General features: G+C 63.9%; 55 protein-coding genes, 2 tRNA genes, 1 pseudogene and 1 riboswitch (2 of these 59 cut by a window edge). Of the genes and pseudogenes, 22 read left to right on the plus strand and 36 right to left on the minus strand.

Annotated features, from left to right (window positions below):
• A protein-coding gene (locus X771_RS137620) for a TauD/TfdA family dioxygenase (RefSeq protein WP_023685215.1) crosses the window boundary here: on the minus strand, positions 1–752 show its 5' portion. The gene continues 181 nt to the left of window position 1, outside the view; only the first 752 of its 933 coding nucleotides appear in the window; its start codon is at positions 750–752; its stop codon lies off the left edge, out of view.
• A 399-nt stretch (positions 753–1,151) separates the two neighbouring features.
• Between X771_RS137620 and X771_RS137615 the strand changes: the two genes are divergently transcribed.
• Positions 1,152–2,231, plus strand: a complete 1,080-nt coding sequence (locus tag X771_RS137615; RefSeq protein ID WP_023685214.1) for a histidine kinase dimerization/phosphoacceptor domain -containing protein — start codon at positions 1,152–1,154, stop codon at positions 2,229–2,231.
• Between the two features lie 669 nt (positions 2,232–2,900).
• Here the strand turns inward: X771_RS137615 and X771_RS137610 are convergent.
• Positions 2,901–2,985: transfer RNA gene (locus X771_RS137610), tRNA-Leu, on the minus strand.
• 338 nt (positions 2,986–3,323) lie between these two features.
• Between X771_RS137610 and lipB the strand changes: the two genes are divergently transcribed.
• A complete protein-coding gene (gene lipB, locus X771_RS137605; protein WP_023690297.1) occupies positions 3,324–4,067 on the plus strand; it encodes a lipoyl(octanoyl) transferase LipB in 744 nt (247 codons plus the stop codon).
• 19 nt (positions 4,068–4,086) lie between these two features.
• On the opposite strand, the gene X771_RS137600 is transcribed toward lipB, so the two are convergent.
• The 28 genes from X771_RS137600 to X771_RS137470 form a co-directional block, all read right to left on the minus strand.
• Positions 4,087–5,337: a peptidase M50 gene (locus X771_RS137600; protein ID WP_023690298.1), complete on the minus strand. Its 1,251-nt coding sequence runs from the start codon at positions 5,335–5,337 to the stop codon at positions 4,087–4,089.
• Positions 5,338–5,799: 462 nt separating this feature from the next.
• Positions 5,800–6,483, minus strand: coding sequence for an ABC transporter ATP-binding protein (locus tag X771_RS137595; RefSeq protein ID WP_023670800.1), 684 nt, complete (start codon positions 6,481–6,483; stop codon positions 5,800–5,802).
• Positions 6,480–7,826 (minus strand): lipoprotein-releasing ABC transporter permease subunit, encoded by a 1,347-nt coding sequence (locus tag X771_RS137590; RefSeq protein WP_023685210.1) that lies wholly within the window; start codon positions 7,824–7,826, stop codon positions 6,480–6,482. Before X771_RS137590 ends, X771_RS137595 begins: the two co-directional genes overlap by 4 nt.
• Positions 7,823–9,151 (minus strand): proline--tRNA ligase, encoded by a 1,329-nt coding sequence (gene proS, locus X771_RS137585; RefSeq protein ID WP_023670802.1) that lies wholly within the window; start codon positions 9,149–9,151, stop codon positions 7,823–7,825. The genes X771_RS137590 and proS overlap by 4 nt, the downstream gene beginning before the upstream one ends.
• Before the next feature lie 730 nt (positions 9,152–9,881).
• Positions 9,882–10,166: a DUF1467 family protein gene (locus tag X771_RS137580; RefSeq protein ID WP_023670803.1), complete on the minus strand. Its 285-nt coding sequence runs from the start codon at positions 10,164–10,166 to the stop codon at positions 9,882–9,884.
• Positions 10,163–10,567, minus strand: a complete 405-nt coding sequence (mce, locus tag X771_RS137575) for a methylmalonyl-CoA epimerase (protein ID WP_023690299.1) — start codon at positions 10,565–10,567, stop codon at positions 10,163–10,165. The genes X771_RS137580 and mce overlap by 4 nt, the downstream gene beginning before the upstream one ends.
• Positions 10,568–10,664: 97 nt before the next feature.
• On the minus strand, positions 10,665–12,338 hold the full coding sequence (locus X771_RS137570) for a ribonuclease J (protein ID WP_023690300.1): 1,674 nt from the start codon (positions 12,336–12,338) through the stop codon (positions 10,665–10,667).
• 32 nt (positions 12,339–12,370) lie between these two features.
• Positions 12,371–13,192, minus strand: coding sequence for a biotin--[acetyl-CoA-carboxylase] ligase (locus tag X771_RS137565; RefSeq protein ID WP_023670806.1), 822 nt, complete (start codon positions 13,190–13,192; stop codon positions 12,371–12,373).
• Between the two features lie 4 nt (positions 13,193–13,196).
• Positions 13,197–14,633, minus strand: a complete 1,437-nt coding sequence (nuoN, locus tag X771_RS137560) for an NADH-quinone oxidoreductase subunit NuoN (protein WP_023690301.1) — start codon at positions 14,631–14,633, stop codon at positions 13,197–13,199.
• 18 nt (positions 14,634–14,651) lie between these two features.
• Entirely contained in the window at positions 14,652–16,157 is a 1,506-nt protein-coding gene (locus X771_RS137555; protein ID WP_023670808.1) for an NADH-quinone oxidoreductase subunit M, read from the minus strand.
• Entirely contained in the window at positions 16,157–18,130 is a 1,974-nt protein-coding gene (nuoL, locus tag X771_RS137550) for an NADH-quinone oxidoreductase subunit L (protein WP_023690302.1), read from the minus strand. Before nuoL ends, X771_RS137555 begins: the two co-directional genes overlap by 1 nt.
• Before the next feature lie 10 nt (positions 18,131–18,140).
• Positions 18,141–18,449 carry an NADH-quinone oxidoreductase subunit NuoK gene (gene nuoK / locus X771_RS137545; protein WP_023670810.1) on the minus strand — a complete coding sequence of 103 codons (309 nt, stop codon included), beginning with the start codon at positions 18,447–18,449 and terminating at the stop codon, positions 18,141–18,143.
• Between the two features lie 7 nt (positions 18,450–18,456).
• Entirely contained in the window at positions 18,457–18,717 is a 261-nt protein-coding gene (locus X771_RS137540; RefSeq protein ID WP_023670811.1) for a hypothetical protein, read from the minus strand.
• A 2-nt stretch (positions 18,718–18,719) separates the two neighbouring features.
• Entirely contained in the window at positions 18,720–19,340 is a 621-nt protein-coding gene (locus tag X771_RS137535; protein ID WP_023670812.1) for an NADH-quinone oxidoreductase subunit J, read from the minus strand.
• Positions 19,341–19,463: 123 nt separating this feature from the next.
• Positions 19,464–19,955, minus strand: a complete 492-nt coding sequence (nuoI, locus tag X771_RS137530) for an NADH-quinone oxidoreductase subunit NuoI (protein ID WP_023685203.1) — start codon at positions 19,953–19,955, stop codon at positions 19,464–19,466.
• Positions 19,955–20,998 carry an NADH-quinone oxidoreductase subunit NuoH gene (gene nuoH, locus X771_RS137525; protein WP_023685202.1) on the minus strand — a complete coding sequence of 348 codons (1,044 nt, stop codon included), beginning with the start codon at positions 20,996–20,998 and terminating at the stop codon, positions 19,955–19,957. Before nuoH ends, nuoI begins: the two co-directional genes overlap by 1 nt.
• A 2-nt stretch (positions 20,999–21,000) precedes the next feature.
• Positions 21,001–23,082, minus strand: a complete 2,082-nt coding sequence (nuoG, locus tag X771_RS137520; protein WP_023690303.1) for an NADH-quinone oxidoreductase subunit NuoG — start codon at positions 23,080–23,082, stop codon at positions 21,001–21,003.
• Positions 23,082–23,363, minus strand: a complete 282-nt coding sequence (locus X771_RS137515) for a pentapeptide repeat-containing protein (RefSeq protein ID WP_023690304.1) — start codon at positions 23,361–23,363, stop codon at positions 23,082–23,084. Before X771_RS137515 ends, nuoG begins: the two co-directional genes overlap by 1 nt.
• A gap of 11 nt (positions 23,364–23,374) precedes the next feature.
• On the minus strand, positions 23,375–24,067 hold the full coding sequence (locus X771_RS137510; RefSeq protein WP_023690305.1) for an NADH-ubiquinone dehydrogenase subunit: 693 nt from the start codon (positions 24,065–24,067) through the stop codon (positions 23,375–23,377).
• A 72-nt stretch (positions 24,068–24,139) separates the two neighbouring features.
• Positions 24,140–25,444, minus strand: coding sequence for an NADH-quinone oxidoreductase subunit NuoF (gene nuoF / locus X771_RS137505; protein WP_023670819.1), 1,305 nt, complete (start codon positions 25,442–25,444; stop codon positions 24,140–24,142).
• Between the two features lie 3 nt (positions 25,445–25,447).
• The gene (locus X771_RS137500) at positions 25,448–25,651 is read right to left on the minus strand and encodes a hypothetical protein (RefSeq protein WP_023670820.1); all 204 of its coding nucleotides are present in this window, start codon (positions 25,649–25,651) and stop codon (positions 25,448–25,450) included.
• Entirely contained in the window at positions 25,651–26,982 is a 1,332-nt protein-coding gene (locus X771_RS137495; protein ID WP_023670821.1) for an NADH-quinone oxidoreductase subunit E, read from the minus strand. The genes X771_RS137500 and X771_RS137495 overlap by 1 nt, the downstream gene beginning before the upstream one ends.
• Positions 26,983–27,495: a hypothetical protein gene (locus tag X771_RS1000000166040; protein ID WP_023700376.1), complete on the minus strand. Its 513-nt coding sequence runs from the start codon at positions 27,493–27,495 to the stop codon at positions 26,983–26,985. It lies immediately after the preceding gene.
• Positions 27,495–28,685 carry an NADH-quinone oxidoreductase subunit D gene (locus tag X771_RS137490; protein WP_023685196.1) on the minus strand — a complete coding sequence of 397 codons (1,191 nt, stop codon included), beginning with the start codon at positions 28,683–28,685 and terminating at the stop codon, positions 27,495–27,497. The genes X771_RS1000000166040 and X771_RS137490 overlap by 1 nt, the downstream gene beginning before the upstream one ends.
• 66 nt (positions 28,686–28,751) lie before the next feature.
• Complete coding sequence (locus X771_RS137485) at positions 28,752–29,129, minus strand: four helix bundle protein (protein WP_031193090.1); 378 nt, start codon at positions 29,127–29,129, stop codon at positions 28,752–28,754.
• Between the two features lie 33 nt (positions 29,130–29,162).
• Complete coding sequence (locus tag X771_RS137480) at positions 29,163–29,765, minus strand: NADH-quinone oxidoreductase subunit C (protein ID WP_023670823.1); 603 nt, start codon at positions 29,763–29,765, stop codon at positions 29,163–29,165.
• 4 nt (positions 29,766–29,769) lie between these two features.
• Positions 29,770–30,351, minus strand: a complete 582-nt coding sequence (locus tag X771_RS137475; protein WP_023670824.1) for an NADH-quinone oxidoreductase subunit B — start codon at positions 30,349–30,351, stop codon at positions 29,770–29,772.
• The gene (locus X771_RS137470; protein WP_023670825.1) at positions 30,342–30,707 is read right to left on the minus strand and encodes an NADH-quinone oxidoreductase subunit A; all 366 of its coding nucleotides are present in this window, start codon (positions 30,705–30,707) and stop codon (positions 30,342–30,344) included. The genes X771_RS137475 and X771_RS137470 overlap by 10 nt, the downstream gene beginning before the upstream one ends.
• A 1,507-nt stretch (positions 30,708–32,214) precedes the next feature.
• Between X771_RS137470 and X771_RS137465 the strand changes: the two genes are divergently transcribed.
• The 8 genes and pseudogenes from X771_RS137465 to X771_RS137435 all read left to right on the plus strand — a co-directional run bounded on the left by X771_RS137465 (position 32,215) and on the right by X771_RS137435 (position 41,947).
• Positions 32,215–32,907, plus strand: a complete 693-nt coding sequence (locus tag X771_RS137465; RefSeq protein ID WP_023690307.1) for a DUF6348 family protein — start codon at positions 32,215–32,217, stop codon at positions 32,905–32,907.
• Positions 32,908–32,965: 58 nt separating this feature from the next.
• A riboswitch (cobalamin riboswitch) is annotated at positions 32,966–33,173 on the plus strand.
• Between the two features lie 37 nt (positions 33,174–33,210).
• Positions 33,211–33,636, plus strand: coding sequence for a DUF1636 family protein (locus tag X771_RS137460; RefSeq protein ID WP_023685191.1), 426 nt, complete (start codon positions 33,211–33,213; stop codon positions 33,634–33,636).
• Between the two features lie 2 nt (positions 33,637–33,638).
• Entirely contained in the window at positions 33,639–34,691 is a 1,053-nt protein-coding gene (gene cobW / locus X771_RS137455) for a cobalamin biosynthesis protein CobW (protein WP_023690308.1), read from the plus strand.
• Positions 34,692–34,709: 18 nt separating this feature from the next.
• Positions 34,710–38,243: pseudogene (locus tag X771_RS1000000168940) on the plus strand (cobaltochelatase subunit CobN); the annotation flags it as partial.
• On the plus strand, positions 38,243–39,706 hold the full coding sequence (gene cobG / locus X771_RS137450; RefSeq protein ID WP_023690309.1) for a precorrin-3B synthase: 1,464 nt from the start codon (positions 38,243–38,245) through the stop codon (positions 39,704–39,706). The pseudogene X771_RS1000000168940 and the gene cobG, both read left to right, overlap by 1 nt.
• A gap of 2 nt (positions 39,707–39,708) precedes the next feature.
• Positions 39,709–40,416: a precorrin-8X methylmutase gene (locus X771_RS137445; protein WP_023690310.1), complete on the plus strand. Its 708-nt coding sequence runs from the start codon at positions 39,709–39,711 to the stop codon at positions 40,414–40,416.
• Positions 40,413–41,186, plus strand: coding sequence for a precorrin-2 C(20)-methyltransferase (locus tag X771_RS137440; protein WP_031196364.1), 774 nt, complete (start codon positions 40,413–40,415; stop codon positions 41,184–41,186). Before X771_RS137445 ends, X771_RS137440 begins: the two co-directional genes overlap by 4 nt.
• On the plus strand, positions 41,183–41,947 hold the full coding sequence (locus tag X771_RS137435) for a precorrin-3B C(17)-methyltransferase (protein WP_023690312.1): 765 nt from the start codon (positions 41,183–41,185) through the stop codon (positions 41,945–41,947). Before X771_RS137440 ends, X771_RS137435 begins: the two co-directional genes overlap by 4 nt.
• Here the strand turns inward: X771_RS137435 and X771_RS137430 are convergent.
• Positions 41,911–42,684 carry a cobalt-precorrin-6A reductase gene (locus X771_RS137430; RefSeq protein ID WP_033001520.1) on the minus strand — a complete coding sequence of 258 codons (774 nt, stop codon included), beginning with the start codon at positions 42,682–42,684 and terminating at the stop codon, positions 41,911–41,913. The two genes, X771_RS137435 and X771_RS137430, sit on opposite strands and share 37 nt — an antisense overlap.
• Positions 42,685–42,892: 208 nt before the next feature.
• On the opposite strand from X771_RS137430, the gene X771_RS137425 reads away from it, so the two are divergent.
• The 8 genes from X771_RS137425 (at position 42,893) to X771_RS1000000168400 (ending at position 49,703) form a co-directional block, all read left to right on the plus strand.
• Entirely contained in the window at positions 42,893–44,119 is a 1,227-nt protein-coding gene (locus X771_RS137425; protein ID WP_023690314.1) for a bifunctional cobalt-precorrin-7 (C(5))-methyltransferase/cobalt-precorrin-6B (C(15))-methyltransferase, read from the plus strand.
• Entirely contained in the window at positions 44,116–44,502 is a 387-nt protein-coding gene (locus tag X771_RS137420; RefSeq protein WP_023690315.1) for a cobalamin biosynthesis protein, read from the plus strand. Before X771_RS137425 ends, X771_RS137420 begins: the two co-directional genes overlap by 4 nt.
• Positions 44,499–45,263 carry a precorrin-4 C(11)-methyltransferase gene (gene cobM, locus X771_RS137415; protein WP_023690316.1) on the plus strand — a complete coding sequence of 255 codons (765 nt, stop codon included), beginning with the start codon at positions 44,499–44,501 and terminating at the stop codon, positions 45,261–45,263. Before X771_RS137420 ends, cobM begins: the two co-directional genes overlap by 4 nt.
• Positions 45,260–46,072, plus strand: coding sequence for a uroporphyrinogen-III C-methyltransferase (gene cobA / locus X771_RS137410; protein ID WP_023690317.1), 813 nt, complete (start codon positions 45,260–45,262; stop codon positions 46,070–46,072). The genes cobM and cobA overlap by 4 nt, the downstream gene beginning before the upstream one ends.
• Positions 46,069–47,382: a cobyrinate a,c-diamide synthase gene (locus X771_RS137405; RefSeq protein ID WP_023690318.1), complete on the plus strand. Its 1,314-nt coding sequence runs from the start codon at positions 46,069–46,071 to the stop codon at positions 47,380–47,382. Before cobA ends, X771_RS137405 begins: the two co-directional genes overlap by 4 nt.
• Positions 47,379–48,146 (plus strand): adenosylcobinamide-GDP ribazoletransferase, encoded by a 768-nt coding sequence (gene cobS / locus X771_RS137400; protein WP_031197669.1) that lies wholly within the window; start codon positions 47,379–47,381, stop codon positions 48,144–48,146. Before X771_RS137405 ends, cobS begins: the two co-directional genes overlap by 4 nt.
• Before the next feature lie 24 nt (positions 48,147–48,170).
• The gene (gene cobT / locus X771_RS137395; RefSeq protein ID WP_023690320.1) at positions 48,171–49,181 is read left to right on the plus strand and encodes a nicotinate-nucleotide--dimethylbenzimidazole phosphoribosyltransferase; all 1,011 of its coding nucleotides are present in this window, start codon (positions 48,171–48,173) and stop codon (positions 49,179–49,181) included.
• A 249-nt stretch (positions 49,182–49,430) separates the two neighbouring features.
• Entirely contained in the window at positions 49,431–49,703 is a 273-nt protein-coding gene (locus tag X771_RS1000000168400) for a hypothetical protein (protein WP_155922523.1), read from the plus strand.
• On the opposite strand, the gene X771_RS1000000168405 is transcribed toward X771_RS1000000168400, so the two are convergent.
• The 3 genes from X771_RS1000000168405 to X771_RS137385 form a co-directional block, all read right to left on the minus strand.
• Complete coding sequence (locus X771_RS1000000168405; RefSeq protein WP_023690321.1) at positions 49,696–49,848, minus strand: hypothetical protein; 153 nt, start codon at positions 49,846–49,848, stop codon at positions 49,696–49,698. The genes X771_RS1000000168400 and X771_RS1000000168405 overlap by 8 nt on opposite strands.
• Positions 49,849–49,880: 32 nt before the next feature.
• Positions 49,881–49,956, minus strand: a tRNA-Lys gene (locus X771_RS137390).
• A 345-nt stretch (positions 49,957–50,301) separates the two neighbouring features.
• Positions 50,302–51,210: a PhzF family phenazine biosynthesis protein gene (locus X771_RS137385; protein WP_023690322.1), complete on the minus strand. Its 909-nt coding sequence runs from the start codon at positions 51,208–51,210 to the stop codon at positions 50,302–50,304.
• 113 nt (positions 51,211–51,323) lie between these two features.
• Between X771_RS137385 and X771_RS137380 the strand changes: the two genes are divergently transcribed.
• The 4 genes from X771_RS137380 (at position 51,324) to X771_RS137365 (ending at position 54,905) form a co-directional block, all read left to right on the plus strand.
• Positions 51,324–52,610: an efflux RND transporter periplasmic adaptor subunit gene (locus tag X771_RS137380; protein WP_023690323.1), complete on the plus strand. Its 1,287-nt coding sequence runs from the start codon at positions 51,324–51,326 to the stop codon at positions 52,608–52,610.
• A 4-nt stretch (positions 52,611–52,614) separates the two neighbouring features.
• Positions 52,615–53,319: an ABC transporter ATP-binding protein gene (locus tag X771_RS137375; protein WP_023685174.1), complete on the plus strand. Its 705-nt coding sequence runs from the start codon at positions 52,615–52,617 to the stop codon at positions 53,317–53,319.
• Positions 53,316–54,533: an ABC transporter permease gene (locus X771_RS137370; protein WP_023690324.1), complete on the plus strand. Its 1,218-nt coding sequence runs from the start codon at positions 53,316–53,318 to the stop codon at positions 54,531–54,533. The genes X771_RS137375 and X771_RS137370 overlap by 4 nt, the downstream gene beginning before the upstream one ends.
• A 129-nt stretch (positions 54,534–54,662) precedes the next feature.
• Positions 54,663–54,905 carry a hypothetical protein gene (locus X771_RS137365; protein WP_023690325.1) on the plus strand — a complete coding sequence of 81 codons (243 nt, stop codon included), beginning with the start codon at positions 54,663–54,665 and terminating at the stop codon, positions 54,903–54,905.
• Here the strand turns inward: X771_RS137365 and X771_RS137360 are convergent.
• Positions 54,902–55,621, minus strand: a complete 720-nt coding sequence (locus X771_RS137360; protein WP_023690326.1) for a hypothetical protein — start codon at positions 55,619–55,621, stop codon at positions 54,902–54,904. The two genes, X771_RS137365 and X771_RS137360, sit on opposite strands and share 4 nt — an antisense overlap.
• 5 nt (positions 55,622–55,626) lie before the next feature.
• Positions 55,627–56,342: the 3' portion of an endonuclease/exonuclease/phosphatase family protein gene (locus X771_RS137355; protein WP_023690327.1), read on the minus strand. Its footprint extends 397 nt past the window's final position; only the last 716 of its 1,113 coding nucleotides appear in the window; the start codon falls outside the window, past its right edge — the gene reads right to left on this strand; it ends in the stop codon at positions 55,627–55,629.

Raw genomic sequence — 56,342 nt, forward strand, 5'->3', positions numbered from 1 at the left:
GCCTTCCAGCGCCAGCGCACGGTGTTCTCCGGCGCCGTGACATAGGACTGGAACACCTCGTAGAGCTTCGCCGAATCGCTTTTGGAAAGACCGATCAGCCGTTGCACGAAATTGCCGAGCAGCAGCGAGCGCTCGCCTGTTTCGGGATGGACGCGGACAACGGGATGCTCGGTCTCGTAGATCGTCGAGGTGAAGATTTCCTCGAAGTGCTTCTTTTCCGCGGCGCTCGCACGCGGCCGCACCGCGGCGTAATCATAGGCGTTGCTGTGCACCGCCCAGAGATTGTCGGCCAGCAGCTTCAACGGCTCGGGCAGGTCCTGATAGGCGGCCGCGGTGTTCGACCAGATGGTGTCGCCGCCGGCCGGCGGTATGACGACGCCGCGAAGAACGGAGAATTTCGGATAGGCGTCGACGAAGGTGACATCGGTATGCCATTGGTCGGCGCGACCGCCGCCACGGCTGGAATCGAGTTCGAGAATGGACGCCGTTCCCTTGACGGGACCTTGGGTCGGATGCGGGACGAGGTCGCCGAGACGCTGGGCAAAGCGCTCCTGCTCGGCATCGTCGAGATGCGCCTGGTCGCGGAAGAACACCACCTTGTGCCGCAACAGGATCTGGTTGATCGCCGCGACCGTCTGCTGCGGCAGGTCGCCGGAGAGCCGAATGTTCCTGATCTCTGCGCCGACGCGTCCGGTAAGCGGGACAATATCGGCATCCGGGATGATCTGCTCTACGGGGGTAAGTCTGGTCATGGGAACCTCTTCCTCTAAAGCCGCGGGCTGGTGGCAATGCTCCGCCGTCTGCCGGCCGCATAGCGATCGGCGGAGCAACTCCCTCATCGGGAGCCGACTTGCTTGGCAACGAGAGCACTGATCTCAACTCAGGAGGCGAAGGCCGCCAAGGCTTGCGAGCAGTACCGAGATCCCATTCAAAGCGTAATTCTACAAATTCCATAGACATTTCTTTTCAAAGTTCGGCGGCCCTGAGAAAAATGCCTTCTGTCCAATTCGTTCGTGAGCGGCAGGCGGTGGAGCGCTGCGCGACGCGGCCCGCACCAGTAGTGACGCTGTCGTATCCCCTTCGATATTGGAGATGGCGGGTGAATTGCATGCCTGATATTGATGGCTTCCACGCATCACGCAGGCGCCGAGATGACAGACTCCGATAAGGCTGACGCTGTCGAGCAATTGCTCGATACGCCTGACCTCGCCACCGCGCTGGAAAGCGACCAGTTCAAGAAATTTCTCGACCAGATGCCGATCGCGATCGCCGTCTCGGAATTGATCGCGAAGGAACGTGTCGTCTACGCCAATCCCGAATTCGAGAAGCTCTCGGACCTCAAGGCGCCGAAGCTTGCGCGGGAAAACTGGGCGGCCCTTTCCGGCAGGGGGCTTCATCGGCAGAAGGACAGGCCGCTCGCCGAGGCTGTCGTTGAAGACACCGATTTCGTCGGCACGTTTCGCCTCGAGCGCGGCGAGGACAAGCCGGCAATCGTCGACGTTTATTCCAACGTTATCGAGGACGACAACGGCAAGCTCTGCTTCCGGCTGGTGGCGCTTGTCGACGTCACGGCACACGGTGAGACCGAGGACGCGCGACCCGCGGAGGAGCTCATCCGGGAGAAGGACACCCTGTTGCGCGAACTGCAGCATCGGGTGAAAAACAATCTGCAGATGATCACCGCTTTGATCCGGATGGAAACCCGCAACGCCACCGAACCGGACCAGAAGCGTTTCGAAAGGCTTGCCGGCCGGGTAGACGCATTGGCAATCCTCTACCAGACATTGTCGGCTGACCAGCAGAAGGATGAGGTGGATCTTGGCGTGTACCTTAGCCAGATCGCGTCCGCCGTCATGGCGTCGCACGCAGTCGAAGGTATCCGCCTCGACCTTAAGGTGGATACCTATCCGGTATCCATCAACGTTGCCATGCCGACAGGCCTGGTCGTCAATGAGTTGCTGACCAACGCTCTCAAACATGCATTCGTCGGGCGCGATGGCGGCACGATCACGCTGCACAGCGTCGTCAGCGGCGATGGTTGCCGGGTGACTGTCGCCGATGATGGGATCGGTCTGCCGACGGGTGAGACCTGGCCCAGGCCCGGCAAGCTCGGCTCCTTGATCGCGCGGTCGCTGACCGAAAATGCCAAGGCGCAATTCGACGTCAAGTCGAGTGCCGGCGAGGGAACCAGGGTCACCATCGTCTTCAAGCGATCGGCGGCGACGGACTGAGGCTATGCAACGGCGCGCCGGCAAATCCCGGCCGGACAGGTGCTTCGGGCGCTCGCGGGTGTGGCCTTAAGTCGCAAACGATTTGGCTGCAGAAGCGGGGCGCCGGGCTTCTTTGACGGTGCTATCAGCACCATATGTGGTCCACAGCCCTCCAAAACGAGAGAAGCTCGCTCCGACCGGTCGCATCGCGGCCGTCAGCCGGCAATGGCTATGAACCAGGAAACTGAAAACCATCATGCGTGAAAATATCAGACCAGCGTCGAGAGACGTCCCCCTCATTCAGCTAGGCCTGCACCAGTGCCGCTTCCCGGTGAGCGAAGACCGGTCGGTACCCGGTGGTTACCGGTTTTGTGCCGGGCCGACGTCGCCGGATCGCGTCTACTGCGATCACCACCACACCGTCGTGACGGCCGTTGACCCTCGTCGAGCCCGTCCGGGTCTCCATTTCCCGCAACGACGCGCCGCTTAGGTCAACCACATCCCCTGCCCCGCCACCGGCAAAGCCGGGGACTCAGGTGCAGGAGGCTGGCCGGTGCGAGCCAAGCGGCGTTCGCGTGCGGCTCTGCGACCTCTTGTTGCAACTCTGCTGCGGCCGGTTCAAGCGCCAAAGGCGATGATTTGGCGTCGACGGCCTGAGAAGCCGCAATGATTTCAATGGCCGAAAAATTATGGTGCGGTCGAGAAGACTCGAACTTCCACGGGTTGCCCCACAGCGACCTCAACGCTGCGCGTCTACCAATTCCGCCACGACCGCCCGTGGTAGGAGCCGGAACGAACCGGCTCGCGGCGTGTAGCAAATCGTTTCCTGCGAAACAAGGGCGCGGCGCGCAATAATCGCCGCGAATTGGCATATCGGCCTCTACAGCGCCGCGCGTCCTGTGGGACGCGCAAAGGACGCTGCAGCACTTTGATTTGGCGCATGATCCTTTCCGAAGATCGTTCCTATCTTCGGGGTCGTGCGCGAAGGCCGAAATGCGTGGCGAACTGGACGTTTCAGCCGGATACCGCCATATGAAGGGCAAATGCATTTGGCCCCAGAGCGCAAGGCGGTTTCGCCAAGCCGGCGTGCATCACGCGAAAAACGAAAAAGCCATGACCGAACGCAGCCAGATCGCCACGTCGTTCCTGCCCTTGCCGGGTTCGGCGCCGGTCGAATGGCGCATCGAGCCCGGCCTGACCGGCTACACCGATGCGCTGGCCCTGATGGAAGCGCGCGCCGAGGCGATCCGCGCGGGTGCAGCCGCCGAGATGGTCTGGCTGGTCGAGCATCCGCCGCTTTACACCGCCGGGACCAGCGCCCGCATCGAGGACCTGATCGACCCCGACCGTTTCCCGGTCTTTGCCGCGGGGCGCGGCGGCGAATACACCTATCACGGGCCGGGGCAGCGGGTTGCCTATGTCATGCTTGACCTGAAGCGCCGGCGCGAGGATGTGCGCGCCTTCGTCGCCGCGCTCGAGCAGTGGATCATCGGCACGCTTGCCGCCTTCAATGTGCGCGGCGAACGCCGCGAGGACCGCGTCGGAGTCTGGGTGGTGCGGCCCGAGCGCCCGTCCCTGCCCGACGGCTCGCCGGCTGAAGACAAGATCGCGGCCATCGGCATCCGGCTGCGGCGCTGGGTGAGCTTTCATGGCATTGCCGTCAATGTCGAGCCGGATCTCAGCCATTTCAGCGGCATCGTGCCATGCGGCGTGCCGGATCACGGCGTCACCAGCCTCGTCGACCTCGGCCTGCCCGTGACCATGGGCGATTTCGACCTGGCGCTGAAATCCGCCTTCGAGGATGTTTTCGGGGCAGCGAAGTCAACTTCTGCAGAACCGGCTCGCAAGGCCGGCTGAGTCTCGCCTCGACCAACGCTCAAAGCAACCGCGCCGAGGCCCACAACAGCCCGAAACCGTGAATGGCGAAGACGGCCAGCAGCGCGCCGGCCATGGCGAAACGATCGAAGATGCGGATCGGCTTCAATTCGTGGCGCGGTTTTACCCCGCTACCCACTGTCATCAGGCTGAGGATGGCAAAGACGGCGCCCGCCACCAGCAGAAAGCTTTGGGAAAAGCCGGCCAGCCAGCCAAGCCACAGCAAGGCCGAGAGCAGGGAAAACGAGGCGAGCGCCAGGGCGACCGGCCCCGGGCAGATCTGGCGCAGCACTTGGCCGCCGTCGAATTTCCACACCGGCACCAGATTGGCGATGTTGAACAGCGCGGCAAAGCCGGCAAGCGTCGCCAGAAGGGCCGCGGCGAGCCGATGTCCCTCGCCGGACGCGAGCCCGCTGGCGACGATCAGCAGCGGAACCAGGAACGCGGAAAAGCCGGCGCCCATCAGCGCCACGAAGGCGACCTCGAAGCGGCTGTCATAAGGCCGGCCACCAATGGCGATGCCGCCGAGCAGCGGGATAAAGATCATCCGCGCCTTGCGATGACCGGTCAGCCGGAAGGCCGCCATGTGGCCGAGCTCATGCAGGGCGACCACCGAGGTCAGGATCGCGGCCAGCGCCAGGCCGCCAAGATTGAGCCCGAAGAACGGCCAAAGGATGAAAGCCGACAGAACGGCGAAACCGACCTGGCTCAGCGGATGCTCGAACCAGCCGCCCTTGCGATACTGTCCGGTCCTCGCCCAGATCTCCAGCTTGCCGAGCTCGCGGCGCATGGCGAAGTAGCGGAACACCAGGAAGGCGACGCCGCGATAGCGATCGGTCTGGCTGAGCGTCACCCGCGTGCCGGCACCTTCCGAGGTGAGTTCGGTGGTCTCACAAAAATCCTTCCAGAACGACGCGTCGAGCGCGGTATCCTCGATGACCCGCATCGAAAAACGACTGCCTTCGACGACGTCCTCGAAGCGCGACCTGCGCTCGATCGGCTGGCCGTCGCGGCCTTCCCACGACAGCAGGATGCGGGCCGTGCCCCGCCCGTCCAGCGGCTGGGCCGAGAGTATCTCGCCGGACCAGCCGGCATCGCTGCCTAGCGGCCACAGCGCCTGCCAGAGGCGCTGCCGGTCCATCGTAATCACGCGGCTGAGCCTCACCGTGCGCAAACCGAGCGGCGCGGTCATCAGAAGGAAAATCAGTCCGAGATTACCGGCCACGAGAAGGGCCGTCACGATCGGCGACACCTGAGGTTTTTGCTCCCTGTCTTGGCGGGGCAGCCTAGCGTCATGGCGGCAAGAAAGGCTTAACGGCACAGCGCCTTCCTGCCCGCCTAAAACAGTGCGGCGAACCGCAGTTGCATCACATGGCGCCTATCCAGACAGCCATGGAAACCAGAAACGCACTCATGCACACCAACGAAACGACGTCCTGAACAAGATCGCTCATAACTCTCTCCTGTTGTTGCTATGTTCGTATTTTGTTCTAACTTTGTTCGAAAGTCAATGAGCGGAAAGCGGCATGCCGACGAATCCTGACAGCCGGTTTGGGCAGGGTTAACGAAAGGTTGACGGGGTGACGGCAGTGCTGACGCAGGGCGCATCGCATGCCTTTGCGATCGGCCGAGACGCACCAATCACTTCGTCATCCTAGGGCGGAGCAAGGAGCGCAGCGACGCGGCGCAGACGCTAGGATGACGAAGTTGGGGCCTACAACGGAACGACCTTGCCGTCCGCCAGCGTCACCCGGCGGTCCATGCGCGAGGCGAGCTCGTGATTGTGGGTGGCGATCAGCGCGGCAAGGCCGGACTGCTTGACCAGCGCGCCAAGCGCGTCGAAGACATAGGACGCGGTGACCGGGTCGAGATTGCCGGTCGGCTCGTCGGCCAAAAGCAGCAAGGGCGCATTGGCGACGGCACGGGCGATGGCGACGCGCTGCTGTTCGCCGCCGGACAGCTCCGACGGACGGTGCGACGCGCGCTTGCCGATCTGCATATAGTCGAGCAGCTGTGCTGCGCGCTCCGACGACTCCTTGCGCGAAAGCCCTTTGATCAGCTGCGGCATCATGATGTTTTCGAGCGCCGAAAACTCCGGCAGCAGATGATGGAACTGATAGACGAAGCCGACATCGTTGCGGCGGATCGCCGTGCGTTCGTCGTCGGAGAGCCGTCCGCAGGCGCGGCCGGCCAGAATGACGTCACCGGCGTCGGGGCGCTCGAGCAGGCCCGCCGTATGGAGCAGCGTCGACTTGCCGGTGCCCGACGGCGCCACCAGCGCCACCATCTCGCCGCGCTTCAGCGAAAAGTCGGCGCCGTTCAAAATGGTGAGCTTGCGCGGCCCCTGGACATAGTGCCGCTCGACGCTCTTCAGCTCGATAATGATCTCGGACTTCATTCGTATCTCAAGGCCTCGACCGGATCGAGCCGTGCGGCGCGCCATGCCGGAAACACCGTTGCCAGGAAGGACAGGCCGAGCGCCATCAGGATGACATAGGTGGTCTCGCGCGGGTCCATCTTTGCCGGCAGCTGGCTGAGGAAATAGAGCTCCGGGTTGAACAGCACCTTGCCGGTCATCCAGGAGAAGAACTGGCGGATGGATTCGATGTTGGTGCAGATGAGCACCCCGAGCAGCACGCCGGCCAGCGTGCCGGTGACGCCGATCGCAGCACCCGTCATCAGGAAGATGCGCAGGATGGCGCCGCGCGAGGCGCCCATTGTGCGCAGGATGGCGATATCGTGGCCCTTGTCCTTCACCAGCATGATCAGGCCGGAGATGATGTTGAGCGCCGCCACCAGAACGATCAGCGTCAGGATCATGAACATGACGTTGCGCTCGACCTGCAGTGCTGAAAAGAACGTCTCGTTGCGCTGGCGCCAGTCGACCATGTCGATCGGCCGTTGCGCCGCCGCATCGACCAGCGGTTTCAGCGCGTCGACATTATCGGGATTGTCGACATAGATCTCGATCGTCTGCGCCCTGCCGTCCATGTTGAAATAGAGCTGCGCTTCGGAAAACGGCATGTAGACGATGGAGCTGTCATATTCCGACATGCCGACCTCGAAGATCGCCGCCACCTTGTAGCCCTTCAGCCGCGGCGTCGTGCCCATCGGCGTGACGTCGCCCTCCGGCGAGATCAGCGTGATGGTGTCGCCGAGCACAAGGCCGAGATTCTCCGCCATGCGCTTGCCGATGGCGACGCCCTCGCCGGAGTCGAAGCCGTCAAGCGTGCCTTGCTTGACGTTTTGGGCGACGATGGCGATCTTGCCGAGGTCTTCGGCCCTGATACCGCGCACCAGCGCGCCCATGCCGCCGCCGACATTGCCTTGCGCCAGCACCTGGCCGTCGATCAGCGGGATCGCGTATTTGACGCCGGCCACGCCGTTGATGCGGGCTGCGACCTGCGCATAATCCTCAAGGGGCGAATCCAGCGGCTGCACGATCAGATGGCCGTTGACGCCGAGGATGCGGGTCAGAAGTTCGGCTCGAAACCCGTTCATGACAGCCATGACGACGATCAGCGTGGCGACGCCCAGCATGATGCCGAGGAAGGAGATCGAGGCGATGACCGAGATCACCGTCTCCTTGCGGCGCGACCGCAAATAACGCCAGGCGACCATGCGTTCGAACATGGAGAACGGGCCGGCGACCGGAGATTTGGTGACCGGAGACTTGGCGACCGGAGACTTGCCAACCGGAGACTGGGCTACCGAAGACTTCGCTGCCGCGGCTTCGCTCATGCGGTTGCACCGAAGCGTTTCCTGGCCTCCGCGACCGGCAGCGTCTCGCGCTCGCCGGTCCGGCGGTTCTTGATCTCGATCTCTCCGGCGGCCACGCCGCGCGGCCCGACGATCACCTGCCAGGGCAGGCCGATCAGGTCGGCGGTGGCGAACTTGCCGCCCGGCCGCTGGTCGGTGTCGTCGTAAAGCACATCCTTGCCGGCGCTGGTGAAGGCGGCGTAGAGCTCGCCGCAAACGCGGTCGCACTCGGCGTCGCCGGCCTTCATGTTGATCAGGCCGATGTCGAACGGCGTCACCGCTTCCGGCCAGATGATGCCGTTGTCGTCATGGCTGGCCTCGATGATCGCCGCCACCAGCCGCGACGGACCGATACCGTAGGAGCCGCCGGAAACGAAATGATCCTTGCCGTCGGGCCCGGTCACCTTGGCGCCCATGGGCTTGGAATATTTGTCGCCGAAATGGAAGATGTGGCCGACCTCGATGCCGCGTGCCGAGACCCGGTCGGCTTCGCCAAGCTTGTCCCAGGCCGCCTCGTCATGCATCTCGTCGGTGGCGGCGTAAGGCGTCGTCCACGTTTTGACGATGTCGGCGATCTCGCCGTCATTGCCGAAGTCGGTTTTCTCGCCGGGCACCTGCAGCGACAGATATTCGCGGTCGCAATAGACCTGGCTCTCGCCGGTGTCGGCCAGGATGATGAATTCATGGCTGAGATCGCCGCCGATCGGCCCGGTGTCGGCCCGCATCGGAATGGCCTGCAGCCCCATGCGCGTGAACGTTCGGAGATAGGATACGAACATGCGGTTATAGGCGGCCTTCGCGCCCTCGAAATCGAGGTCGAAGGAATAGGCGTCCTTCATCAGGAATTCGCGCGAGCGCATGACGCCGAAGCGCGGACGCACCTCGTCGCGGAACTTCCACTGGATGTGGTAGAGGTTTAGCGGCAAGTCCTTGTAGGACTTGACGTAGGCGCGCACGATTTCGGTGACCACTTCCTCATTGGTCGGACCGTAGAGCATGTCGCGGTCCTGCCGGTCCTTGATGCGCAGCATCTCCTTGCCATAGTCGTCATAGCGGCCGCTTTCGCGCCACAGATCGGCCGACTGGATGGTCGGCATCAGGATTTCCAGAGCGCCGGCGCGGTTCTGCTCCTCGCGGATGATGCGGCAGACCTTGTCGAGCACCAGCTTGCCTAGCGGCAGCCAGGAAAAGCTGCCCTGCCCCTGCTGGCGGATCATGCCGGCACGCAGCATCAGCCGGTGCGAGACGATCTCGGCCTCGCGCGGATTTTCTTTCAGGATGGGCAGGAAAAACTGCGACAAACGCATGGACAGGTCCGTGAGAGAGGAGGCTGCACCGGAATCGGCGCGGCTGGCTTGCTTGCCCCGGCTTCATAGCTATTTCGTGACGGAATGGAAACCCGACCGGCCGCATCGGCCGGAAATCGCAAAAATCGATTCTTCTTCCAAAGACCTTCGCACCGAAAACGATAATGCTTTTGATACAAAATGATGACCTGACTCCGAAGTGCTCACACACGCTTTGCGCGTCCGGGCGACGCGGCACACCTGACCAGATTAAGGCGGCAGCCCCGGTGTTGTTCGTTTCGCAAGCAAAGCCTGCCGCACTATTGTGCACTGCAGCACAGATTGCCCGATTGCGGGCAAAATTCTGCGTGACAATTTCATCAGGGTTAGGCTAGTGTGCCCCGATAACCGAGAGGGTGGAGAAAAATCTGCTCTCCTACGCGGTCAAAGTCTTGGGAGGATGCGATCTAGGCGCGGTTACCCGCTGCCGCCGGAAACCGGAAAACAGATCGGAACGCGTTTAAATTGCAAGGCCTTGTGCCTTGCATTTTTTTTTGCCCGATCATCTGGTTAGATCAAACTGTTCCCAAATCACGTGAGCTTGCGTCAGCCTGACACCAAGGCGTGATTCTAATGCGGGTGGGCCATGCCTGGCCGCCGATTGCGCATCGCAAGCTGGTGAGCCAAAACCTGAGTTTGGCGCTCCGAAACAGGCACAAACATCCCAGCCGATCTGTCGGCGGGAAAGTGTTTAGTTAGCCGGTGCCTGGCTGGCTTCGGGGATGATGTGCGGGACTTCGTCGAGGCTGTAGCCCAGCCCGTGCGTCAGGCTGTAGAAAACCCCCATGACGACAGCCGTGACGATGGTGGTGCGGATCACGGCACGCAGCATATGCGGTCCGCGCGGCGCGCTCGCAACCGTGCCCAGCGTCACGTCCTGATCGTCATCCTGCGTCTTGACGCTGAACGGCAGCACGATGAACAGCATCAGCCACCAGGTGATGAAGAACAGGGCGGCAAACGAAATCCAGCTCATGCCTGCTCCAGTTCGACCAGCGTGCCGAAGAAATCCTTGGGATGCAGGAACAGCACCGGCTTGCCGTGAGCGCCGGTTTTGGGATTGCCGTCGCCCAGCACGCGGGCGCCGCTTGCTGTGAGGTGATCGCGCGCGGCAAGGATGTCGTCGACCTCGTAGCAGACATGATGCATGCCACCCGAGGGGTTCTTCGCCAGAAAGGCCGCGATCGGCGACCCCTCGCCCAGCGGCTCCAGGAGTTCGATCTTGGTGTTGCCGACATCGACGAACACCACGGTAACGCCATGCTCGGGCAAAGCCTGCGGCGCAGTCACCCGCGCGCCAAGTGTATCGCGATAGGCCGCAATCGCCGCGGCCAGGTCCGGCACGGCAAGTGCTACATGGTTCAGGCGTCCCAGCATGAAGTGCTCCACAAGTTAAGGGAGTAGGGAATGGGCAGTAGGCAGTAGTGATACATCTGCATTTTTCTCCACTGCCTACCGCCTACTGCCTATTCCCTCACCTCGTCACAAACACCGTCACCAGCGGCTTCTTGCCCCAGGCCTCGTTGGCGGCGCCGCGCACGGCGCGGCGCACCGCTTCCTGCACCAGATCGAGGTCCTTGCGGCGCTGGCGAGGGATCGAGTCTACCGCGCCGACGGCCGCGTCGAGCATCAGATCTTCCATGTTTTCGCCACGGGCATCGGCCTCGGCGACGCCGATGGCGACCAGGTCGGGATCGCCGGCGAGCTCATATTTGTCGTCGAGCACGACATTGACCGCGACATGGCCGGCAAAGGATAGCTTGCGCCGGTCGCGTATGCCCATCGCCTGGTCGGTGCCGATCAGCCTGCCGTCCTTGTAGATGCGGCCGAACGGCACCTGGTCGATGATCGTGGCCGGACCCGGCGCCAGCCGCAGCATGTCGCCGTCGCGCACTTGCGCCACCTGGCCGATGCCCGACGTCGACATCAGCGACCCCTGCGCCACCAGATGCGCGGCTTCGCCGTGCACGGGAACGCCGATCTGCGGCCGCACCCATTCATACATCCTGCGCAATTCGCTGCGGCGGGGATGGCCGGAGACATGCACCAGCGCGTCGCCATCCTCGATGATCTTGATGCCGAGGTCGATGAGGCGGTTCTTGATCTCGAGGATCGCCTTCTCGTTGCCGGGAATGGTGCGTGAGGAAAACACCACCGTGTCGCCGGCCGTCAGCGACACCGACTTCATCTCGTCGCGCGACAGTTTTGCCAGCGCTGCCAGCGCCTCGCCCTGGCTGCCGGTGCAGATGATGACCAGGTTCTCGCGCGGGATGAAGCCGAAATCCTCTTCGGCGATGAACTCCGGCAGCCCGTCCATGTAGCCGAGTTCGCCGGCGACATCGATGACCCGCTTCAGCGAGCGGCCGAGCACCAGGCACTGGCGGCCGGCATCGCGCGCCGCCTTGGCGATGGAGACGATGCGTCCGACATTGGAGGAGAAGGTGGTGACGGCGACACGGCCGACAGCGCTCTGGATGACGCCCCTGAGGCCTTCGCCCACCGCCACTTCCGACGGCGATTCGCCTTCGCGCAGCGCATTGGTGGAATCGCAGACCAGCGCCAGAACGCCCTTGTCGCCATAGGCGCGAAACCGCGCCTCGTCGGTCTTGGGGCCGATCGTCGGTTCCGGATCGATCTTCCAGTCGCCGGTATGGATGACGGTGCCGGCCGGCGAGGTGATCGCCAGCGACATCGGCTCGGGGATGGAGTGCGCCACCGGAATGGCCTCGATCGAGAACGGGCCGACGGTGAATGTCTCGCCTGCCCGGTAGATCGTCACCGGAATTTTCTTCGGCGCGCCCTGCTCGCCCTGGCGCTTGGCGTCCAGCAAGCCGGCGCTGAACGGTGTCATCCACACCGGCGCCTTCAGCTTTGGCCAGATGTCGAGCAGCGCCCCGTAATGGTCTTCATGCGCGTGGGTGATGATGATGCCGCGCAGGCCGGCGAGGTTCTCCTCGATGAAGCGCGTATCGGGCAGGATCAGGTCGACGCCCGGATGCGCCGCGTCGGGAAAGGTCACGCCGACATCGACGACGATCCACTCGCGCGCGCTAGGCGGCCCATAGCCGTAAAGGGCGAAGTTCATGCCGATCTCGCCGACGCCGCCGAGCGGCACGAAGACGAGTTCGGCGTTTTGCGCTTTCGCCATCAATTTTCCCTTCCCGGCCCTTGCGACCAGCTCTAAATCTTTGCCGACGCGACGGCGCCGAAATGCACGTCGCCGGCGGCTACCGTCACGACCGACCCCTCATCATCGCGGATCACGAAACGGCAGTCCGCGTCAATGGTCTCGAAGGTACCGCGCACCACATTCCCGTCAATCCTGACAGCAACCTCGCCGCCAAGCCCCGCCGCGCGCGCCAGCCAGCGACGCCGGATGGCGTCGAGCCCGCGTCCGTCATCCCACAGCCGGGCATTGTCGGTCCAGGCATCGGACAGCGCCAAGAACAGCGTTTCGGCGTCGCATGTCGCGCCCAGCGCCTGAAGCGATGTCGCCGGATACGGCAAATCCGGCGGATGCGCCACCACATTGACGCCGATGCCCACCGCCACCGCGAAACGGCCGCCATCGAGAATGGCCGATTCCAGCAGGATGCCGGCCAGTTTGGCGCCGGAGGCAAGCACATCGTTCGGCCATTTCAGCTCGAAGCGGTTCTGCCCTTGGCTGGCGCCGTCGAGGCCGATGGCGATCCTGCCCTTCGGCACCACGGCGTCAAGCGCATCGGCCAGCGACAGGCCGGCGACGAAGCCCAGCGTCGCCGCCAGACGCAACTCACCGCCGGTGATGACCAGCAATGTCGCCGCCAGATTGCCCTCGGGAGATACCCAGGCCCTGCCGCGGCGGCCACGGCCGCTTTCCTGCTTCTTGGAAACGACCCACAATTTGCCGGGGTCGCCTGCCCTTGCATGGTCCAGCGCAAGCGTGTTGGTGGAACCCACGCTGTCATGGGCCTCGAGCCGGAACCCTTCCGTCTCAGAGGTTGGAGCCAGCCGAAATGCCATCCGGTCAGAAAAATGTCTTGGCGGCGGCTTCGGCGTAGGTCGCGATCGGACCGCCGATCAACACATAGAACAGCACGAAAGCGCCGGAGATGCCAAGCACGAGGCGCAGTTCGCTCGCCATCGGCACGAAGCCGCCGGCCGGTTCGTCGAACCACATGATCTTGATGATGCGCAGATAGTAGAACGCGCCCACTACGGAGGCCAGCACGCCGATGATCGCCAGCGCATAGAGGTTGGCGTTGATGGCGGCGAGGAACACGTACCATTTCCCCCAGAAACCGGCGAGCGGCGGGATGCCGGCCAGCGAGAACATCAGGATGGTCAGGATCGTCGCCATGATCGGATTGGTCGACGACAGACCGGCGAGATCGCTGATCTGCTCGACATTGCCTTCCTTGCGCCGCATGGCGAGGATGAAGGCGAAGGTGCCGAGCGTCATGACCAGATAGATCAGCATGTAGATGGCGACGCCGCGCACGCCGGCCTGGCTGTTGGCGGCAAGGCCGACCAGCGCGTAGCCCATATGGCCGATCGAGGAGTACGCCATCAGCCGCTTGATGTTGGTCTGGCCGATGGCGGCAAAGGAGCCGAGCGCCATCGAGGCGATCGAGATGAAGACGATGATCTGCTGCCAGTCGGAAGCGATCGGCTTGAAGGCGCCCATGGTGACGCGCACGATCAGCGCCATCGCCGCCATTTTGGGGGCAGCCGCCAGGAAAGCGGTGACCGGCGTCGGTGCGCCCTCGTAGACATCGGGCGTCCACATATGGAACGGCACCGCCGAAATCTTGAAGGCAAGGCCGGCCAAAACGAAGACCAGGCCGACGACGAGGCCGAGCTGGCGCTCACCGCTGCCAAGCGCCGAGGCGATTTCCTGGAAGCCGACATTGCCGGTGTAGCCGTAAATGAGGCTGATGCCGTAAAGCAGCATGCCCGACGACAGCGCGCCAAGCACAAAATACTTCAAACCGGCCTCGGTCGAACGCAGATTGTCGCGATTGATCGCCGCCAGCACGTAAATCGCCAGCGACTGCAGCTCGAGGCCGAGATAGAGCCCGATCATGCCGTTGGCCGAGATCATCAGCATCATGCCGAGCGTGCAGAGCAGGATCAGCACCGGGTATTCGAACTTGTCGAAATGCTCCTGCCTGGCGAAGCGCATCGACATCACCAGCGTCACCGCCGAACCGATCAGCGACAGCACCTTCATGAAGCGGGAGAACGGATCCTGGATGAAGGCGTTGCCATAGGCTGCGCCCTGCCCCGTGGGAAAGATCAGCCATAGGCCTGCGATCACCAGCACGGCGACGGCAAGGCCGGTCACCAGAATGGCCGTGTTGGCGCGCGAATAGGCGCCGACCATCAACAGCGCCAGCGCGCCGATGGCGAGGATCAGCTCCGGCGTCGAGAGCGAAAGGCTGGAATAAAGGTCCGGCGTCATGGTTCGCAAAACCTCTGGTCAGTTCGCCGCCGCGGTCTGCGCGGCGCCGATGGATGCGGTGACATTGGTGACGAGCGCCTTGACCGACTGGGCCGTGGCATCGAAGACGGGAGCGGGATAGACGCCGAAGAAGATGACCAGCACGACCAGCGGGTAGATGATCGCCTTCTCGCGCGTCGACAGATCGAGCAGGCCCTTCAGGCTTTCCTTGGTCAGCGCGCCGAAGATCACCCGGCGGTAGAGCCAGAGCGCGTAGGCCGCCGACAGGATGACGCCGGTGGCGGCGAAGAACGCCACCCAGGTGTTGACCCGGAACACGCCGAGCATGGTCAGGAACTCGCCGACGAAGCCTGATGTGCCGGGCAAGCCGACATTGGCCATGGTGAAGATCAGGAACACCGTGGCGTATTTCGGCATGTTGTTGACCAAGCCGCCATAGGCGTCGATCTCGCGTGTGTGCATGCGGTCGTAAATGACGCCGACGCACAGGAACAGCGCGCCCGAGACGAGGCCGTGGCTCAGCATCTGGAAGATCGCGCCCTGCACGCCTTCCTGGTTCATGGCGAAGATGCCCATGGTGACGAAGCCCATATGGGCGACGGAGGAATAGGCGATCAGCTTCTTCATGTCCTCCTGCATCAGCGCCACCAGCGAGGTGTAGATGATGGCGACGACCGACAGCGTAAACACCAGCGGCGCGAACATTTCCGACGCCAGCGGGAACATCGGCAGGGAGAAGCGCAGGAAGCCGTACCCGCCCATTTTCAACAGGATGCCGGCCAGGATCACCGAACCCGCCGTCGGCGCTTCGACGTGCGCATCGGGCAGCCAGGTGTGCACCGGCCACATCGGCATCTTCACCGCGAAGGAGGCGAAGAAGGCTAGAAATAGCCATGTCTGCATGTGGGCCGGGAAGTTGTGCGTCAGCAGCGTCGGGATGTCGGTGGTGCCCGCCTGGAAGAACATCGCCATGATGGCGAGCAGCATCAGCACCGAGCCGGCCAACGTGTAGAGGAAGAACTTGAACGAGGCATAGACGCGGCGCTTGCCGCCCCAGACGCCGATGATGATGAACATCGGGATCAGGCCGGCCTCGAAGAAGACGTAGAACAGCACGATGTCGAGCGCGCAGAACACGCCGATCATCAGCGTTTCCAATAGCAGGAAGGCAATCATGTAGGCCTTGACCCGCTTGTCGATCGCTTCCCACGACGCCAGGATGCAGAGCGGCATCAGGAACGTCGTCAGGATGACGAACAGCATCGAAATGCCGTCGACGCCCATATGGTAGGAGATGCCGGAATCCAGCCAGGCAAACTTCTCGACGAACTGGAAGCCGGCCTGCGAATTGTCGAAGCCGGTCCAGATGAACAGCGAGATGATGAAGGTGGCTGCCGTCGTCGTGAACGCGATGGCGCGGATGTTGCGACGTGCATTCGGGCTGTCATCCCTGATGAACAGGATCAGCAGCACACCTACCAGCGGCAGGAAGGTGACCAGCGAGAGGATTGGCCAGGCGGTCATCAGAGCATCATCCAGGTGACGAGTGCTGCCACGCCGATCAGCATGGCGAAGGCATAGTGATAGAGATAGCCGGTCTGCAGCTTGACGACGCGGTCGGTGACGTCGACGACGCGCGCCGAAATGCCGTCAGGACCGAGCCCGTCGATGATGGTGCCGTCGCCGGTCTTCCACAAGAACCTGCCCAGCGCCTTTGCCGGCCGCACGAACAGGACGTCGTAGAGCTCGTCAAAGTACCATTTGTTGAGCAGGAAGGCATACAGCAGCCGATGGTTGGCGGCGACGCTCCGGGGCAGTTCCGGCGAGCGGATGTAGAACTTCCAGGCGACGGCAAAGCCGATGACCATGGCGACGAACGGTGCCAGCTCGACCCACAGCGGCAATTCGTGGATATCGTGCAGGATGTGGTTGTCCGGCAGCGTGAACAGCGAGGCCTTCCAGAATTCGGCATAGCCTTCGCCGATGAAGGCACCATGGAAGATAACGCCGGCAAACAGCGCGCCCGCGGCCAGGATGAACAGCGGCACCAGCATCACCGGCGGCGATTCATGGACATGGTGCATGACGTCGTGGCTCGCCCGCGGCTCGCCATGGAAGGTCATGAAGATCAGCCGCCAGGAGTAGAAGGAGGTGAAGCAGGCGGCGATGACCAGCAGGACAAAAGCGAGGCCAGCGACCGAATTGTGGCCGGCAAAGGCAGCCTCGATGATGGCATCCTTGGAGAAGAAGCCGGCGGTGCCGATGACGGTCATCGGAATGCCGACGCCGGTCAGCGCCAGCGTGCCGATCACCATCATCCAGTAGGTCTTCGGAATGAGCTTCCGCAGGCCGCCCATCTTGCGCATGTCCTGCTCGTCGGAGACGGCATGGATGACCGAGCCGGAGCCCAGGAACAGCAGCGCCTTGAAGAAGGCGTGCGTGAACAGATGGAAGATCGCCGCGCCATAGGCGCCGACGCCGAGCGCGACGAACATGTAGCCGAGCTGCGAACAGGTCGAATAGGCGATGACGCGCTTGATGTCGTTCTGGACCAGGCCGACGGTCGCCGCGAAGAAGGCGGTGAAGGCGCCGATGAAGGTCACCACCGTGAGTGCCGAATGCGACAGTTCGAACAGCGGCGACAGCCGCGCCAGCATGAACACGCCGGCCGTGACCATGGTGGCGGCATGGATCAGCGCTGAAACCGGGGTCGGTCCTTCCATGGCGTCCGGCAGCCAAGTGTGCAGCGGCACCTGCGCCGACTTGCCCATGGCGCCCATGAACAGCAGCAGGCAGACGATGGTCATGGCCGCCTGCTTGTCCAGCGCATAGCCGAGGAAGGTCAGTACTGCCGCCCCTTGCGGCGCGCCTTCGGCCGGAATGAACGTCGCGGCATTGGCGAAGATGGTGCCGAGATTGACCGAGCCGAACAAAACGAAGACGCCGAAAATGCCGAGCGCAAAACCGAAATCGCCGACGCGGTTGACGACGAAGGCCTTGATGGCCGCGGCATTGGCCGACGGCTTCTTGTACCAGAAGCCGATCAGCAAATAGGAGGCGAGACCCACCCCTTCCCAGCCGAAGAACATCTGCACCAGATTGTCGGCCGTCACCAGCATCAGCATGGCGAAGGTGAACAGCGACAGATAGGCAAAGAAGCGGGGCCGGTTCGGATCGTGGTGCATGTAGCCGATCGAATAGATGTGGACCAGCGCCGACACCGTGTTGACCACCACCAGCATGACCACCGTCAGCGTATCGATCCTGAGCGCCCAGGACGCGTCGAGCCCGCCGGATTGGATCCAGCGCAGTACCGGCACGGTGAACACCTCGCCCTCGCCGAAGCCGACGGAGAAGAAGGCGACCCAGGACAGCACGGCCGAGATCACCAGGAAGCCCGAGGTGATGTATTCCGATGCCTTGGCGCCCAGCGAATTGCCGAACAGACCGACGATCAGGAAGCCGAGCAGCGGAAGGAAGACGATCGCTTGATACATGTTAGCCCCGTCAACCCTTCATCTGGTTCACGTCTTCGACCGCGATCGAGCCGCGGTTGCGGAAGAAGACGACGAGAATGGCAAGACCGATGGCCGCTTCGGCGGCGGCGACCGTCAGCACGAACAGGGCAAACACCTGGCCGACGAGATCGCCCAATGCCGCCGAGAAGGCAACGAAATTGATGTTGACCGCCAAAAGAATCAGCTCGATCGACATCAGGATGACGATGATGTTCCTGCGGTTCAGGAAGATGCCGAACACGCCCAGCGTGAACAGGATCGCCGATACGGTCAGGTAATGTGCGATGCCGACGACCATGGCCAGATCAAACCTTTCCCGGCATTTGTTGAATCATTGAACGCGCGGATACGATGGCGTCCAAAAGGCTGTCTATGGCAGAAGGCTCGAAGATAACTGTTGCATCATTCCGGCCTGCCCCCTGAACGTATGTGAAATCTTCGCTCTTGATGTTCAGCGTAAGATTCCCGTCGCGATTCCAGACGAATACCCAGGCCTTCTCAGTCGAATCAACCCGCCAAGAGGCAACCTGCTCTCCCCAGTATTTTTTCTTCAAACGACCGAACATCGTCAGAGCCCCTCGCCCGACTTGACCTTGCGGATTTCCATGCCTGTCGCCGGCGTGCGGCCGACCTGGGCTGCGATCGACTGCCGCTTGATCCCTTCCTTGTGGCGCAGCGTCAGCACGATGGCGCCGATCATGGCGACCAGCAGGATGAGGCCCGAAATCTGGAAGTAGTAGAGGTAGTCGGTATAGAGGATGTCGCCGAGTGCTGCGGTGTTTGTCCGCGCGGCAAGATCCGGGATGGGTTTGGAGACCGTCGAGGCCAGTTGCGGCGCGAAGGTGTAGCCGCCGAGCACCACGATCAGCTCGGCCGCCAGGATCAGCCCGACCAGCGCGCCGATCGGCGCATATTGCAGGGCGCCTTCCTTCATCTCGGCGAAGTCGACATCGAGCATCATGACGACGAACAGGAACAGCACCATGACCGCGCCGACATAGACGACAAGCAGGATCATCGCCAGGAACTCGGCGCCGGTCAGCATGAACAGGCCGGCGGCGTTGAAGAAGGTCAGGATCAGGAACAGCACGGAATGCACGGGGTTGCGCGACGAAATGACCATGAAGGCCGACGCCACCGCGACAAAGGCGAAGAGGTAGAAAAAGGCCGCCTCTAGTCCACTCAGCATTGGGGATCCCCCGGGTTCCTGTCCAAACAGGACATCCGTCCTGTTTGATTTCTGCGACCGCCTCCGGCCGGCAAGTTGCGTTGTCCTTAGACGAGGCCCCTCGCCCCGTCCATGCGTCAAATGTCAGCGGTAGGGCGAGTCCAGCGAGATGTTGCGCGCCAGTTCGCGCTCCCAGCGGTCGCCATTCGCCAGCAGCCTGTCCTTGTCGTAGTAAAGCTCTTCGCGCGTCTCCGTCGCGAACTCGAAATTCGGCCCCTCGACGATAGCGTCGACCGGGCAGGCTTCCTGGCAGAAGCCGCAATAGATGCACTTCACCATGTCTATGTCGTAGCGCACGGTGCGGCGCGTGCCGTCATTGCGGCGCGGGCCGGCCTCGATGGTGATCGCCTGCGCCGGACAGATCGCTTCGCACAATTTGCAGGCGATGCAGCGTTCCTCGCCATTGGGATAGCGGCGCAGCGCGTGCTCGCCACGGAAGCGCGGGCTGGTCGGCCCTTTCTCGTGCGGATAGTTGATCGTCTCCTTCGGCGCGAAGAACTGGCGCATCGACAGGAAGAAGGCGCTGACGAAATCCTGCAGCAGCAGCGATTTTGCGGCCTGGCCAAAAGCGGACATCACGCAAACCCCGTGATTTTGAGGAAGGCCGCGGTGGCAACGACCATGAACAGGGAGATCGGCAGAAAGACTTTCCAGCCCAGCCGCATCAGCTGGTCGTAGCGGTAGCGCGGCACGAAGGCCTTCACCATCGAGAACATGAAGAACATCAGGCAGATCTTGAGCACGAACCAGATCACGCCGGGCACCCAGGTGAAGGGGGCGAAGTCGAAGGGCGGCAGCCAGCCGCCGAGGAACAGGATGGTGGCCAGCGCGCACATCATCACCACGGCGACGTATTCGCCGAGGAAGAACAACAGGAACGGCGTCGAGGAGTATTCGACCATATGGCCGGCGACGAGTTCCGACTCGGCTTCCACCAGGTCGAAGGGCGGGCGGTTGGTCTCGGCCAGCGCCGAGATGAAGAAAATGACGAACATCGGGAACAGCGCCAGCCAGTGCCAGTCGAGGAAGCTGTTGGGCAGGCCAAGCTTGGTGCCCAGCCCATCCTGCTGCGACAGCACGATGTCCGACAGGTTGAGCGAGCCGACGCAGAGCAGCACGGTGACGATGACGAAGCCGATCGAGACTTCGTAGGACACCATCTGCGCCGCCGAGCGCAGCGCGCCGAGGAACGGGTATTTCGAGTTGGACGCCCAGCCGCCCATGATCACGCCATAGACCTCGAGCGAGGAGATGGCGAAGACGTAGAGGATGCCGACATTGACGTTGGCGATCCCCCAGCCCGCATTGACGGGAATGACCGCCCAGGCCGAGATTGCCAGCACGGCCGACACCAGCGGCGCCAGCAGGAACACGCCCTTGTTGGCGCCGGACGGAATGACCGGTTCCTTGAAGACGAATTTCAGCAGATCGGCGAAAGCCTGCAGCGTGCCCCACGGGCCGACGACGTTCGGGCCGCGGCGCAATTGCACCGCCGCCCAGATCTTGCGGTCGGCGTAAAGCAGGTAGGCAACCCCGATCAGCAAAACGACGATCAGCACGACCGACTTTAAAAGGATGATCAGCGTCGGCAGCACGTAGAAGGAGAAGAAGGTGTCCATGTCTACTCTGCCGCCTGCCTGAAGCCGTTTTTCGCCAGCGCCGAGCATTCCGCCATGACGGCGGAGGCCCGCGCGATCGGGTTGGTCAGATAGAAATCCGTGACCGGCGAGGTGAAAGTGCCCTTGTTCAGCCGCCCGCCGAGCTTCGCCACCTTGGCGACGTCATCGGCATTGCCGGCTTCGACATGATCGATGCGGGCGAGATGCGGGTATTCGCCATAAAGTTTGGCGCGCAACTGCTGCAGCGAATCGAAGGGTAGTTTCTTGCCCAGCACATCGGACAATGCCCTCAGGATCGCCCAGTCTTCGCGCGCGTCGCCCGGCGCGAAGCCCGCGCGGTTGGTCTGCTGCACGCGTCCCTCGGTGTTGACATAGGTGCCGGACTTTTCGGTGTAGGCGGCTCCCGGCAGGATGACATTGGCGCGGTGCGCACCGGCGTCGCCATGCGTGCCGACATAGACGACGAAGGCGCCGCCGGTCTTGGACATGTCGACCTCGTCGGCGCCGAGCAGGAACAGAACCTCGCTCTCCCCCAGCATGCCGGCAACGTTCTTGCCGCCCTTGCCAGGCACGAAGCCGACATCGAGACCGCCGACGCGCGCGGCCGCAGTGTGCAGCACGGCAAAGCCGTTCCAGTCGGCGCGCGCAGCGTTGACGGCCGTGGCGAGTTTCGCCGCCTGGCCGAGCACCGCCGCGCCGTCGGCACGCGACAGCGCGCCCTGGCCGACGATGATCAGAGGATGCGTCGCCTTCTTCAGCACCTGGAAGAACTTGCCATTGCCGTCGGCCAGATCTTTCAAGGACTCCGGACCGGCGCCGAGCTGTTCGTAGTCGTAACGCGTGTCGCCGACCTCGCCGATGACGCCGACCGGCAGATTGCCGATCCGCCAGCGCTTGCGGATGCGGGCATTGAGCACCGAGGCCTCGAAGCGCGGATTGGCGCCGATGATCAGCACCGCGTCGGCCTGCTCGATGCCCTCGATGGTCGGGTTGAAGATGTAGCTGGCGCGGCCGAGCGCCGGATCGAGTGCGGCGCCGTCCTGGCGGCAATCGGTGTTCCTTGAGCCCAACGCAGCCATAAGCTGCTTCAGTGCGTAGATTTCCTCGACGGCGGCAAGATCGCCCGCAATCGCGCCGATTTTCTCGGGCGCCGCATTCGACACCGCATCCCTGATCGCAACGAACGCTTCGGCCCAGCTGGCCGGCGCCAACTTTCCGTCCTTGCGGACATAGGGGCGGTCGAGGCGCTGCGTGCGCAATCCGTCCCAGATGAAGCGGGTCTTGTCGGAAATCCACTCCTCGTTCACCGCTTCATTGACGCGCGGCAGGATGCGCATCACCTCGCGGCCGCGGCTGTCGACGCGGATTGCCGAGCCGACGGCGTCCATGACGTCGATGGATTCTGTCTTGGTCAGCTCCCACGGCCGTGCCTGAAAGGCGAAAGGCTTGGAGGTCAGCGCGCCGACCGGGCAGAGGTCGATGACATTGCCCTGCAGCTCCGAGGTCATGGCGCTTTCGAGATAGGTGGTGATCTCGGCATCCTCGCCGCGGCCGATCAGGCCGAGCTCGGAAATGCCTGCAACTTCCGTGGTGAAGCGGACGCAGCGCGTGCAGTGGATGCAGCGGTTCATAACCGTCTTGACCAATGGGCCGATATATTTGTCTTCGACCGCGCGCTTGTTCTCGTGATAGCGCGAGGAATCGACGCCGAAGGCCATCGCCTGGTCCTGCAGGTCGCATTCGCCGCCCTGGTCGCAGATCGGGCAATCCAGCGGATGGTTGATCAGCAGGAATTCCATCACGCCTTCGCGGGCCTTCTTGACCATCGGCGTGTTGGTGAAGATTTCAGGCGCCTCTCCATTGGGTCCCGGACGGAGGTCGCGCACATTCATGGCGCAGGAGGCCTGCGGCTTCGGCGGCCCGCCCTTCACCTCGATCAGGCACATGCGGCAATTGCCGGCAATCGACAGCCGCTCATGGAAGCAGAAGCGCGGCACTTCCGCGCCGGCGTCCTCGGCCGCCTGCAGCAGCGTGTAGTGGTCGGGTACAGTGATCTCTTTCCCGTCGACCTTGAGCTTTGCCATCAATTGCCCCTGGCGGTCTGCGCCGTCTCATATGCCTGAAACAGATCGCTCAGCCTGATGCCATTGATCATCATGCCGGCGACTTCAGCGTTTTCTATCTTCAAATTGCTCATATTCACATTGCTGAAAAACGCGTCCGAGAGGTTCGCGTCGTCCACAACGGCCGCCGACAGGTCGACGTTGTGAAACTGCGTGTTCGACAAGTTCACATCGTCAAATCTGGAGTTGCTGACGATGGCATTGCGCACATCGAGAACATCGCTCCTGTCGTGGATCTCCATGCCTGCCACCCCTACTTCTTCGCCTTGGCGGCCAGCGTCAGCGCCGCGGCCTGGCGGGTCCACTCGTCGCGGCCGATTCGGCCGGTGAGCGACAGGTAGTCCTCGACCCAGGCGATCTCTTCCGGCGTCCACGCCGCGATCTGGGCAAAGGTCCAGATGCCGAGGCCGTTCAGCACTTTTTCCAGCTTCGGTCCAACGCCGGTGATCGCCTTGAGATCCGACGGCTTGGCCGGACGAGCCACGGCCTTGGGCTGTCTGAAATCCTCCGGCATCAATCCGATCGTCGCGCCTTCGGCGACGGCATCGGTCTTCTCCGGCTCGGCATCGACGGTGCGAGCGGCAATATCGGTCACATCCTGGGCAAAACTCTGCGCCTCGGCGATCAGGGTTCTGGTCGCCGCGCGCGCCTTGGTGGCCGGCGCGGTCTCGGAGAACTCTTGGGTGCGCTGCTCGAAATCGTCGATGATCGGCTGGAAAATCCGCTGCGATGCCTCGGCAGCACCCGACAAGGCGCCTAGCCACACGCCAAAGGCATGGTTGGCAAGGCCGAAGCCCAGCGCCGACATGGCGGCGGCACCCGCGACAGGATGCGCGAGAAGGTTGACGGCGCTGGCCATCTCCTTCGGCATCATCCTTGTCAAATCCTGGTTCATCTTCTCAAGCTGGTCCAAATTGGGCATCAAAGGGTTCGAATAAGGCGCCATAGACATCTCCTGGTCGTTTCTTCGTCAGCCCCGCCCCTATATTTCCGTCCGGGGCTTGCGCCCGATTTCAATCTACTCAGCAGCCACCATCACCGGTTCGGCCCGGTGCGCGTTGCGCGAAAACTCGTCGATGCGCCGCTCCACCTCGCCGCGGAAATGCCGCATCAGGCCCTGGATCGGCCATGCCGCGGCATCGCCCAGCGCGCAGATCGTATGACCCTCCACCTGTTTGGTGACGTCGAGCAGCATGTCGATCTCGCGCTTCTGCGCCTCGCCGCGCACCAGCCGCTCCATCACCCGCCACATCCAGCCGGTGCCTTCGCGGCATGGCGTGCACTGGCCGCAGCTCTCATGCTTGTAGAAATAGGAAAGCCTGGCGATCGCCTTCACGATATCGGTCGATTTGTCCATGACGATGACAGCCGCCGTGCCAAGGCCGGATTTCAGGTCGCGCAAAGCATCGAAATCCATCGGCGCATCGATGATCTGCTCGGCCGGCACCAGCGGCACCGAAGCGCCGCCCGGAATGACCGCCAGGAGATTGTCCCAGCCGCCGCGAATGCCGCCGCAATGGGTTTCGATCAGCTCGCGGAACGGGATCGACATCGCCTCTTCGACGGTGCACGGATTGTTGACGTGACCCGAGATGCAAAACAGCTTGGTGCCGACATTGTTGGGCCGGCCAAAGGACGAGAACCAGGCGGCGCCACGGCGCAAAATGGTCGGCGCGACCGCGATTGACTCGACATTGTTCACGGTAGTCGGACAACCGTACAAGCCGACATTGGCTGGGAATGGCGGCTTCAGCCGGGGCTGGCCCTTCTTGCCTTCGAGGCTTTCGAGAAGTGCTGTTTCCTCGCCACATATATAGGCGCCGGCGCCGTGATGCATGTAGATGTCGAAATCGTATCCGGACGTGTTGTTCTTGCCGATCAGCCTGGCCTCGTAGGCCTCGTCGATGGCGCGCTGCAGCGCCTCGCGCTCACGGATGAACTCGCCGCGCACATAGATGTAGGCGGCGACCGCGCCCATGGCGAAGCCGGCGATGAACGAGCCCTCGACCAGGGTGTGCGGATCGTTGCGCAGGATATCGCGGTCCTTGCACGTGCCGGGCTCGGACTCGTCGGCGTTGACAACGAGATAACTCGGCCTTCCATCGCTCTGCTTGGGCATGAACGACCATTTCAGCCCGGTCGGGAAGCCGGCGCCGCCACGGCCGCGCAGGCCGGACGCCTTCATCTCATTGACGATCCACTCTCGCCCCTTGGCGATGATGCCGGGCGTGTTGTCCCAGGCGCCGCGCGCCATCGCGCCGGCCAGTGACTTGTCGAAGAGCCCGTAGATGTTGTTGAAGATGCGGTCTTTGTCAGCCAGCATGACTTACCTCTTTCCCCGCAAGACGATCGAGACCCACACCAGCACGCCTATGCCGGTCGCGGCCATCGATTCCAGGGTATCCGAAAACGGCAATTCGACGAGGCGCCGAAGCCCCTCCAGAAGGATGTTGGCAGCAGCGATGCAGACAACGCCGATGACAATGCTGCGCAGCGACAGCAAAGATCCGGTGCTTTGCGCTTCAGCCATCAACGTGGCTCCTTGCCGAAGACGCGGATGTATTCGGCGACGCCGCCCTTGGCGAGCGCCTTGGCCTGCTTGCCCCAGTCGTCGCGCTCGATGCGGCCCTGGAAAGCGAGATATCCATCCACCCAGTCGCGCTCGGCCTTATTCCAGGATGCGACCTGTGTGAAGGTGAAGATGCCAAGCGAATGAAGGATGCCCTCGATCTTCGGGCCAATGCCCGAGATCAGCTTGAGATCGTCGACCGCAGCCGGCCTGTCGATTCCGGCCGGACGGTTCTTGTCCTCGAGCGACGGCTTTGCGGGTCTGGCTGTCGGCGCCTTGACGGTCGGGGCCACCGGGGCGTTGGCCGCTGGCGCCTTGAATTCCGGAGCGATGAAGGCAGCTGCCGGCGTGGAGGTGGTCTTCGGGCCATTACGCTGCTTGGCGACCTTCTCGACTTCAGGCGCCGCGGTGTTGGCGTTGGCGGCCGAATGCAGGGGCGCCGGGACGCTCGCCGCTTTTTCCGCCGCCGGTGCAACCTTGGCCCTGGAGGGCGACTTCAACGCCGAGCTGGTTTCCGGCGCATCGGTTTTCGGTTTGCCGGCGTTGGATGGCGCGACCGGGGCGGCCGCTGCAGGAGCGGCAGGAGCCGGAACAGGCGCCGCAATGATTGCGTCGGGCGCCGCGTGGGCAGCCTTGCTCGCCGCCCTGGCTTCCTTGTCGCGCGTTGCTTTGAGGATCGCCTTTTCGCTCTTCAGCGTCGTCAGGCCAGGCGCCGGCTCCGAGCCGGTTCTGCCGTTTTGCGGTCCCGTGGGAACCGAGGCGCCCTTGCCCGCATCGTAAAGATCGATGATTTCGGCCAGCCGCTCGGGGGTGAGATCCTCGAACGTATCCTTGAAGACCATCACCATCGGCGCGTTGACGCAGGCGCCGAGGCATTCGACTTCCTCCCACGACAGTGTGCCCTTGTCGTTGGTGTGGAATTGGTCGTGATGGATTTTCGAGCGGCACACATCCATCAGCGCTTCCGAGCCGCGCAGCATGCAGGGCGTGGTGCCGCAGACCTGGATATGTGCGCGCGTGCCGACCGGATTGAGCTGGTACTGCGTGTAGAAGGTCGCGACTTCGAGGCCGCGAATGCGCGGCATGCCGAGCATGTCCGAAATCGTCTCGATCGCCGCCTTGGTGACCCAGCCTTCCTGCTCCTGCGCAATCATCAGCAAGGGAATGATCGCCGACTGCTCGCGGCCCTTCGGATATTTCTTGATCCATTGCTTCGCAACCGCCGCATTCGCCCGGTTGAAGGCGAAGGAGGCTGGCTGGACGCTTGCTTCTGCGAGACGGCGGACTGACATTTAGCGATCGGGCCCCTGCTCTGCTACGAGAGCTATTGCGGTTTCACATTCTTTCTGATGAGAAAACGGAATGCGTTCGGCAGATCGAGCAACACTCGCAAATCGCTCTGCGGGCAACATGTATTGCCACAGCCCCAGAACAGTTTGCCTTACTTGAGGCGAGATCCATGCCATGACCGCATCAGCGTCGATGTCATCGTCGAACAAGTGCTCGTAAAAAGCGACACCAGCCGCATTCCAAATCTGTTTGTTCGGGTGAACGGCAGCCCATTGGGCGAACCCGTGCATTCTACCCAGCTTGTCGACGTCATTGTCGCGGTGGGCAAGGCGCGTCTTGGGTAGCAGGGTAAAAAAGAAGTCATAGATCGAACAGTGCTGAGTCGAGTTGTAAGAAGCCTCTGCGAACTCGACCGGCAGCATGGCTTTTGCCAATTCGCGCCACCGCGGTAGGGCAGCGTCGGCATTCCCTCGAACACCGACCTGAGAGCGCACTGTAGGATTGGCTGCCGCCATCACCGATCAACCTCCCCGAAGACGATATCGAGGGAACCCAGGACGGCAGTGACGTCGGCCAGCATGTGGCCGCGGCAGAGGAAATCCATGGCTTGCAGATGCGCGAAGCCGGGCGCGCGCAGCTTGCAGCGATAGGGCTTGTTGGTGCCGTCGGAGACGAGATAGACACCGAACTCGCCCTTCGGCGCCTCGACGGCAGCATAGACCTCGCCGGCCGGCACGCGATAGCCCTCGGTGTAGAGCTTGAAATGATGGATCAGCGCTTCCATCGAGCGCTTCATCGCCTGGCGCTTCGGCGGCACCACCTTGCCGTCGAGGTTCGACACCGGCCCGGTGCTCTCCTTGCCGAGCAGAAGGTCGACGCACTGGCGCATGATTTTCGCCGACTGGCGCATCTCTTCCATGCGCACGAGATAACGGTCGTAGCAGTCGCCGTTCTTGCCGATCGGGATGTCGAAATCCATCTCGGAATAGCATTCATAAGGCTGCGACTTGCGCAAATCCCAGGCCGCACCCGAGCCGCGCACCATGACGCCGGAAAAGCCCCAGGCCCAGGCGTCGGCAAGCGACACGATACCGATATCGACATTGCGTTGCTTGAAGATGCGGTTGCCGGTAAGCAGCCTGTCGAGGTCGTCAAGCGACTTCAGGAACGGGTCGATCCACTTGCCGATGTCCTCGACCAGCTTCGCCGGCAGATCCTGGTGCACGCCGCCGGGACGGAAATAGGCCGCATGCATGCGCGAACCGGAAGCGCGCTCATAAAACACCATCAGCTTTTCGCGTTCGACGAAACCCCACAGCGGCGGCGTCAGCGCGCCGATATCCAGCGCCTGCGTCGTCACATTGAGGATGTGCGACATGATGCGGCTGAGCTCGGAATAGAGCACGCGGATCAACTGGCCGCGCTTCGGCACTTCGATGCCGAGCAACCGCTCGGTGGCGAGCGCGAAGGCATGCTCCTGGTTCATCGGTGCGCAATAGTCGAGCCGGTCGAGATAGGGCACTGCCTGCAGATAGGTTTTGTGCTCGATCAGCTTTTCGGTGCCGCGATGCAGCAAGCCGATATGCGGATCGACGCGGTCGACCACCTCGCCGTCAAGCTCCAGCACAAGACGCAAAACACCGTGCGCCGCAGGGTGCTGCGGTCCGAAGTTGATGTTGAAGTTGCGGACGGAGGTTTCAGCCATTCTGGCGCCTCTGGCGAAGAGTCAGTAGTGAGTAGTGAGTAGTGATCATCAATCTCAATGCCTGCTTCATTCCGCCTGCTTGGCCTGCACCGTTCGGATAAGAGATCTCATCATTTTTCCAATCTCTTCGCATCGCAGCAGCAGCTCAATCTCATTGTCTTTTCGCAGCAGGCCAACCCGACATGCCAGCAGTATGTGTGTCTCCAGTTCCTTCAACGAGCCTTGCGCCATGCGCAAAAATTGAACGAACGACCCTCTGTTCTCCCGACCGTATCCCTCCGCGACGTTCGCTGCGACCGAAACCGCCGATCGGCGCATCTGAGAGGTCATGCCGTAAATCTCATCCCTCGGAAACTCTTTGGTGAAACGGTAGCAATCCTCAGCAAGCGTCATCGCCGATTGCCACACCTTCAAGTCGCGATAAGATTCGATCCGTTGCTCCAAATCTTTTGCTACTGACTACTCACTACTTCCTACTCACTGTTTCGCCTTCTCATCGCCCGGCAGGACGTAGTCCGTCCCTTCCCATGGCGAGAGAAAATCGAAGTTCCTGAATTCCTGCTTCAATTCCACCGGCTCGTAGATCACGCGCTTGGCTTCGTCGTCGTAGCGCACCTCGACGAAACCGGTCAGCGGGAAGTCCTTGCGCAGGGGATGGCCCTCGAAACCGTAATCCGTGAGGATGCGGCGCAGGTCCGGATGGCCGGAGAACAGCACGCCATAGAGATCGTAGGCTTCGCGCTCATACCAGTCGGCGCCGGGATAGACAGCGGTGAGCGACGGCACCAGCGTCTCTTCGTCGGCCTGCACCTTGATGCGGATGCGCAAATTCTGCTTCGGCGACAGCAGATGATAGACGACATCGAAACGCTTGACGCGCGACGGGTAGTCGGCGCCGCAGATATCGATGATCGAAATGAACTGGCAGCCCGAATCGTCACGCAGGAAGCTTGTCACCTCGATCAGATTGTCTGTAGCAACCGAGATCGTCAGTTCGCCATAGGCAAGCACCGCATCGGTGACGCGGCCCGGCAGCTTTTCGCCGAGATAGGTCGACAGTTCGCTCAGGGATGCGGCCATGGGTCTACCGTTCGATCGTGCCGGTGCGGCGGATCTTCTTCTGCAGGAGAAGAATGCCGTAGAGCAGCGCTTCGGCGCTTGGCGGGCAGCCGGGCACATAGATGTCGACCGGCACGATGCGGTCGCAGCCGCGCACCACCGAATAGGAATAGTGATAATAGCCGCCGCCATTGGCGCAGGAACCCATCGAGATGACGTAGCGCGGCTCCGGCATCTGGTCGTAGACCTTGCGCAAAGCCGGGGCCATCTTGTTGGTCAGCGTTCCCGCCACGATCATGATGTCGGACTGGCGCGGCGACGCGCGAGGAGCCACGCCAAACCTTTCAGAATCATAGCGCGGCATCGAGGTGTGGATCATCTCGACGGCGCAGCAGGCGAGACCGAAGGTCATGAACATCAGCGAGCCGCTGCGTGCCCAGGTGATCAGCGCCTCGGTCGAGGTGACCAGAAAACCCTTGTCGGCCAGTTCATTGTTGATCTCGAGGAAGAACGGATCGTCGGAACCGACCGGACGTCCCGTATTGGGGTCGATCAGGCCTTTGGGCTTCGGCGCGACGAGCGTTCCGGAACTGTCGTTCAATCCCATTCCAGCGCTCCTTTTTTCCACTCATAGGCAAAGCCGATGGTCAGCACCGCCAAAAACACCATCATCGACCAGAAACCGAGCATGCCGATCTTCGAGAACGACACCGCCCACGGAAACAGGAAGGCCACTTCCAGATCGAAGATGATGAACAGGATCGACACCAGGTAGAAGCGGATGTCGAATTTCATCCGGGCATCGTCGAACGAGTTGAACCCGCACTCGTAGGCGGAAAGCTTCTCCGGATCGGGATTGCGATAAGCCACCAGGAACGGCGCGATGATAAGCGCCAGGCCTACAACCGCAGCCACGGCGATGAAGAGGACGATGGGCAGGTATGAACTGAGGAGTACGTTCATGCTCGGCTTTCCGTTGGCGGCCAATCCACTTTGATTACAGCAACCAACCCTAATGCGGAAGCGCGACAGTTTAAACGCTGAACCGTGTTAGGTGCCTTTGCTGCAACGCGGCGAGGGTTAGCGCACGGCTTTCAGCGAAGCAAGTCAAACCTTGTTCAAAAGACAGTGCTGGACGGCAGGCCGGGAAAAACTGGTCCGATCTCCTCCTGTTTGATTTCCTTCATCTTTCACTCCACTTTTGTCTCCTGACACATCTCCCGCCATTTGCCTGCTAGCATGACCGGAATCGCCGGCTAAAGTCGGGAAAATGGTTCGAGGCAAGACACTTTGACGAAGGACAAAATCTCACTCCCCGCGGCCAGGCGCATCGCGCTCGCCGCGCAAGGATTTCTCGATCCCCGCCCGGTCGGCACGCCCGATCGCCGCCACCTCGCCCGCGTGCTGTCGCGCACCGGCTTGCTGCAGATCGATTCCGTCAGCGCGGTGGTGCGCGCCCACTATATGCCGCTCTATTCGCGGCTTGGCCCCTACCCGCTGGCTTTGCTCGACAATGCGGCCATCACCCGCAAACGCACGGTGTTCGAATACTGGGCGCATGAGGCCTCGTTCCTGCCGGTCGAGACCTACCCGCTGATGCGCTGGCGCATGCAGCGGGCCGAGCAAGGCGACGAAATGTATCTCGGCCTCGCCAAATGGGGCCGCGAGCACGCCGCCTATATCGAAGAGATCTACCGCGCGGTCGCCGAGCGCGGCCCGATTGCCGCTTCGGCACTGGAAGGCCAGAAAGGTTCGGGCGGCTGGTGGGGCTGGAGCCACGCCAAGCACGCCTTCGAATGGCTCTTCTGGGCCGGACGCATCACCACGGCGCACCGCCGTGGCTTCGAACGCTTCTATGACCTGCCCGAGCGCGTGCTGCCGCAGGCGATCCTCGATCTGCCGGTGCCGGCCGCCGAGGACGCGCACCGCGAATTGCTGCGCATTTCTGCCCGCGCCCACGGCATCGCGACGTCGGGTGACCTGCGCGATTATTTCCGCTTGTCGCCGGCCGACATGAAGGGCCGGTTGGAGGAACTGGTCGAGATGGGCGAGTTGCTGCCGGTAAACGTCGAAGGTTGGGACAAGCCGGCTTACCTCTAAGATCGGAAGAGCGTCGTGTAGGGAANTTCCGCTACCGCATCGAGATCTACACCCCGGCCGACAAGCGGCAATATGGCTATTACGTGCTGCCTTTCTTGCTCGGCGACAAGATCGTCGCCCGCGTCGACCTCAAGGCCGACCGGCCTGCGAGTGTCTTACGCGTCCACGCCGCCTATGCCGAAGCAGGCGCACCGCCTGAGACCACCGCACAGCTTTTCGAGGAACTAAAGGAGATGCAGGGCTGGCTTGGCCTTGAGCGCATCGAAGTGACGCCGGCCGGCAATCTGGGGCCGGCATTGGCTAGCGAGAGAGATGGCCAACCCTTGCAGCGTCTGTCATAGACGCCTCAATAAGCCTCGTAGGTTGTGCAATGGCATCGGACAAAGTGCTCGACATGATCCATGGCGCCCTCATTGCGCATGGAATAGATGCAGTCCGCAGAGATAGGGACGTCATGCTCCAATCGAAGCAGCTTCGGTTTGAGGCTGAGGTGTTCGAGACGAGTTCTGACCGGCTGGTCCTGGAAATCTACATTTTTTCTCCGCTGCTTGATGTTCAGCCGGTCATTGAATCCTTTGCTGGCTTCGGCGACACGCGCGAACAGGAACTGAACCAGGCGTTTGAAAAGTTTCTCCGTGGTGTTTTCCATGTGGCCATTGAGGGACTGGCCGATCACGTCTGCGAGAACATGCAGGCCGAAATAGAGCTTTGGCAGCGAAGCAGCGCCAGTTGGAAGATCTGGCGAAAAGATGCCCGCTGGAAAATCTATAGCGGCCCGGTCATTTCCCAGGCCACAACCGAGCTATGCTCGCTGACACCAGGCTATCCAGCATTCTATGCCAAGCTGGAAAAGCTGTTCACAGCTTCGGTACCCCCCGGAAGCCATTTTGTCCGGACCTTTCTGGCAGGCTTGAAGGGCACGCTGATTAGTGCCGAAGTCCTTCTGGACAACGCGGTTTGGCATGAGGGACAGAATCTGGCTGTCGGTCATGACTGGGACTATAGCGATGGCTATCAAGCTATCCGACAGGTCATCCTGGCACTGCCGGAAGCCGGGACATGACAGCCCCTGCCGACATCGCCATGTCGTAGCCGTGCGTTGACACCGCTGCCTGCAAAAGCCTAAATCCGCTCCAGACGGTCCCCTGCCCGCAACGGCAAGGGCCAAGAGGGAATGCGGTGCGGGACGAAAAAATCCCAAATCCGCGGCTGTCCCCGCAACTGTAAGCGAAGAGCCAAGGCCGAAAGCCACTGGGTAACACCGGGAAGGCGGCTAACCAAGGCAATGACTCGCGAGCCAGGAGACCTGCCGTCTGAGACAAAGTATCCGATCGCCTGGCGGGTTTCCGGGCAAGGAGCACGGTTTTTGGACCAGAACAGCAGTTTTTCGGCTGGCACAACGGACATTGCGTCCGGCGACAACGACGCCCTGACCGGCGTGACCGTCATCGTCTGCGCCTCCTGCCGCGATGAGACCGGTTCCGACGCCCATCCGCGCGCCGGCGAATTGCTGGCTGAGGACACAGGCCGCGCCGCTGCCGGCGATATCCGGGTCCGCACCGCCGAATGTCTCGGCAATTGCAAGCGCCGCCTCAGCGCCGCGATCCTGCGCGATGGCTGCTGGAGCTATGTCTTCGGCGATCTGACCGCAACCAGCGGCGCCGACCTCGTTACCGGCGCAAAGCTCTTCGCGACTTCGGCCGACGGCCTCATCCCGTGGCGCGGCCGGCCCGATAGCCTCAAGCGCGGCCTCGTTGCCCGCATCCCACCCCTCGACATGCTGAAGGACTGACGATGAACGCTTCAAACCCGGCCGCCAACCTCTCCCGTGTTCCCTGCACTGTCGTTACAGGCTTCCTCGGCGCCGGCAAGACGACGCTGGTCCGCCATCTCCTGGAAAATGCCGGCGGCAAGCGCATCGCCATCATCGTCAACGAGTTCGGCGACATCGGCATCGACGGGGAAATCCTGAAAGGCTGCGGCATCGACACCTGCCCCGAGGAAAACATCGTCGAACTGGCCAATGGCTGCATCTGCTGTACAGTCGCCGACGATTTCGTGCCCGCCCTCGACAAGATCCTCGCGCTGACACCGAAGGTTGACCACATCCTGATCGAGACCTCGGGCCTGGCTCTGCCCAAGCCGCTGGTCCAGGCGTTCCAGTGGCCGAGCGTGAAGAGCCGGGTAACCGTCGACGGTGTCATCGCCGTGGTAGACGGCCCGGCGCTGGCCGAAGGCCGCGTCGCCAACGACATGGACGCTTTGCAGGCACAGCGCGCTCAGGACGAGACGCTCGACCATGACGATCCTGTCGAAGAAGTGTTCGAGGACCAGATCGCCTGCGCCGATTTGATCATCCTGTCGAAGAGCGATCTGATGGACGCCCCCGGTTCGGCCCGCGCCAACGCCATCATCAATGAACATTCCGCCCGCGCGGTAAAAATCGTGCCGACTGCGCATGGCAAGGTCGACCCGTCGGTGCTGCTTGGCCTCGATCTCGCCGTCGAAGACGACATCGAGAACCGCAAGTCGCATCACGACGGCGCTTTCGATCATGAGCATGACGATTTCGACACCTTCATCGTCGACATCCCCTCGATCGCCAATCCCGACGACCTGGCCAAGCGCGTCGCCACCGCCGCCGAACAGGAAAACGTGTTGCGTGTAAAAGGCTTCGTCGATGTCGGCGGCAAGCCGATGCGGCTTTTGCTGCAGGCCGTCGGCCCGCGCGTCAATCATTACTATGACCGCGCCTGGGCGGCTGAGGACGACCGCCGCTCGCGTCTTGTCGTCATTGGCCTGAAAGGACTGAACCGCCCGGCGATCGAGCGTATACTCGCCGGCTGATCCAAACCACGAGCCGAAATGCATATACTCACCACCACATCCGCCTCGCTCGACGATCTCGCCGAGCCCGTCGATCTCGGGCAGACGCCGGCGGATATCGTGGCGCTGTCCTTCACCGACAGCGACCTCGCCGGCCTCGCGGCGGCGTGGAAGGCCGATGCCGCCCGCCTGCCGTCGATGCGGCTGGNCAGACGTGTGCTCTTCCGATCTACGACGAGGATCTCAGGCTGATCGAAGCCTCGACGCTGCCGCGCGAGGATCTGGACGTCCTGCTTGGTTATTTCCGCGAGGGCGGACCGGAGAATATGGCAGCACTGATGCAGCGGCTGGCGGGGTTGGCTGGGCAGGATGCGGCGGCGGCTGAGCCGGTCAGCGTGCCGAAAGCTGGTTACTACGAGCCTGGCCGCGGCGTCGTAGGCAAGTTGGATTTTGCCGATGTCGGCGTTCCTTCACACCCCCCTCTGTCCTGCCGGACATCTCCCCCGCAAGGGGGGAGATCAGCCGGCGCGGACCTCGGCACTTTTTCTGCCCAGCCGATAATAGATTCCTCTGCAACATCCCCGATTGGCGAAAGCGTCGATGAGAGCACAATCTCCCCCCTTGCGGGGGAGATGTCCGGCAGGACAGAGGGGGGTGGGCGGGAACTCGGCGCAGACAACATCAACTCTCCCATCATCCCCATCCTCTTCTACCGCTCGATGCTGCTGGCCGCCGATGTCGCGCCAATCGATGCCCTCTTTGATGCACTCCGCCAGCGCGGCATGAGACCGGTCCCGATCTTCGTCTCCAGCCTCAAAGACCCGACCTCCCTGGCCTTCGTCGGAACCGCGCTGGCCACGCTCAAGCCCACCGCCATCATCACCGCAACCGCCTTCGCTTCCGGCGCCGAACCCGGCGTCGAAACGCTCTTCGACCGCGCCGGCGTGCCTGTCTTCCAGGTCATCGTCGCCACCACCCGCCGCGACGTCTGGGACAACAACCAGCGCGGCCTGGCGCCCGCCGACCTCGCCATGCATGTCGTGCTGCCCGAACTCGACGGCCGCATCCTCGCCGGCGCGATTTCCTTCAAGGGCGAGAGCGAGACCGACCCGGCGCTCGGCCACCGCGCCTTCGCCAACCGCCCGGAACCGGATCGCGTGGCGCAAGTGGCGGACAGGCTAGCGGCGTTCACACGGTTGCAGCAGACGCCCCGCGCGACGCGTAAGTTGGCGATCCTCATTCCGGATTATCCGAGTGCGCCCGGCCGCACTGGCTATGCCGTGGGCCTGGATGTGCCGTCCAGCGTGCTGGCCATGCTGCATGACCTGAAGGAGCAGGGCTATCGCGTTGACGGGATTCCGCAAACGCCGCGTGCGCTGCTGGACGCGTTGGAGCGGAGCGATGGTGGGCTGGGGCTGGATGAGTATCTGGACTTCTCAAAGGATTTGCCGGCTGAGGCACTGGCTGCAGTCGAGGCGGCATGGGGCGCTCCTTCACCCTCCCCCTTGTGGGGAGGGTCGGTTCGCGACATTCGCGAAGCGGATGGCGCGAAACGGGGTGGGGGTAGCGGTGCACCACCCCCCCNCTTCGCGGAGGACCCCACCCGGCCCTGCGGGCCACCCTCCCCACAAGGGGGAGGGTAAGAGCGGCTTCCCCTTCCGCGCCGCCACCTTCGGCAACATCACTGTCGCTCTCGCCCCCGACCGTGGCCGCTCGGCCGACCGGCGCGCCGATTACCACGACCCGACGCTGCCGCCGCGCCACGATCTGCTGGCCTTCGGCCTGTGGCTGCGCAAATCGCTCCGCATCCATGCTCTCATCCATGTCGGCGCCCATGGCACGCTGGAATGGCTGCCCGGCAAGACGGTTGCGCTCTCACAAAACTGCTTCCCCGAGATCGCCACCGGCTCGCTGCCCGTCATCTATCCCTTCATCGTCTCCAATCCCGGCGAGGCGGCGCAAGCCAAGCGGCGCATAGCAGCCGTCACGCTTGGCCATCTGCCGCCACCACTGGCAGCTGCTGGCCTTGATGAAGAGCAGCACAAGCTCGAGCGCCTCGTCGACGAATACGCCCAGGCCGACGGCCTCGACCGCCGCCGGCGCGATCGTCTGGCCAAGCTGATCGTCGACACCGCGCAAAAGACCGGCCTCGCCTCCGAAGCCGGCGTCGCCAAAACCGACGCGCCCGACGAGGCGCTGCGCCGCATCGACGCCTGGCTCTGCGACCTCAAGGATTTCGCCATCAAGGACGGCCTGCACATCTATGGCCGCGCTCCCGACGACGAGCCCGACGCCATGCGCGTGCAAAGCGCGGAGGCCGAGAAAGCAGCACTTCTTGCCGCGCTCGACGGCCGTCACATCAAGGCGGGTCCGGCGGGCGCACCGGCGCGTGGCCGCTCCGACGTGCTGCCCACCGGCCGCAACCTGTTCACCTCCGACCCGCGCACCATGCCGACGCCGACCGCCTACGATCTGGGAAAGGCGGCGGCAGAAGAAGTCGTGCGCGGCTATATGCAGTCGCATGGCGACTGGCCGCGCTCGCTGGTCATCGACCTCTGGGGCTCGGCCTCGCTGCGCACCGGCGGCGAGGAGATCGCGCAAGGCCTGGCGCTGATGGGCTGCCGGCCGCAATGGGATTCGGGCACCGGCCGCATCACCGGCATCGAAGTGCTGCCGCCGGCCACGCTCGGTCGCCCGCGCGTCGATGTCACCTGGCGGATTTCGGGTCTGTTCCGCGACATGTTCCCGACCCAGATCGCGCTGATCGACGCCGCCGCCAACGCCGTTGCCGCGCGCGACGAGGACGATTCGGAAAACCCGCTCGCCGCCAGAACCCGTGCCGATGGCAAGATCGGCCCGCGCATCTTCGGCACCTCGCCCGGCACCTATGGCGCCGGCGTCGAGGACCTGTTGTCGAGTGGCGACTGGGCCGCGCGCGAAGAAATCGGCCGCGCCTATCTCGATGCGACATCGCATGCCTATGGCGGCGCCGAGGGCGAAGGCATTGCCTGCCCCGGCGCTTTCGAGACCCGCATCGCCGAGGCCGATCTGCTGGTCCACACCGGCGACGATCCCGGCCGCGACATTCTCGAGGGCTCCGCCGACGTCGCCTTCATCGGCGGCTTTTCGGCCGCCCTTGCGACGCTCGGCCGAAATGCCGATGTCATCGTGCTCGACACCACGGATCCGCAGAAGCCCAAGCCGCGCTCGGTCGGCGAGGCTGTGTCGCGCGTGGTGCGCGCCCGCGCCGTTAATGCGCGCTTTATAGCCGGCCAGATGCGGCATGGTCCGCGCGGCGCTTCCGAGTTTGCCGAAACCGTCGACCGCCTCATCGGCTTTGCCGAAACCACGCACGCCATTTCGGGCGCGTTGATCGAGGCCGTGCATGACGCCTATGTCGGCGATCCCGATGTCCGCGCCTTCATCCTGCGTGAAAATCCGGCCGCTGCCAAAGTCATCGCCGAGCGCTTCCTGTCGGCGCGCCGGCGCGGTCTCTGGCATCCCTTGCGCAACTCGGTCGACGACGATCTCGCGGCGCTGATCGCCGAGGCCGAGGCGCTCGGGGTTGCGGCATGAACGCCTTCTCGCGCCGCGGCGCCTGCCCGGCTCTGTCAGCGCCGATGCAGACCGGCGATGGCCTGCTGGTGCGGCTCAACCCGGTTGCTGGAGGGCTTTCCCCCAAGTCGCTGATCGGACTCTGCGAATCCGCCTTGCGCCACGGCAACGGCATCATGGAAGTGACCGCGCGCGGCAGCCTGCAGATACGCGGGCTGACAGCGGAGAGTGCGGTGCTGTTGGCGGCGGAGGTCGATGCACTGGGGATTGCAGTGCGTACCGGCGTGCCGGTCGAGACCGGGCCGCTGGCCGGCATCGATCCGCGGGAGATTGCCGATCCGCGAGCTTTGGCTGAGCGGATCAGGGCTGCGGTCGAGGAAGCTGGGCTGACGCCAAGGCTCGGACCGAAGGTGTCGGTGGTTGTCGATGGTGGCGGGCAGCTGACGATGGATGGGGTGACGGCCGATGTCAGGCTGAAGGCGGTGCGGGTGGGCGGCAACGTTATGTGGGCTTTGTCTGTTGCCGGCGACGGTCAAAGCGCGAGGCCGCTTGCGACGGCCGATGAGGATGCAGCGCGCGATATTGCGGTTGCTGTGCTGAGGATGGTTGCCGAGAAGGGGCGTGACGCACATTCTCGGGATTTGTCGGAGAGGCAATTGGCCTCTCTTGCAAGCTGGCATTCCTTCGCGCCCCCCTCTGTCCTGCCGGACATCTCCCCCTCAAGGGGGGAGATCAGCAGGGTCGCCGGCGGCTCTCCACTTTCCACGCTGAAAATTGGCGAAATCGCCCACGAAGACGCAATCTCCCCCCAAGCGGGGGAGATGTCCGGCAGGACGGAGGGGGGTGTGCAGGATCGCCGGCCTATCGGTCTTTTCCCCTTATCCAACGACACCACCGCTCTCGGCATAGCCCTCCCCTATGGCAGCATGCCGGCCGAAAAACTCATCGCCCTCGCCCAAAGCGCCCTGTCCCTCGGCGTCGCCGAAATCCGCCTCGCCCCCGGCCGCGCCTTGCTGTTCCTCGGCCAACCATCGTCCGCAAACCACCTCCTGCAAGCCACCGCCACCGCGCTCGGCTTCGTCACCATCGCCGCCGACCCGCGCACCCGCATCGCCGCCTGCCCCGGCACCCCTGCGTGTGCCTCCGGCCGCATCGCCACGCGCGATATTGCCGAGACAATCGCCGCCGAAAACGCTGATATCCTCGACTTCACACTGCACATTTCCGGCTGCGCCAAGGGCTGCGCTCACCCCGGCTCTGCCGCGCTAACAATCGTCGGCGGCGAAAACGGAGCCGGACTTGTCGTGAACGCGACGGCAAAGGCCCTTCCTGCGGGCTACAGGCCGGGCTATGACGCCGCACGCGGCGTCAGTCGCGTCGCGGCGATGGTCCGCAGCGCACGATTTCAGGGCGAAACCGCCGCCGCTTGCCTGACAAGGCTCGGGCCGGCGGCAATCGCCGAAAGCTACCGACAGGAATAAGCATGGCCGCCTACGACTACATCCATGACGGCAACGCCATCTATGAGCGCTCCTTCGCCATCATCCGCGCCGAGGCCGATCTGTCGCGCTTTTCGGAAGCCGAGGCCGATGTCGCCATCCGCATGATCCATGCCTGCGGCCAGGTCGAAGCATCAAGTCATTTTGTTTTCTCCAGCGATTTCGTCGCCGCCGCCCGCAGCGCCTTGGCGGCCGGCGCGCCGATCTTCTGCGATGCCGAAATGGTCTCGCATNATTTCGTCGCCGCCGCCCGCAGCGCCTTGGCGGCCGGCGCGCCGATCTTCTGCGATGCCGAAATGGTCTCGCATGGCGTCACCCGCGCCAGGCTGCCGGCCGGCAACGAGGTGATCTGCACCTTGCGCGACCCGAGCACGCACGACATCGCCAAGCAGATCGGCAACACCCGCTCGGCCGCCGCGATCGACCTCTGGGGCGAGCGCATGGCCGGTTCGGTGGTCGCCATAGGCAATGCGCCGACGGCACTGTTCTATCTCCTGGAAAAGTTGCGCGACGGCGCGCCGAAGCCGGCAGTCATCATCGGCATGCCGGTCGGCTTCGTCGGTGCCGCCGAATCCAAGGATGCGCTGGCCGAGAATTCCTATGGCGTACCCTACGCCATCGTGCGCGGCAGGCTTGGCGGCAGCGCCATGACTGCAGCCGCCCTCAATTCGCTGGCGAGGCCCGGCCTGTGAACGCAGCCGTCAAAGAAGATCTGGCAAAAGGCCGTCTTGTCGGCGTCGGCACGGGGCCTGGCGACCCCGAGTTGCTGACGCTGAAGGCCGCGCGCGTTCTGGCCGAGGCCGATGTCGTCGCCTACTTCGCCAAGCGCGGCAACAACAGCAATGCGCGCGCCATCGTCGAGGCGCGCTTCCGGCCGGATATGCTGGAACTGCCGCTGCTCTACCCCGTCACCACCGAGATCGACAAGGATCACGACGACTACCGTTCGCAGATCACCGATTTCTACGAGGAGTCGGCCGAGAAGGTCGCCGAACACCTCGAAGCCGGCCGGATGGTCGCCGTGCTCTCCGAAGGCGACCCGCTGTTCTACGGCTCCTACATGCACCTGCATGTCCGGCTGGCACACCGCTTCCCGACCGAAGTCATCCCCGGCGTCACCGCCATGTCGGGCTGCTGGTCGCAGACCGGCGTGCCGATCGTCCAGGGCGACGATGTGCTGACGGTTTTGCCCGGCACGATGAGCGAATTCGAACTGACACGCCGTCTCGCCGACACCGATGCCGCCGTCATCATGAAGGTCGGCCGCAACCTGCCCAAGATCAGGCGGGCGCTGGAGGCCACCGGCAAGCTCGCCCGCGCGGTCTATGTCGAGCGCGGCACCATGGCCGGCAGCATCACGATGAAGCTTGCCGACAAGCCGGACGACAAGGCGCCCTATTTCGCCATCGTGCTGGTTGCCGGCTGGTCCGGCCGGCCTGGCGTCATGGGAGCCAAGCCATGAGCGGCCGCCTCACCGTCATCGGCCTTGGGCCCGGCAATGCCGATCAAGTGACGCCGCAAGCCAGCCGCGCCGTCGCCGAGGCAAAGTTCTTCTATGGCTACAAGCCTTATCTCGACCGGCTGGAGCTGCGCCCGGACCAGACCCGCGTCGCCTCGGATAATCGCGAGGAACTCGCCCGCTCCAAGGACGCGCTGGTCAAGGCCGCCGAGGGCCATGACGTCGCCGTCGTTTCCGGCGGCGATCCCGGCGTCTTTGCCATGGCCGCCGCGGTCTGTGAGGCGATCGAGGCCGGTCCGGCCGAATGGCGCACCGTCGATGTCACTGTCGTGCCGGGCGTCACCGCCATGCTGGCGGTTGCCGCCCGCATCGGCGCGCCGCTCGGCCATGATTTCTGCGCCATCTCGCTGTCCGACAATCTGAAGCCGTGGGACTTGATCGAACTGCGCCTGCTGGCGGCGGCCGGCGCCGGCTTTGTCATCGCGCTCTATAACCCGATCAGCAAGGCGCGCCCTTGGCAGCTCGGCCGTGCCTTCGAATGCCTGGCCGCCATCCTGCCCGGCACCACGCCGGTCATCTTCGGCCGCGCCGCCGGCCGCCCGGACGAGCGCATCGAGGTCTTTTTGCTGGCCGATGTCGACGCGCAAAAAGCTGACATGGCGACCTGCATCATCATCGGTTCGCCGGAAACACGGATCATCAAGCGCGGCGACAAACCGGCGCTGGTCTACACGCCGCGCTCCGCGACGGGGTCGAGCAAATGATCGACCCAAAATTTATCAACAAGAGCGGCGAGTTCATCGACGGTCTCGGTCGAAGGCACCTCCGGCAGGAAGGGCCTGCGCACCATCACCACCTCGATACCGAGCGCCCGCGCCGCGGCGATCTTGCCGTAGGTGGCCTCGCCGCCGCTGTTCTTGGATACGACGACATCGATGCGGTGCTCCTCGAGCAGCGCGCGTTCATCCGCCTCGCGAAACGGCCCACGCGCCAGCAGGTAGGCCGCATCCGGCACCGCCAGTTTCGGCTCGACCGGATCGACGCTGCGGATGAGGTAGTGATGCTGCGGCGCCGCCTCGAAAGCCGCGACCTCTTGCCGGCCGAGCGACAGGAAGGCGCGGCGCGGCGTCGATCCAAGCGCGTGCACCGCATCGCCTGTCCTATCGACCTGCGTCCAGCGGTCGCCGTCGACAGGCTTCCAGCCGGGACGGCGCAGCGCCAGGATCGGCACACCGGTCAGGCGCGAGGCTTGCGCCGCATTGGCGGATATCTGCGCCGCATAGGGATGTGTGGCGTCGATCAGCAGGTCGATGCCCGCCTCCCTGAGATAGGCGGCCAGCCCGTCGGCGCCGCCAAATCCGCCGCTGCGCACCGGCACGCCTTGCGCGACCGGGCTTTCGGTGCGGCCGGCCAGCGACAGGGTGACACGGAAATCTTCCACCAGTTTTTCGGCCAATTGGCGCGCTTCTGTCGTGCCGCCAAGGATCAGAATCTTCTTCATGAGCACCATGTTGAACAGCGTCGGCGCTGCCCCTCACCCCTACCCTCTCCCCGTGAAGAACGGGGAGAGGGAGGCGTCAGCGCCGGAGCGTCTCCCTTCTCCCCGTCACCACACGGGGAGGTGAGGAGTGGTCTGGCTGGCAGACGAAAAGTCAATTGCTTGACTTTTCGAACGACGAACGCCTCAGGCGAATGAGGGGCGGCGCGACATGTCAAAAAAACAGCCCACGCCAAAATGGCTCGCAATCGTCGGCATCGGCGAGGACGGTTTAGCGGGTCTCGGCGACGAGGCCAAGCGGCAGATCGCTGACGCCGAGACCGTCTTCGGCGGCAAGCGGCATCTGGCGCTGGTGGCTTCGCTCATCAAGGGTGAGCAGCGCCCATGGCCGGTGCCATTCGATGCCGACATGGCAGACGTGCTGGCGCTGGCCGGCCGGCGCGTCTGCGTGCTCGCCTCCGGTGATCCATTCTTCCACGGGGTCGGCGCCACCCTTGCCCGCAAGGTCAAGCCTGAAGAGATGCATGTCATCCCCGCGCCATCGGCGATTTCGCTGGCTGCCGCCCGGCTCGGCTGGGCGTTGCAGGACATCGAGACGATCTCGCTGCATGGAAGGCCGCTCGACCTGATCCGGCCGCTGCTGCATCCCAGGGCGCGCATCCTGGCGCTGACATCGGACGGCGACGCGCCAGCGACAATAGCGCGCCTGCTCGTAGAGCTCGACTTCGGCGGTTCGCGGCTGACCGTTCTGGAAGCGCTGGGCGGACCGAACGAGAAGCTTCGCTCGGCACGTGCCGACGCTTTCGATCTCAGAGACATCAATCCGCTCAACGTGCTGGCGTTTGAGCTTGAATCGACACAAGAGGCCCGCATCCTGCCGCTGACCGTTGGCCGCGCCGACCATCTGTTCGAGCACGACGGCCAGATCACCAAGCACGACATCCGCGCCATCACGCTTGCGGCGCTGGCGCCGAGGCGTGGCGAATTGCTGTGGGACATCGGCGCCGGTTCCGGCTCCATCGGCATCGAATGGATGCTCGCTCACCCCTCGATGCGCGCCATCGCCATCGAGGCCAACAGCGACCGCGCCGCCCGCATCGTCCGCAACGCCGCGCATTGCGGCGTGCCCGGTCTTGTCGTGGTGGAAGGGTCGGCGCCCAAGGCACTGGCCGGGCTGGACACGCCGGATGCGATCTTCATCGGCGGAGGTGGCAGCGACGCCGGCGTACTGAACGCCGCCATCAAGGCGCTGCCATCCCGTGGCCGTCTCGTTGCCAATGCGGTGACGCTGGAGATGGAGGCGCTGCTTCTCGCGGAGCACATCAAGCGCGGCGGCGACCTTACCCGCATCACCATTTCCCGCGCTTCTCCTGTCGGTTCGATGCAGGCCTGGCGCCCGGCCATGCCGGTCACCCAGTGGAGCTGGGTGAAGCCATGATGGTGGCGGGCATCGGCAGCCGGAAGGGCGTGAGCGTCGAAGACGTGCTCGCGGCGATCGAAACCGCCCTCGAAGCGCACGGGCTGGCGATAACGGCGCTGTCGGCCTTGGCGACCGCCGCGCTCAAGAAAGACGAAGAAGCGATCTCTGCCGCTGGCCGCACGGTTCACCTTCCCGTCATCATCGTTGATGACGCAGCACTTCAGGCCGTCTCGCCGGAGGCACTCAGCAAATCCGATCTCTCGCAGGATCTCGCCGGCACACCCTCCGTCTCAGAAGCCTCCGCCCTTGCCGTTGCCGGCCCCGGTGCAAAGCTGCTTGGTCCACGCACCGTGCTCGGCCCGGTCACCTGCGCCATCGCCATCAGCGGAGACGCGCCATGACCGTGCATTTCATCGGCGCCGGTCCCGGCGCCGCCGACCTCATCACACTGCGCGGCGCCAAGCTGCTGGCAAGCTGCCCGGTCTGTCTGCATGCCGGCTCGATCGTCGCGCCGGAATTGCTGCAACACTGCGCACCGGGGACCAAACTGATCGATACGGCGCCGATGTCACTCGACGAAATCGAGGTCGAATATGTGACAGCCCACCAGGCCGGCCACGATGTCGCCCGCCTGCATTCCGGCGACCTCTCGGTGTGGAGCGCCGTGGCCGAGCAGATCCGCCGGCTGGAAAAACACGGCATTCCTTACACGCTGACGCCGGGCGTTCCCTCTTTCGCCGCCGCAGCCGCAGCCCTTCGCCGCGAACTGACCATTCCCGAGGTGGCGCAAAGCCTGGTGCTGACCCGCGTCTCCGGCCGCGCCTCGAAAATGCCGCCGGGCGAAACGCTGGCCGGCTTCGGCCGCACCGGCGCCACACTGGCCATTCATCTCGCCATCCACGCCATCGATCGCGTCGTCGCCGAATTGTCGCCGCATTATGGCGGCGATTGCCCGGTGGCGATCGTCTTTCGCGCTTCATGGCCGGACGAGCGCGTGCTGACCGGCACGCTAGCGACCATCGAGGCGCTGCTCGCCGCCGATCCCATGGAGCGCACGGCGATCATCTTCGTCGGCCGCTCGCTGGCAGCGGAAGGTTTTGGCGAGAGTTCATTGTACGACGCCCACTACCAGCGGCGTTTTCGCGGGCGGGACGGATTGTGAGCGGCAAGACCAAAAGCGAAAACCCGACGCTCGAACAGGCGCTTGCACGGCTGAACTTCAAGCCGCGCCGGCTTGAGCCGGGCCATGTCTGGCTGGCCGGCGCCGGTCCCGGCGATCCCGGCTGCCTGACGCTGGAAGTGCTGGCGGCATTGGCCGAGGCCGACGCTGTGGTCTATGACGCGCTGGTCTCCTCTGACGTTGTCGCCGTTGCGGACAATGCCCAGCTGTTCTTTGCAGGAAAACGCGGCGGCAAACCGTCCATGAGGCAGGACGATATCACCGCTTTGCTGGTGCGGCTGGCACGCGAGGGCCGCCGCGTCGTCCGGCTGAAGGGCGGCGATCCCTATATTTTCGGCCGCGGCGGCGAAGAGGCGCTGGCGCTGGCGCGCGAAAAAATCCCTTTCCGCGTCATGCCCGGCCTGACATCGGGGCTGAGCGCGCTGGCCGCCACCGGCATTCCCGCAACCATGCGCGGCATCAACAAGGCGATCATCCTGGCGACAGGTCATGCCGCCGGCACAGATGACGATCTCGACTGGGGCGCGATCGCCCGCACCGGCCAGCCGGTGGTCATCTATATGGGCATGGCCAATCTGCCTGTTATCGCCGCGTCGCTGCTCGAAGGCGGGCTGGCGCCGTCGACGCCGGCGGCTGTCATCGTTTCGGCGACGACACCGCAGGAGCGGACCGTCGTCGCGACACTCGCCACCATTTCCGAAGCGGCCGCCGCGGCGGAATTGGCCTCGCCGGCCCTCATTGTCGTCGGCGGCATCGTCGCCATGCGCGCAGCACTGGCGGGTAACGCATGACCCGCGCCATCATCATCGGCGCGCCGCGTTCCGGCTCCGGCAAGACCAGCGTCACCATCGGCATTTTGCGCGCGCTCGCCCGGCGCGGCATCAAGGTGCGCGGCGCCAAGTCCGGCCCCGACTATATCGATCCGGGTTTTCATACCGCCGCCACTGGCCTGTCCGGCGTCAACCTGGACAGCTGGGCGATGTCGCCTGACCTGCTCAACGCGTTGGCCGGCAATGCCACCGAGGACGCCGATTTTATCTTCCTCGAAAGCGCCATGGGCCTGTTCGACGGCATCCCGGCCGGACAAGGCCGCACCGGCTCGGCCGCCGATCTGGCGCGGCTCTACCACCTGCCGGTGCTTTTGGTGCTCGACGTCTCGGGACAGTCGACGACGGCGGCCGCCGTCGCGAAGGGTTTTGCCACCTACGACCCGGATGTGCGCATGGCCGGAATCGTGCTCAACCGTCTCGGCAGCGAGCGCCACCGCAAGCTGTGCAGCGAGGCGATCGAAACGCTCGGCCTGCCGGTCGTCGGCGCCATCCTGCGCGATCCCACGCTCAATTTGCCGGAGCGCCATCTCGGCCTCGTCCAGGCCGGCGAATATGCCGACCTGATGACGCATCTCGACCGCCTCGCCGACATGGTCGAGAAATCCCTCGACCTTGACGCCATCATGGCGCTGGCCGCGCCGTTTTCGCCGGCATCAGGCAGTTTCGAACATGCCTTGCAGCCGCCCGGCCAACGAATCGCGCTCGCCGAAGACGCCGCCTTCACCTTCCTCTATCCGCACGTCGCCGCCCACTGGCATCAGGCCGGCGCCGAGATCGTGCCGTTCTCGCCGCTAGCCGACGAAGCACCGGTGCAGAATTGCGATGTCTGCTGGCTGCCCGGCGGCTATCCCGAGCTCCACTCCGGCAGCCTCGCGGCGGCGACCAGTTTCCGAGCTGGCATGGCCAGGTTTGCCGAGACCAAGCCGATCCATGGCGAGTGCGGCGGCTTCATGGTGCTGGGCGAAGCGCTGGAGGACGCGGCCGGCGAGACGCACGCCATGCTTGGCCTGCTCGGCCATTCCACCAGCTTTGCCAAGCGCAAGATGAACCTCGGCTACCGCGAGGCACGCCTGCGCGTCGCCTGTCCGCTGGGGCCGCAAGGCGCGCTGATCCGTGGCCATGAATTCCACTATGCGCAGATGATTGCGACCGGCAATGACGAGCCGCTGGCCGACCTAGCCGATGGCCAGGGCAATCCACTCGGCGCCTCCGGCTACCGGCGCGGCCATGTCAGCGGCACCTTCTTTCATGCCATTGCGAGGAGTGCATGACCGCCGTGCCCTCGCCCCGGCAAGCGCTCGAGGACGTCGCGCTTTGCCTCGTCTTCTTCACCCGGCTGCCGCTGCCGGTCTTCGACTTTCGTGGCCGCAGCCTGGCCGATGCGATCTGGGCGGCGCCTGTCGCCGGCCTCGCCATCGCTGTGGTTGGTGCTGTCGTCTACGCAGCGGGCGTACAGCTCGGCCTTGCCCCCGGCCCGGCAGCAGCCCTTGCGCTTGCAGCAACCCTGCTCGCCACGGGCTGCCTGCATGAGGACGGGCTTTCCGATGTCGCAGATGGTTTTGGCGGCGGCAAGACGCGCGATAAAAAACTGGAGATCATGCGCGACAGCCGCATCGGCGCCTATGGCGCAGCAGCTCTTGGCCTGTCGATGCTCATCCGCTGGAGCGCGCTGTCGCAACTGGCCAATCCGACAAGCGTGCTCTTCGCGCTGATCGCCGCACACGCCGCATCGCGCGGCCTGCTCGGCGCGTTCATGCATCTGGCGCCGGCGGCGCGCAGTGACGGCCTGTCTGCCGGCGCCGGGACCGTCTCGGCCCAGACAGCTGTTCTCGGCGCCGTGCTCGGCGCCATCCCCCTTCTGACGCTGGGGCTCGGCGGCGCCTGTGCCGCACTGATCCTGCTCGCTCTCGTGTTCAGCGCCTTGCGCGCGCTCTCCCTCAACCAGATCGGCGGCCACACCGGTGACACGATCGGCGCCCTGCAGCAGCTGGGCGAGATCACTGTCCTGCTCGTCGCTTCCGTTTCCCTGTCCTGATTCTTCCCCGGAGATTCCTTCCCCATGCCATTCAAATCATTCGACGAACTGCGCGCCGCCTGTCTCGATCTGCCTGCCGGCAGCGATACCGCCGCCAACGCCGTCGCCCGCCGCCAAGACACGCTGACCAAGCCGCAAGGCAGCCTGGGCCGGCTGGAAACTCTCGCCGCCTGGCTGGCGCGCTGGCAGGGTCGCGACATGCCGAAACTCGACCGCGTCAAAGTCTTCGTGTTCGCCGGCAATCACGGCGTCACCGCGCAGGGCGTGTCGGCCTTCCCGTCGGAAGTGACCGTGCAGATGGTGGCGAATTTTGCCGGCGGCGGCGCCGCCATCAACCAGCTGGCCCGCATCGCCGGCGCGGAACTCGACGTCATCCCGCTCGATCTCGATCATCCGACCGGCGACTTCACTGACGTGCCGGCAATGGACGAAAAAACCTTCCTCGCCGCCGTCTCGGCAGGCTACGACGCGGTGACGAACGACCTCGACCTCGTCTGTTTCGGCGAGATGGGCATCGGCAACACCACGCCGGCGGCCGCCATCTCGACTGCCCTGTTCGGCGGCGGCGCTGAAAAATGGACCGGGCGCGGCACCGGCGTCGACGATGCCGGGCTGAAGCGCAAGGTCACCGCCATTGAATCCGGCCTCAAGCGCCATGCCGACGCGCTGTCCGACCCGCTGAAGATCGCCGCCGCCCTTGGCGGCCGCGAACTCGCCGCCATCTTCGGCGCCACGCTCGCCGCCCGCCGCAAGAACGTCCCGGTGCTGCTCGACGGCTTCGTCTGCACGGCAGCGGCAGCGCCCCTGGCGCGACTGCACCCCTCAGGCCTCGCCCACACCATCGCCGCCCATGTCTCGGCCGAATCCGGCCACCGCCGCCTGCTCGAAGCGCTCGGCCTGCCGCCGCTGCTCGACCTCGGCATGCGGCTCGGCGAAGGCTCCGGCGCCTGCCTCGCCGTCAACATCGTCCGCTCGGCACTGGAATGCCATGCGAGGATGGCGAGTTTTGCCGAGGCTGGCGTGTCGGAAAAGTAACTAGGGCGATTTGACGGGAGCGCGCCGGCCCGAACCTTCGCTGACCATCGTCGGGCCGGTCACTGGCATTCCGGGCTGGTGGCTCGAACGGCACGGCCGCTGAAAGATCCCCCACCTGGGGGTTGGCCCGCTGCTTCTGTATGGGCTCTTTTTACTGGCACTATTCGCCGTCGTTGCCGACAAAATGTGATTGACGTAACGTTGACCAGGCGCAATCATTACGGATTGTGCAGGGTGAGGGCGTTTTCAATGAAACTCGTTGTCTTTGGCGTAGCAATAGTATTGGCCGCTACCGGAGCAGCTGTTGCGAAAGAGAAGAAAAAGGTGGCCACCGCTCAGGCTACAACCTCGTGTTCTACAGCTCATAAGAAGGCTGGCAGCAAGCCGACCGCGAAACCGGATTGCAAATCGACAGGCACCGTGGTTGCGCGACCGTCAAATAGGGCTGAAAACTTCCTGGATCATTATAATCCGCGCTTAGGGTATGACACCAGCCCGTGGTTTCAAACTGGCTTTAATTGATGGCGGCTTTGGCTTCCGGGCCTTTCTTAATCCAGCGCGGCCTTCCCTCCTTCGCCAAATAGCGCACCGGCTTACCGGCCGCCGAGTTTAAGGCAAACTTGCCCCATGATTGAGGCATGTCGAGGCGCGTCAACGCGTCCGGCATTCCAAGGTCTTCCACCAACTTTTCGAAAAATTTGGTGGGTGCGCACAGGATTGAACTGTGGACCCGCTGATTAAGAGTCAGCTGCTCTACCAACTGAGCTACGCACCCACTCGACCGGTAAAACCGGCGTTGGCGGGCATATAGCCGCCGATACCGGTCCTGTCCAGCCCTGCCGGAATCATTTCCCGACAAATCGCTCCGGGCTTCGGTTTCGAGTGTTGCAGCGAAGCAAAAACCAGAGTCGTCGGCGGGACAGCGCCCCCCTCTGCCCTGCCGGGCATCTCCCCCACTTGGGGGAAGATTGGCAGCCTTGCCGTTTCGCCTGTCTTTCGGCGTTGGAGATTGGCGAAAGCCAATGCGACATCCGATCTCCCCCCTCGTGGGGGAGATGTCCGGCAGGACAGAGGGGGGCGTGAAGGATCGCCGACAGCGACGATCTCAGCCACGGGCCACTCAAACGAACAGCTTGCCTTCCGCCACCTTTACCGCATGGCCGCCGATGCGCGCCGAGGCCAGTTTTCCGCCCTCGACAGTGAGTTCGAGCCGGATACGCGATGGCCGGCCCATCTCCAGCCCCTGCTCGATCCACAGCTGCGAAATGCCGTCGGTCGGGGCGTCGAAATGCATGATGGCGCCGGCAAAGGCCGCCGCCGCCGACCCGGTCGCCGGGTCTTCATAGGACGGCGTGCCCGGCACGATCATGCGGACATGGAAGGCGCTGTCATGGTGCACCGTCTGGCGGCAATAGACATACGGGCTGGCGAAGGCCCATTCGCTCTTGCGCGGCGCCAGTTCGGACCAGGCCTGGTTGTCGAGCTTGACCCGGGCCGCAGCCTCCAGATTGGCGACCGGGATGGTGACGTACGGCACGCCTGCCGACCAGAACGACACCAGGTGATTCTCGAAGCCGATCTCGTGCGGCGCCAGCCCGAGGGCGGCGCCGATCGCCTCCGGGTCGGCATCGAGCTTCAGCGGCTCCGGCAGCTTCGCCAGGTCGAACTCGGCAAAGGTGGCGCCATCGTGCCGGCTGACGGCGCAGCGCACCGGGCCGATATTCTCCTCCAGCACGAAGATGCCGGCTTCGCCCTCGCCTGTCAGTTCGGCCAGCGCGATCGCGGCGCCAACTGTCGGATGTCCGGCGAACGGCATCTCATAGTCGGGCGTGAAAATGCGGATGCGGTTGCGATGTTTTGGATTGTCCGGCGGCAGCACGAAGACCGATTCGGACAGGTTGAACTCGCGCGCAATGGCCTGCATGGCGGCTGTATCCAGCCCTTGGCTGTCGAGCACGACAGCCAGCGGATTGCCGGCCAGCCGCTCCGTCGTAAACACATCGTAGAGCAAGTAATTGCGGGTCTGCATCTTGAAAAACCTTCCGCCTCAATCCGAACATGGCCGAAATTTAATTTGATATTCGAACCACCAAGCCTGATCTGTGCACAACTAGGGACATTACGCTTTCATAGGGGTCCGGCGTGGACCAGCTTGTCAATCTGCCAAAGACGGAATCGGATTCCGCCATCGAGGCGGCGCTCGGGCTTGATCAGAGCGGCGTGCGCAAGACGCGCCGCCGGGGCTGGCTTTACGCGCTGCTGGCGCTGATCGCACTTGCCGCCGGGTTGGCTGGCTACCAGTGGTTTGCCGGCTCCCCGGCCAAGATCGACTACACCACCACGCCGGCTACCATTGCCGACCTCACCGTCGCGGTTTCGGCGACCGGCACGCTGCAGCCCCTCACCCAGGTCGACATTTCAAGCGAGCTGTCCGGTATCATCCGCTCGGTCTCGGCCGAAGAGAACCAGCAGGTCAAGAAGGGCGACGTGCTGGCGACGCTCGACACGGTGAAACTCGAGGTCCAGATCGAACGCGCCGAAGCCTCGGCCAAGGCCGCTGCCGCCAATGTCGAGGACGCCACGGTAACCCTGAAGGAGAACGAAAGCGCCCTCACCCGCGCGGCCGAACTGACCAGGCGTGGCATGGCGACCGATCAGTCGCTCGAGGCGGCGACTGCCACGCGCGACCGCTCCAAGGCGGCGCTCGATAGTGCGCAGGCCAATCTCGCCATCGCCCAGGCCGATCTCAAGGCGCAGCAGACCGACCTTGCCAAGAGCACCATCTATGCGCCGATTGACGGCATCGTCTTGACGCGTTCCGTCGACCCCGGCCAGACGGTCGCCTCCTCGCTGCAGGCGCCGGTTCTGTTCATCATCGCCGCCGATTTGAGGAACATGGAATTGGTGGCGGCGGTCGACGAGGCCGATATCGGCGCGGTCAAACCAGGCCAGCATGCACGCTTCACCGTCGATGCCTTTCCCGAGCGGCCGTTCGACGCCGAGATCCGCGACATCTCCTACGCCTCGGTCACCACCGACGGCGTCGTCACCTACAATGCACGGTTGGAAGTCGACAATAACGAGCTTTTGCTGCGGCCCGGCATGACCGCCACGGTTTCGGTCGTCACCAGGCAGGCCAAGGGCGTGCTCACCGTGCCTTCAACAGCGTTTCGCTATCGGCCATCGGCACCTGCTGCCCGCGCGTGGAGCCTCAGCGATCTGTTCACCGGCCGCATGGGCCGTGGCGGCAACCGCCGCCAGCCGGTGAAGGCGCCGACCGACGGCTCACGCACGCTCTATGTGCTGGAGAACGGGCGGCCGCACCCGGTCAACGTCAAGATCGGCTCCACCGACGGCGAACTGACCGAGATCACCTCCGGGCTGGACGAAGGTGCAGAGGTTATCACGGCCTCGCAGCTGCGGAGCTGACGCCATGGCCGCGGGCCTCATCGGTTTCGACACGGTCTGGAAGAGCTATGGCCAGGGCGAAGCCAAGGTCCATGCGCTGGCCGGCGTCGACCTCGCCATCCAGCGTGGCGAATTCGTCGCCATCATGGGCCCGTCCGGTTCGGGCAAATCGACTGCCATGAACATTATCGGCTGCCTCGACACGCCGACTGCCGGAACCTATTCCTTCATGGGCATCGATGCCGGCCGGCTCGACCGCAACCGTCGCGCGCTTCTGCGCAATCTCTATATCGGCTTCGTCTTCCAGGGCTACAATCTGTTGCCGCGCACCACGGCGGCGGAAAATGTCGAGCTGCCGCTGATCTATCGCGGCGCTCCTGCCCGCGAGCGCCGCGATCTCGCCATGCAGGCGCTGGCCGAGGTCGGCCTGGTCGGGCGCGAGCACCACACGCCTGCCGAACTCTCCGGTGGTCAGCAGCAGCGCGTGGCGATCGCGCGCGCCATCGTCACCAGGCCGACGCTGCTCGTCGCCGACGAGCCGACCGGCAATCTCGACACCGCCCGCACGCATGAGATCATGGAACTGTTGACGCGGCTGAACCGCGAGCTTGGCCTGACCATCGCCATGGTCACCCACGAGGCCGATGTGGCCGATTATGCCGAGCGCACCATCCGCTTCCTCGACGGCCACGTCGCGTCCGACACGGCCAAGTCGGAGTTGGCGTCATGATCTGGGAAACCGTCCGCCTCTCTCTGCGCTCCATCCGCCGCAATGTGCTGCGCTCGTTCCTGACGCTGCTCGGCATCGTCATCGGTGTCGCCGCCGTCATCGCCATGCTGACCATCGGTTCGGGCACCACGGCCAAGGTCAAGTCGGACATCGCCAAGCTCGGCTCGAACCTGCTCGTCGTCCGTTCCGGCCGCCCGGCAGGCACCGGCGGACCAGGCGGGCTCGACCAGGCGGTACGGCCTCTGGCCGACAAGGATGTAGCCGCCCTCGTCGCGCATCTGGCCGGGGCGCGCGCCATTGCGCCGGCGTCGCAGAAACAAGTCCGCGTCATTTTCGGCACCGAGAGCCTGACCTCGGGCGTCACCGGCACCGACAGCGCCTATCTCGACGCCCGCGACTGGAAGCTGGTGTCGGGCCGCCCATTCAGCGACTCGGAGACACGCTCGGGCACCGGCGTCTGCCTGATCGGCGAGACGGTGCGCCAGCAATTCTTCGGGGCCGGCGAACCCGAGGGCGAGATCATCCGCGTCAACCGCACCTCGTGCAAGATCATCGGCCTGCTCGAACCCAAGGGCTATACCGGCTTCGGCCAGGACCAGGACAATGTCGTCTTGATGCCGCTTGCCGCCTATCAGCGCCGCATCGCCGGCAACCGCGACATCGACAACATCTACGTCGCCGCCGACGACCGCACCCCGACCACCGAATTGCAGCCGCGAGTCGAGGACATTTTGCGCGACACCCGCCGCATCACGCCGGACCGCGAAGACGATTTCTCGATCCGCGACATGACCCAGATCGCCGACGCCATGGCCAGCGCCACCACCACCATGACCGGCATGCTGGGCGCCGTCGCGGGCGTCAGCCTGCTGGTCGGCGGCATCGGGATCATGAACATCATGCTGGTCTCGGTCACTGAGCGCACCCGCGAGATCGGCATCAGGCTCGCCATCGGCGCGCATGAAAAGCACATCCTCATCCAGTTCCTGGTCGAGGCGACGGTGCTGTCGCTGCTCGGCGGCATTATCGGCATCCTGATCGGCCTGGCGCTGGCCGGCCTCGCCTCGGCAACGCTGGCCATACCGTTTGCGCCGAGCCCGGCGGTCATCCTGCTCGCCGTCGGTTTTTCGGCGCTGGTCGGCATGGTGTTCGGCTTCTTCCCGGCGCTGCGCGGCGCCAGGCTCGACCCGATCGACGCGCTGCGCCACGAATAAGCGCCAGATCAGCTCCACCGCAACCAACCGCTATCCACAAGGATGGGTGCTTGTCGACATCGGCAATACTTGTTGTCATCCGGTCTGCGATGCTAATTTTAGAGCAAAGCATCTGGTCAAGGAGTTGCAATGAGCAAGAAGGCGCGGCTGATTCTGACGATGGTGATCATCGAAGGCGCCCTTGCGGGACTTTGGTGGTATCTCGCCCGCTACGGCATGGCCAATCCCGATCGTGTCACCGCCGATTTTCAGGCAGTCGTCGGCCAGACGATGGGCATGGTCATGGGTGGATTGCTGGGCATCGGCGTTATCCTGTTCCTCGTCGCCGCCCGCAACGACCGCAAGGCGGCGCAGAACAATCCGCGCCGTTAGCCCCCGCCACCGCCAAAATGCCACTCGACCAGCGGCTTCATATGCGGTGCCAGCCCTTCCGGCAGGTCGGCGGCGTGGCGGATGATCACCGGCCCCTCGATCTCCGGCTCGGTCTCGGTCGCGACGAAGGCGCCGATGCGCCGCGCAATCTCGTCGGCCGGCGCATCGACGTGGTAGCGGCGGAAGAGGACCGTGCCGGTCGAAGTCGACAGCGCATGGTAGCGCCTGCCGCGCGCAGCGCCTGTCAGGTCAAGCCCGGTCTCCTCGCGCACTTCGCGGATCATGTTGAAATCGACATCGACGCGGCCATCGCGAAAATCCATCGGCTCGAAAGAGCCGGCAGCGAAGTAGACACTGCCGGCCGGGACCGTGTGCGCGCCCATGCGGATCGCCACCAGGGCGTTGTCGCCGGCGACCAGCATGGCGTGGCCATAGGCATGCTCGGCGCCCGTCCCCTGCCGGTTCTTTCGCCACAGCAGGAAGGTCGAGTACTTCACCGCGTGACAACGCCCGACGATCCGGTTGTCGCGCCAGGCGAGCGCCGAGAGCAGCACCACCGTGCCGTCGAACAACGCCGGATTGGCCGTGACCTCGCGCCGCCAGTTGTCAGTGATCGCCTGCGCGTTGTCGCGCTCGAACGGATGCGGGCCGGGGTCGAGCCGGACGTCGATTTCGTCGACGGGCAGGATGACGTTGCGCGGCAGGTCGAAGCTCACCGTGCTCAAGCCATGTCCAGGGTAATTGCGACGGGACAATGATCCGACGCCTTCGGCCGGTCCCAGCCGGCGCGCGGAAAGCGCTCCACCGCCTGTCCCGCCGGAAAGATGGTGCGCCAGGGCTGGCCGTTGCGGATGATGTCGGGAACCGCCGTCGCATTCTTCGCCGCCAGCCCTTTCGACAGCAGGATGTAGTCGAGCTGGCACAGATGCCGCTCCTTCGGCCCGCGCGTGTGGTAGAAACTCCAGCGGTCCATCTCCGGCCGGCGTTCGACGACATTTTCGCAAAAGCCGCCGGCGGTGAGCACATCGATACAGGACTGGCTCTCGTCGATCACCTGGAAGCGGTAGCCGTCGACAGCGTCGCCCTCGATCTTCACCCGCTGGCGGTAGTCGTTCATGTCGCCGCAGATCGCCCAGTTTTTGTCGGCTGCGTGCTCTTTGCCGAAGCGCTCCTCGATGATGCGGCGCACGGCTTGCGCCTCGGCGATGCGCACCGGCATCGTCGCCTCGCGTCCGTCGAGCCCGTTGCGCGGCGAGCCCATCGATTTGAAATGGACGAGATAAAGCGTCAGCGGCACGCCGCCGACCTTGATGTCGACCTCCAGGCAGTCGCGCCGGAAGATGCGTTCATTGGCCAGGTTGCCGAGCGCCTCGAGTTCAGGCGTGTGCAATCCGAACTGCTCGAAGGTGACATAGGCATGGCTCGTCATGCGCACGA

Origin of the sequence: Mesorhizobium sp. LSJC269B00, from assembly GCF_000502815.1 — a bacterium.
Lineage (GTDB): Bacteria > Pseudomonadota > Alphaproteobacteria > Rhizobiales > Rhizobiaceae > Mesorhizobium.

Coding starts and splice junctions, on each gene's coding strand:
- X771_RS137615 (WP_023685214.1), top strand. CDS start 1,152: ATGACAGACTCCGATAAGGCTGACGCTGTCGAGCAATTGCTCGATACG.
- lipB (WP_023690297.1), top strand. CDS start 3,324: ATGACCGAACGCAGCCAGATCGCCACGTCGTTCCTGCCCTTGCCGGGT.
- X771_RS137595 (WP_023670800.1), bottom strand. CDS start 6,483: ATGAAGTCCGAGATCATTATCGAGCTGAAGAGCGTCGAGCGGCACTAT.
- X771_RS137590 (WP_023685210.1), bottom strand. CDS start 7,826: ATGAGCGAAGCCGCGGCAGCGAAGTCTTCGGTAGCCCAGTCTCCGGTT.
- proS (WP_023670802.1), bottom strand. CDS start 9,151: ATGCGTTTGTCGCAGTTTTTCCTGCCCATCCTGAAAGAAAATCCGCGC.
- X771_RS137580 (WP_023670803.1), bottom strand. CDS start 10,166: ATGAGCTGGATTTCGTTTGCCGCCCTGTTCTTCATCACCTGGTGGCTG.
- mce (WP_023690299.1), bottom strand. CDS start 10,567: ATGCTGGGACGCCTGAACCATGTAGCACTTGCCGTGCCGGACCTGGCC.
- X771_RS137570 (WP_023690300.1), bottom strand. CDS start 12,338: ATGGCGAAAGCGCAAAACGCCGAACTCGTCTTCGTGCCGCTCGGCGGC.
- X771_RS137565 (WP_023670806.1), bottom strand. CDS start 13,192: ATGGCATTTCGGCTGGCTCCAACCTCTGAGACGGAAGGGTTCCGGCTC.
- nuoN (WP_023690301.1), bottom strand. CDS start 14,633: ATGACGCCGGACCTTTATTCCAGCCTTTCGCTCTCGACGCCGGAGCTG.
- X771_RS137555 (WP_023670808.1), bottom strand. CDS start 16,157: ATGACCGCCTGGCCAATCCTCTCGCTGGTCACCTTCCTGCCGCTGGTA.
- nuoL (WP_023690302.1), bottom strand. CDS start 18,130: ATGTATCAAGCGATCGTCTTCCTTCCGCTGCTCGGCTTCCTGATCGTC.
- nuoK (WP_023670810.1), bottom strand. CDS start 18,449: ATGGTCGTCGGCATCGCACATTACCTGACCGTATCGGCGATCCTGTTC.
- X771_RS137540 (WP_023670811.1), bottom strand. CDS start 18,717: ATGTTCGGTCGTTTGAAGAAAAAATACTGGGGAGAGCAGGTTGCCTCT.
- X771_RS137535 (WP_023670812.1), bottom strand. CDS start 19,340: ATGCTGAGTGGACTAGAGGCGGCCTTTTTCTACCTCTTCGCCTTTGTC.
- nuoI (WP_023685203.1), bottom strand. CDS start 19,955: ATGTCCGCTTTTGGCCAGGCCGCAAAATCGCTGCTGCTGCAGGATTTC.
- nuoH (WP_023685202.1), bottom strand. CDS start 20,998: ATGGACACCTTCTTCTCCTTCTACGTGCTGCCGACGCTGATCATCCTT.
- nuoG (WP_023690303.1), bottom strand. CDS start 23,082: ATGGCAAAGCTCAAGGTCGACGGGAAAGAGATCACTGTACCCGACCAC.
- X771_RS137515 (WP_023690304.1), bottom strand. CDS start 23,363: ATGGAGATCCACGACAGGAGCGATGTTCTCGATGTGCGCAATGCCATC.
- X771_RS137510 (WP_023690305.1), bottom strand. CDS start 24,067: ATGGCGCCTTATTCGAACCCTTTGATGCCCAATTTGGACCAGCTTGAG.
- nuoF (WP_023670819.1), bottom strand. CDS start 25,444: ATGCTGGCTGACAAAGACCGCATCTTCAACAACATCTACGGGCTCTTC.
- X771_RS137500 (WP_023670820.1), bottom strand. CDS start 25,651: ATGGCTGAAGCGCAAAGCACCGGATCTTTGCTGTCGCTGCGCAGCATT.
- X771_RS137495 (WP_023670821.1), bottom strand. CDS start 26,982: ATGTCAGTCCGCCGTCTCGCAGAAGCAAGCGTCCAGCCAGCCTCCTTC.
- X771_RS1000000166040 (WP_023700376.1), bottom strand. CDS start 27,495: ATGGCGGCAGCCAATCCTACAGTGCGCTCTCAGGTCGGTGTTCGAGGG.
- X771_RS137490 (WP_023685196.1), bottom strand. CDS start 28,685: ATGGCTGAAACCTCCGTCCGCAACTTCAACATCAACTTCGGACCGCAG.
- X771_RS137480 (WP_023670823.1), bottom strand. CDS start 29,765: ATGGCCGCATCCCTGAGCGAACTGTCGACCTATCTCGGCGAAAAGCTG.
- X771_RS137475 (WP_023670824.1), bottom strand. CDS start 30,351: ATGGGATTGAACGACAGTTCCGGAACGCTCGTCGCGCCGAAGCCCAAA.
- X771_RS137470 (WP_023670825.1), bottom strand. CDS start 30,707: ATGAACGTACTCCTCAGTTCATACCTGCCCATCGTCCTCTTCATCGCC.
- X771_RS137465 (WP_023690307.1), top strand. CDS start 32,215: ATGGCATCGGACAAAGTGCTCGACATGATCCATGGCGCCCTCATTGCG.
- cobW (WP_023690308.1), top strand. CDS start 33,639: ATGAACGCTTCAAACCCGGCCGCCAACCTCTCCCGTGTTCCCTGCACT.
- cobG (WP_023690309.1), top strand. CDS start 38,243: ATGAACGCCTTCTCGCGCCGCGGCGCCTGCCCGGCTCTGTCAGCGCCG.
- X771_RS137435 (WP_023690312.1), top strand. CDS start 41,183: ATGAGCGGCCGCCTCACCGTCATCGGCCTTGGGCCCGGCAATGCCGAT.
- X771_RS137430 (WP_033001520.1), bottom strand. CDS start 42,684: ATGAAGAAGATTCTGATCCTTGGCGGCACGACAGAAGCGCGCCAATTG.
- X771_RS137425 (WP_023690314.1), top strand. CDS start 42,893: ATGTCAAAAAAACAGCCCACGCCAAAATGGCTCGCAATCGTCGGCATC.
- X771_RS137420 (WP_023690315.1), top strand. CDS start 44,116: ATGATGGTGGCGGGCATCGGCAGCCGGAAGGGCGTGAGCGTCGAAGAC.
- cobM (WP_023690316.1), top strand. CDS start 44,499: ATGACCGTGCATTTCATCGGCGCCGGTCCCGGCGCCGCCGACCTCATC.
- X771_RS137405 (WP_023690318.1), top strand. CDS start 46,069: ATGACCCGCGCCATCATCATCGGCGCGCCGCGTTCCGGCTCCGGCAAG.
- cobS (WP_031197669.1), top strand. CDS start 47,379: ATGACCGCCGTGCCCTCGCCCCGGCAAGCGCTCGAGGACGTCGCGCTT.
- cobT (WP_023690320.1), top strand. CDS start 48,171: ATGCCATTCAAATCATTCGACGAACTGCGCGCCGCCTGTCTCGATCTG.
- X771_RS1000000168400 (WP_155922523.1), top strand. CDS start 49,431: ATGAAACTCGTTGTCTTTGGCGTAGCAATAGTATTGGCCGCTACCGGA.
- X771_RS1000000168405 (WP_023690321.1), bottom strand. CDS start 49,848: ATGCCGGACGCGTTGACGCGCCTCGACATGCCTCAATCATGGGGCAAG.
- X771_RS137385 (WP_023690322.1), bottom strand. CDS start 51,210: ATGCAGACCCGCAATTACTTGCTCTACGATGTGTTTACGACGGAGCGG.
- X771_RS137375 (WP_023685174.1), top strand. CDS start 52,615: ATGGCCGCGGGCCTCATCGGTTTCGACACGGTCTGGAAGAGCTATGGC.
- X771_RS137370 (WP_023690324.1), top strand. CDS start 53,316: ATGATCTGGGAAACCGTCCGCCTCTCTCTGCGCTCCATCCGCCGCAAT.
- X771_RS137365 (WP_023690325.1), top strand. CDS start 54,663: ATGAGCAAGAAGGCGCGGCTGATTCTGACGATGGTGATCATCGAAGGC.